Genomic DNA, 57,671 nt, shown 5'->3' with positions numbered 1-57,671 from the left:
CACGATGATGAAGCCCTTTTCGGCGCGCAGCACGTGCATGGTCTCGGTGCCGTAGGGGGTGATGCCGTACTCGGCGCCGGCCTCGGCCACCGCATCCCACACAGCCCGGCCGTACCAGGCGTCCACGTTGATTTCGAAGGCGAGTTCGCCGGAGAAGGAGATCCGGCAGATCCGCGCCGGAATGCCGTTGGCCAGCGTGACGTCGCGGAAGTCCATGAACGCGAAGGCCTCGTTGGAGACGTCCAGTTCCGGCGCCAGCTTCGCCACTACCGCCCGCGACTTCGGCCCGACAACGGCTACTGTGGCGAACTGCTCGGTGACCGACGTGCAGACCACGTCCAGTTCCGGCCACTCGGTCTGCAGCCATTCTTCGAACCAGTCCAGCACCTTTGCCGCACCGCCGGTGGTGGTGGTCAGCAGGAACCGGTCCTCGGCCAGGCGCATGACGGTGCCGTCGTCGAAGATCATTCCGTCCGGTGTGCACATCACGCCGTAGCGGCATTTGCCCACCTTCAGCTTGGTGTAGCCGTTGGTGTAGATCCGGTTCAGGAATTCGGCCGCGTCCTTGCCGCGGACCTCGATCTTGCCCAGGGTGGTGGCGTCCATGAAGCCCACCGAGGAGCGCACCGCGGCACACTCGCGCAGCACGGCGGTCTCCATGTCCTCGCCGGGCTTCGGGAAGAACCACGGACGCTTCCACTGGCCCACGTCCTCGAACTCCGCCCCGCTGGCCACATGCCACTCGTGCATCGGGGTCAGCCGCGCCGGATCGAAGAGTTCGCCGCGCTTGCGTCCGGCGAGCGCCGCGAAGGCGACCGGCGTGTAGGGCGCACGGTAGGTGGTGGTGCCGATCGAGCCGATGTCCCCGCTCTTGAGCGCATGCCCGATCACGCCGATCACGTTCACACCGGAGGTCTTGCCCTGTTCGTCGCCGGTGGAGATGGAGGTGTAGCGCTTGACGTGCTCCACGCTGCGCATGCCGGCTCCGGTGGCCCGCAGCACGTCGGCCACGGTCTGGTCCCGGTGCAGGTCCACGAAATGGCTGCGCCAGTCCGGCTCGCCACCGTCTTCGACTGCGGCCGGCACCAGCCACAGCTGGCGGAATTCGCCCGCTGCGGCCTTCCGGTCTTCCGCGGACAGAACGACGGCGGCGCCCGGCTCAGCGTGATCCGTCGCCTCGGCCTCGTGTGCCGGGAATCCGGCGGCCTGCGTTGCAGCACGGCCCGCGGCCGCACCTTCAAGCACGCAGTGCTCGGTGTCGAAGGTGCCGTTCAGCGCACCGGCCACTTGCTGGCCGGCCACCGGAGCCACCGGCACGAACGCGGCAAGATCCTCGTCCCAGCGGGACTTGCCCTGGCGCTGGCTGTGCAGGTGGATGGTGGGAGTCCAGCCGCCGGAGACAGCCAACAGATCGCACTCGATCCGACGGGTAGCGCCGGCGGGAGCACCGCCGTCGTCAAGGGCGCTTACCGTGACGGCGGAGATCCGGCCGCCGTCTCCGGCGCCCTCGGTGTCCACCACGGCGGAACCGGTGATCACCTCGACGCCGGACTCGCGGGCCGCCGTCGCCTTGGCGGACAGCTCGGCGCGGGCGTCCACCACGGCGGAGACGGCGAGGCCCGCGGCCTGCAGGTCCGCTACGGCGTCGTAGACACTGTCGTTGGTGGTGAAGAAGACCGCTGCGCGGCCCGGGGCCGCGGCGTAGCGGTTGACGTAGCTGCGCACCGCGCCGGCCAGCATGACGCCGGGCCGGTCGTTGTTGGCAAAGGTGACCGGCCGCTCCAGGGACCCCGGCGCGAGCACAATCTGCTGGGCCCTGATGTGCCAGAGCCGGCTGCGCGAAACACCTTCCGGAGCGTCACCCAGATGGTCGGTGCGGCGCTGGCTGGCCAGCAGGTAGTTGGAGTCGTAGCTGCCAAAGGCCACGGTGCGGCGCAGCAGTGTGCAGTCCTCGGCCGCGGCGAGCTCGGCCAGCACGTCCGCGGTCCACTCGGCTGCAGGCTTGCCCTCGATCAGCTGGCCGGGTGCGGACAGCAGCGAGCCGCCGAATTCGGTGTCCTGCTCGATCAGGATCACCCGGCCGCCGCCGCGGACGGCTTCCCGGCCGGCTGCCAGGCCGGCCGGGCCGGAGCCGACAATCACCACGTCGGCGTGGACGTATTTCTTGTCGTAGCGTGCGGTGTCGTCGCGCGGATCCAGCGTGCCCAGCCCGGACAGGTAGCGGGCCTGCAGCCCGTCACGCAGTTCCACGGTGGTGGCGGTCAGCATGGATTCGTCGACCGGGTTGGCCGGGCCGGAGGCGGACACGTGGATCAGCGCGTTGGCCTCTTCCACGCCGGCGCTCATGATGCCGCGCGGGCGGTCCAGGTACATGGAGTTCCCGCAGCGGATCACGCCGTTGGCCAGCAGCGCGCTGGCCACGGTGTCGCCGCGGTAGCCGGTGTAGGCGGTGCCGTCCACCGTGAAGCTCAGTTCGGCACTGCGGTCGACGCGGCCGCCATCGGCCAGGCGATGGGTCTGGGTGGTGCTCACTTCGCGGCTCCTTCCGGTGCGGTTGACGGTGTGGTTGCAGTTGCCGGGGTGGCACTGGCCTGGGCGGCGAGCGCGGCCAGGTCCGGCTGTGGTTCGCCGGCCTTGTAGACGGCCTTGATTTCGTAGCTGACGGTGTCGCGGACGGCGTTGAACCAGCGTCGGCAGCCGCCGGAGTGGGACCACCGCTCGGCGAAGAGGCCCTTGCGGTTCTCCCGGTAGAACAGGTACTGGGCCCATTCCCGGTCGCTCAGTGCGTGCGGGTCGGCGGGGTAGGCCACATGTGCCTGGCCGCCGTAATGGTATTCGGTTTCATCGCGTGGCCCGCAGTAGGGGCATTCGATCAGGATCATCGAGGAAGTCCTTCCTAGTGGGCCACGGCAGCGGCGCCGTGTTCGTCGATCAGGTGGCCGGTTTCGAAGCGCTCCAGCGCGAACGGTGCGTTCAGCGGATGCGCTTCTCCGGTGGCGATGGTGTGGGCGAAGGTGTAGCCGGCGCCCGGAGTGCCCTTGAAGCCGCCGGTGCCCCAGCCGCAGTTGACGAACATGCCGTCCACCGGCGTCGGGCCGATGATCGGCGAGGCGTCCAGAGTGGTGTCCACGATGCCGCCCCAGGTCCGCAGCAGGTGTGCGCGGGCAAAGATCGGGAAGAGTTCGACGGCGGCGGCCATCTGTTCCTCGATGACATGGAAAGCGCCGCGTTGGCCGTACCCGTTGTAGCTGTCGATGCCCGCGCCCATCACCAGTTCGCCCTTGTGCGCCTGCGAGACGTAGACGTGGACGTGGTTGGACATCACCACGGTGGGGTGGACCGGCTCGAACAGCTCGGACACCAGGGCCTGCAGCGGGTGCGACTGGATCGGCAGCCGGAAACCGGCCAGTTCCGCCAGCACCGAGCTGTGTCCGGCGGCTGCGAGCCCCACCTTGTCGGTGAGGATGCGGCCGCGCGTGGTTTCGACGCCGGTCACGCGGTCGCCGTCCTTGAGGAAGCCGGTGACCTCGCAGTTCTGGATGATGTCCACGCCCATCTCGTCGCACTTGCGGGCGAAGGCCCAGGCCACATGGTCGTGCTTGGCGATGCCGGCCCGCGGCTGGTAGGTGGCGCCCATGACCGGGTAGCGGATGTTATCGCCGATATTGACGATCGGGCAGACTTCCTTGACCTCTTCGGGGGTCAGCCATTCGGCGTCCACGCCGTTGAGCTTGTTGGCCTCCACCCGGCGGACGGACTCGCGGACGTCGCCCAGTGTGTGGGCCAGGTTGAGCACGCCGCGCTGGCTGAACAGGAAGTCGTATTCGAGTTCCTCCGGCAGCTGTTCCCACAGCTTCAGCGAGTGCTCGTAGATGGCCGCCGACTCATCCCACAAATAGTTGGAGCGGATGATCGTGGTGTTGCGGGCCATGTTGCCGCCGGCCAGCCAGCCGCGTTCCAGGATCGCAATGTTGGTCATGCCGTGGTTCTTGGCCAGGAAGTAGGCGGTGGCCAGTCCGTGGCCACCACCGCCAACGATGACGGCGTCGTAGGAGGATTTCGGCTCGGGATTCCGCCAGAGGAAATCCGGATGCTCGGGCAGCAGGTCGGCCATTATGCGGCTCCGTTCGGCTTGGCGTTCAGGTTGGGGTACAGCGGGAACTTCTCCGCCAGCACGGTGACCCGGCTGCGCAGTTCGGACAGCAGGTCGGCGGCGGGTTCGCGGGTCAGCGCGGCGGCGATGATGTCGGCCACCTCGGTGAATTCGGCGGTACCGAAGCCGCGGGTGGCCAGTGCCGGGGTGCCGATCCGCAGGCCCGACGAGACCATCGGCGGGCGCGGATCGAAGGGGACGGCGTTGCGGTTTACCGTGATGCCGATGGAGTGCAGCCGGTCCTCGGCCTGCTGGCCGTCCAGGTCGGAGTGGCGCAGGTCCACCAGGACCAGGTGCACGTCGGTGCCGCCGCTGACCAGGCTGATGCCGGCGGCTGCCACGTCGTCGGCCAGCAGGCGCTTGGCCAGCAGCTGCGAGCCTTCGAGCGTGCGGCGCTGCCGGTCGGCGAACTCATCGGAGGCTGCGAACTTGAAGGCCACGGCCTTGGCCGCCACGACGTGCTCCAGCGGGCCGCCCTGCTGGCCGGGGAACACCGCGGAGTTGATCTTCTTGGCCAGCTCCTGCTTGGAAAGGATGACTCCCCCGCGCGGGCCGCCCAGCGTTTTGTGGGTTGTGGTGGTGACGACGTCGGCATAGGGCACCGGGTTCGGGTGCAGTCCGGCGGCGACGAGTCCGGCGAAGTGCGCCATGTCCACCATCAGGTAGGCGCCGACCTTGTCCGCGATGCGGCGGAACTCGGCGAAATCCAGCTGCCGGGTGTAGGCGGACCAGCCGGCCACAATCAGCTTCGGCTCGTGCTCGACGGCGAGCCGCTCCACTTCCGCCATGTCGATCTGGTGGTCGCTCTCGGACACACCATAGGAAACCACGTTGTAGAGCTTGCCGGAGAAGTTGATCTTCATGCCGTGGGTCAGGTGGCCGCCGTGCGCCAGATCCAGGCCCAGGATGGTGTCGCCAGGCGTGAGCAGTGCGAACATCGCCGCCGCGTTGGCTTGCGCGCCGGAGTGCGGCTGGACGTTGGCGGCCTCTGCTCCGAAGAGTTCCTTGACCCGGTCGATTGCCAACTGCTCGATCACGTCCACGTGCTCGCAGCCGCCGTAGTAACGCCGGCCCGGATAGCCTTCGGCGTACTTGTTGGTCAGCACCGATCCTTGGGCTTCCATCACAGCCTGGGGCGCGAAGTTCTCCGACGCGATCATCTCCAGGGTGGACTGCTGCCGCTCCAGTTCGCGGTCAATGGCTGCGGCGACCTCGGGGTCGGCGGCTGCCAGAGTGGTGGAAAGGGTGTTCTCCATCCGATAACTCCTTTGAAGAAACTGCTCGATCACAACTAATGTGTGACTGATATATCAGAACTGATTGCAATAGTATGATGGGGATCACAACACGTCAAGACCTTCGTTGCAACAGTCAGATTTCCGCACCGGCTGCACCGTCAATGCCCACCGACCCAGCAAGGAGCACCATGAGCATCACCGCCGAAACCGACGCCGGCGCCGAGCCCCTGTCGCTGGCCGAACAGGCTTACCGGGCCCTGCGGGACAAGCTGATCATGCTGGACATCCGGCCCGGCGCCCCGATCAACGACGGCCAGTTGGCGGCCCAGCTGGGCTTCGGCCGCACTCCCGTGCGCGAAGCCCTGAAGAAGCTGGAGATCGACCACCTGGTCATCTCCTACCCGCGGCGCGGCACCTTCGCCACCATCGTGGACATCACCGAACTGGCCGCAGTGTCTGAGCTTCGGCGCGTGCTGGAACCGCTCGCCGCCCGCAAGGCTGCGGAAGCAGCCGGCGAAACCATGCGCGCAGAACTCTCGCAGCTGGCCCGGGATATCGAGAAGCTCGACGAGCACGGGCCGGAAAAGCATGACCTGATGCGCTACGACCTCAGCGTGCACCGGGCCATATACCGTGCCGCCGGCAACCCGCATCTGGAGGACACGCTAATCCGGCTGGACAATCTCGCCACCCGGATCTGGTGCCTGGTACTGGACAAGGTCCCCTCAGTCTCCGGACACATCAGCGAGCATGTGGAACTGCTGGATTCAATTGTCGACGGCGATGCCGACCGTGCCGCCGAACTCGCCCTTGAGCACATCGTCAGCTTTGAAAAGACCATCCGCGGCGTCCTGTAACCCCAGCCAGAGGGCATCCTTCCCACGAGCTTAAAGTCGCATTCCGACAGATTCGGTGAAATGTTGACTGGATCACATTGCTCGCATATCGTTCCCGAGAAACTTATATATCAGCTATAGCGGGGGCACCTTGACACAAACATCGCACACAACAGCACACTTGGATACCGTCGAAAAAACGAGCCCGCTCCGGGTTCTGACCTATGCCGGTGCAATTGTGGCTTTCCTTATCGGCTCCGGATTCGCAACCGGCCAGGAAATCCTGCAGTACTTTACGTCCTACGGCTACTGGGGGATTTTTGGCACCGGGATCTTGGTCCTTGTACTCATGACTTACGTTGCCGTTGAGTTCTTCTCTGTCGGCCAGGCGAAGAAGTTTGAGCGTCCGTCATTGATATTCCACTACTACTGCGGCAAGTACCTGGGAACGTTCTTTGACTTCTTCTCTGTCCTTTTCGTCTTCCTGAGCTTCACGGTAATGGTCTCCGGGGCGGGCGCAGTCTTCGAGGAGCATTACAAGCTTTCCAAATACATCGGAGGCATCGGACTGGCCGTCGCGGTGGGTATCAGCGTGTGGTTCGGCCTGAAGAGCTTGGTTGACGTCATCGGCAAGATCGGCCCTCTCATCGTTGTCATCGCGATTGCACTCGGCATCGTCGGGATCTTACAGAACCCGGGCGGGATCGCCGAAGGCAATGCGCTGCTGCCCGAACTGGATCTAACCCAGGCCTCGACAAACTGGTTCATGTCCGGCCTGTCCTACGTCGGCTTCTGCATGCTGTGGCTGGCGGCTTTCCTCACGGCGCTGGGCAAGACGGCGCGTAACCGCCGGGAAGCGGCCTCCGGCGGGCTGGTCGGGGCAGTTGCCTTCTCGGTGGCCTGCATCATCGTCGGGCTGGGCCTGCTCGCGAACATCACGCGCGTCGGCGGGACCGAGATTCCGATGCTCGTTCTGGCGAGCGACGTTGGCCCGCTGATAGCCTCCGGAATTTCCCTCATGATCCTCGCAGGCATCTACACGACGGCCGTCCCGTTGTTGTGGACAGTCTCATCGCGCTTCTTCGCCGACAAGACGCCCCGGTTCAAGTACCTCACCCTAGCTCTCGCCGCCATCGGGACCGTTATAGGCCTACTCCTCCCGTTCTCCCAGATGGTCAATATCGTGTATGTCATCAACGGCTATGTAGGCATCCTGCTGTTGGTCCTGATGCTGGTCAAGACGGGCACACGGCTGCTCCGACGCCAGCGGCTCTGACCAGAGCAGGAATCGCTGCAGTCAGAACCGGGGCCGGAGCAGCTCAAACAGGGTTGCCCGGCCCCGGCATGCAGGCCCCCGCTTCGAACCGCCCGCACGGTCTTGCAGCCCGCACGGTCCTCAGACGCTGACCCCTACCGGCGACGGGTTCTTGGCCAGGTGGACCGCCAAATAGAGTCCTGGCAATTTCGCGCTGCCCCGGGGGTCGCCGCCGATCAGCTCGAAGATCTTGCGCAGCCGCTTGTGCAGGGTTTGACGCTCGATGAAAAGGACCCGGGCGGCTACGGCAGAATTGCAGCCGCTGATCAGCCAGGCATCGAGGGTATCGAGCAGGCGTGTTCCCCGCCGATGCTCATAGTCCAGCAGTTCGCCCAGCAGTTCTTGGGTGATGCGTCCGATGACCGGCCCGGCAAGCTCACGGGCTGCCAGTCGGTCGAGCAGGAAATCCTCACAGTCGCGGATGTTGGATTCCAGATCGCCGGGAGCGCCGACCGCTTGAGTGAGCCGGGCTTCGACCAGTGACGAGTGGGCATCCAGCGGCGTCGCCACCGTTGGCCCCACGGCGCCCGCCACCGCTTGACCGCGGAGGTCGGCACGCAGCCCTTCCAGAAGTTCGCGCCGCTCTTGGCGCGTCCCGCTGATACTGAGCTGGACCATAGCCCACAGGCTTTCGCCGTCCAGATAGGTCAGGGCGTTGGGACACCGGGACCTGAGCGATTTTTCCGCTACTCCCCGCACACTGCTCAGGCCGATCCGGCGAAACCCCATGACGAAAACCGGCTGTTCCGTCGACACTCCCGCCGCCGTGCACAAGTCGTGGATCTGGGAGGCGCCCGCCCCGCTGACAACGGCCCGCATCAGGGCCATATGGGCAATCTGCTCCGCTGACGGACGGTGCTGCTGGGATACGGCCAGGGCCAGGATGCTGCCGATCCGCTCCCCCACCGTCTTCAGCAACTCCGGCGGGACGTCCAGCCGGCTTTGGAGCCGCAGCCGGGCAGAGACCAAACTGCCAACGAAAATATCGGATTCGACATTGACTGATGTGGCATCGGGAGGAAAGCCGCCCGCGAACTCCAGCACGCTTCCACTGGGATCCAGCAAGGCAGCCTCGATCCGCAGCGACTGCGAGACGATTTCGATGAGAGGGCGGAGTGCTGGACCGGACGACGCCAGGTGTTCCGCCAAGCGCTGTGAAATGGAATCCGCGGTCTGCAGGGCGGTGACGTGTTCGACTACAACCTTCCGGTTGACCTCTTCCGCGATCTCCACAAAGGGGACGACGCGCCGCAACTCGATCAGCGGCAGGCCAGCTTCCTCAGCGGCTTGGACGAGTTCGTCGGACAGGGCACGACCACCCGCAGTTTGAATCGCCAACGCGGTCACGTGCCGGGCCGCCAAGCTGCGGACGTACTCCTGTTGGGCGGCCGGCCTCAGGTTCAACAGGGCGTCTCCGCCGCTGAGCAGCAGCTCCTGACCCCGCAGAAGCGGTGCAATCTCGAGCACTTCACTCGAATGCACCCACCTCACCTTGCCGGCCCCGATCAGTTCCTTCCCGGCCCGCACCAAGGGATTGGCACGCTGCATCAGTTCGAGCTGCAGCACCTCCGACAACATGACGACCATGCAAAAACTCCATCATTTTGAACATTCGACCGACACCGCAGCGACAGAGTGTCACCCGCCTGGCGTACAAGTGGTTACATTCCGAATATACGCTGTGAGCTGGATCACCTCTACTCTGGATGCAGTCCTGCTCCGCCTCCCGTTCCCAAATCATTCAGGAGAACTGCTATGAGCCAGAGATCCGCTACAAAGTCCGAACAAAGTACACAACACGTAGAAGACATCCTGCAGCCGGTTCCTGAATCGGCCCGCACCACAAAGCTCTCCGGCCAGTTCTGGATCTGGGCCGGAGCCAACGTCGCCCCGATCAACTGGATCCTGGGCGCGCTGGGTATTCACCTCGGCCTTAGCCTCGCCGATACACTGACGGTCCTCATCGCCGGAAACGTCATCGGCATGCTCGGTTTCGGCTTCTTCGTCATCTTGGGCCAGCGCACCGGCGCTACCGGCATGCTCCTCGCCCGCGGAGCCTTCGGCCGCCGCGGCGCCTACTTGCCGGCCGCCATCCAAGCCGTGATCGCCATTGGCTGGTCTGCTGTCAACACCTGGGTGATCCTGGATCTCATCATGGCTCTGTTCGGGATGATCGGCTGGGTTGACCCCGCTCAGAGCAACCTGGGCTGGCGCATCGCCACAGCGGCGGTGATCATGGGTATCCAGGTCGCCATTTGCTACCGCGGCTACCGGGCCATCTCGCGCTTCGAGCGCATCACCATGCCGCCGACAGTGCTGGTGCTGATTGCCATGTCAGTCGTGGCCTGGACCCAGCTGGACATCGACTGGACCTACCAGGGCCCGGTGGGCGAAGTGCTCAGCGGAATGCCGCGCATCGCCGCCATGTCGTCCATCATGACCGCCATCGGCATCGGTTGGGGTATCGGCTGGTTCACCTACGCCCCCGATTACTCCCGCTTCGTCAGCAAGAAGATCCGCCCATCCAAGCTCTACATCGTCAGCGTCTTGGGCCAGTTCCTCCCGGTTGTCTGGCTCGGCGTCTTGGGTGCAAGCCTGGCAACGAAGAACGGCACCGCCGATCCCGGCCACCTCATCGTTGAAAGCTACGGAACCTTCGCGATCCCTGTCATTCTGCTGGTCATTCACGGCCCCATCGCCACGAACATCATCAACATGTACACCTTCAGTGTCGCCACCCAGGCATTGGACATCCAGGTCTCCCGCAAGAAGCTCTCCATCCTCGTGGGTTGCCTCGCCATGGCAGCGGTCATCGGATTCATGTTCGCGACCGACTTCGCCCACCTGCTGCACAACTGGATCATCGCGATTGCAGCCTGGGTCGCTACCTGGGGCGGCATCATGGCCGTGCACTACTTCGTTTTCGAACGCCACCACAAGAACTTCAGCTACCTGTTCCGCGGAGTCAAGGACACGCAGCTCAAGGCCTTCAACCCGTCTGCCTTCATCGCCTTCTTCGCCGGCATCTTCATGACCTGGATGTGCATGTACGGTTCCGTCCCCGTCCTGCAGGGTCCCCTCGCCAGGGCCGTCGGCGGCGTCGACTTCTCCTGGCTCGGCGGAACGGTGACGGCTGCCGGCGTCTACTTCATCCTCGGCTACCCCCGGTTCCGGTCACGCATCGCCGCCGGCATCCCACTGGGCCTCAAGGAAAGCAGTTCCGACGAGGAGTTCCTGAAGAACTACGGAAGCTGCGAAACGGCCTTGGTGGAGTCTGAAGAGTCTGTCCACACCGACACTCCTCCCGCTCCCGAGAACCGGACGGTTGCACCCACCCCTTAATCCCAGCCCGAATCACCGGGACTGTCCAAACCACTACGTCCCCCTGTAAGAACAGCACTAAAAGGAGATTCCATGACCATCGCCCCCAGCTCAGTGAACAGCGTTTCCGAACTCGAGCGCCTCAAGGTCCTGCACAACGGAGAAAAGCAGCAACTGACCTTCTCCGATGCGGAGTTCGAACGCCGCCTGACCGGGCTGCGTGCCATCATGGCCGCCAAGGACCTCGACGCAGTCATCCTGACCAGCTACCACGGCATCAAGTACTACTCGGATTTCCTGTACACCACGTTCGGCCGCAACTACGCCCTGGTGGTCACCGCCGACGACTCGGTCACCGTCACCGCGAACATCGACGCCGGCATGCCCTGGCGCACCAGCTACGGCGAGAACATCGTCTACACCGACTGGCGGCGCGACAACTTTTACTTCGGCCTGCAGGAAGCCCTGCGCCAGCGCGGCGTCAGCGCCCGCCGCCTCGGTGTCGAGGACGACGCACTGCCGCTGATGACCCGCCAGCGCATCCAGGCCGCATTCGAGGGCGCCGAACTGCTCGACGTCTCCCAGGACGCGATGCGCCAGCGGATGATCAAGTCGGCCGAGGAAATCGAGGTCATCAAGCACGGCGCCCGGATCGGCGACCTGGGCGGCGAAGCCATCAAGGCCGCCATCCGCGAAGGCATCACCGAGTACGAAGTGGCACTGATCGGCACCGAAGCCATGGTGCACGAGATCGCCCGCACCTTCCCGCACCGCGAAGTCCGCGACACCTGGGTCTGGTTCCAGTCCGGCATCAACACCGACGGCGCGCACAACTGGGCCACCACCCGCAAACTGCAGCGCGGAGACATCCTGTCCCTGAACTGCTTCCCGATGACCTCCGGCTACTACACCGCGCTGGAACGGACCCTGTTCCTGGGCGAGCCGGACGAGCGCTCCCTGGAACTGTGGAACGTCAACGTGGAGGTCCACCGCCGCGGCCTGGAACTGATCAAGCCCGGCGCCGTCTGCAAGGACATCGCCGCGGAACTGAACGAGATCTACATCGGCCACGGCCTGCTGCCCAACCGCACCTTCGGCTACGGCCACTCCTTCGGCGTCCTCTCGCACTACTACGGACGCGAAGCCGGCCTGGAACTGCGCGAGGACATCGAAACCGTCCTCGAACCGGGCATGGTCGTTTCGATGGAACCGATGATCACCGTCGCCGACGGCGAACCCGGTGCCGGCGGCTACCGCGAACACGACATCCTGGTGATCGGCGAAGACAGCGTCGAAAACATCACCAAGTTCGGCTTCGGCCCGGAAAACAACATCATCCAGGCCTGACCTGAACCCTGCTGGGGCGGGACCGTTCGGTCCCGCCCCAGCAGCACCATATCTACCGCACTAACAGGGCCCGCCGTCTGCGGCCGGGCCCACAACAACGATCTTGGAGACAGCATGCGCACCAGCGTGTACATGGAAGAACTGGACGCCTTTACCTACCGCGAACGCATCAGCGAGGATAACGCCCTGGTGCTGATCCCCGTTGGCTCCATCGAACAGCACGGCCCGCACATGCCGCTCAATGTCGATGTGCTCCTCTCCAAGGCGCTTGCCGGAGCCACGGCAACGGCCATCGACGCACTGGTGGCGGCACCAGTGGTCTACGGCTACAAGTCCCAGCAGCGTTCGGGCGGCGGCAACCACATCCCCGGCACCACCAGCCTGGACGCCTCCACCATGATTGCCATCGCCAAGACTCTGACGCTGGAATTCGCCCGGCACGGTGCCCGGAACATCGCCTTCGTCAACGGCCATTTCGAGAATTACCAGTTCCTGTACGAAGGAGTCGACCTGGCACTGCGCGAGCTGCAGCAAAGCGGCATCGACGACGCCAAAGTGGTCCTGCTCTCCTACTGGGACTTTGTTGACGACGCGACCATCGCCGAGTTGTACCCGAACGGCTTCACCGGCTGGGACCTTGAACACGGCGGCGTTCTGGAAACATCCCTGATGCTGCACCTTTATCCGGAGCGGGTCCGGATGGACAAGGTAGTCGATGCCCCGCCCGCCGTCCTGCCCAACTACGACGTCCTGCCGGTCAGGCCCGAACTGACCCCGGCCTCCGGCTGCCTCTCCTCCGCCGCCGAGGCCACGGCCGCGAAAGGCGTCATCCTGCTGGAACGCGCTTCCGCCGGCATGGCCGCCGCGCTCTCCCACGAGTTTCCCGTCACGGCGCCGCAGCCGGTCCGCCAGGACGCTGCCGAATCAGTCGGTGCGCTCTGAAACATGCTGGAACGACGCGGCGATTATGCCTTTGACTACCACCTCCACGGCGGCACGGCACCGGTGAAGATGCAGTGGCTGTTCCAGGAACAGTCCCGCCTGCCGGTGGCCGTGCAGACGTGGGAACTGCCGCCGGGCGGAACCGAGGGCATGCACTCCCATCCCCACAGCAGTCGCGCACTCGAGGAACTCTATGTGGTGATGGAGGGGAAAGCGCGGATGACGGTGGACGGCCAGGTCCATGATCTGGCCGCCGGGGACGCAGTGTTGGCGCCGGCGGGTTCGGAGCACGATCTGGCCAATACCGGCTCCGGCTCGCTGCGCGTGCTGGTCGTTTGGGGCGAGCCCGGCTCAGCCGACTACTCCGCCTTTGGTTCGCACCGGTCGGCTAAGGCTGCCCGGCTAGGCAACGCCACGAGCTAAGCGGCGCTCCGTCTCGTGCCACAAACCGTCGCCGCGCACGGAATTTGAGATTATGGTCCCATGGCTGATCCTGAAGAGCTCGACGACGAGGCATCCCCGGAAAACCTGAACCGGGGTGTGCAGTCCGTCGACCGCGCCATCACCGTGCTGGAAATCCTGGCCCGGCGCGGCGAATCCGGCGTCAGTGACATCGCCGAGGAAATGGGGGTGCACAAGTCCACCGCCTCACGGCTTCTGGCGTCGCTGGACCACCGGGGCATGGTCCAGCAGAACACCGAGCGCGGGAAATACCAGTTGGGGTTCGGCATATTGCGGCTGGCCAACTCCATCCCCGGCAACCTGAGCCTGGTCCGTGAGGCCCGCCCGGTCCTGGAGCACCTGGCTGAACAGTACAAAGAAACCGTGAACCTGGCGGTGCTGCGTTCCAACTATGCGGTCAACGTGGACCAGGCCCGCGGCACCTCCACGTTGGCGACGTACGACTGGATCGGCAGCCTGACACCTTTGCACGCCACCTCCAGCGGCAAGGTGCTGCTGGCCGGGCTCAGCTCGGAAGACCGTTTACAGATCGTGAAGCAGACGCGGTTGCCGGCACTGACGGCCAAGACAATCACTTCCAGGCAGAAGCTGGAAAAAGAGCTGCTGTCGGTAGCCTCCAACGGATACGCAGTTGTCACGGAAGAATTCGAGATCGGCCTCAATTCAATCGCCGTACCGGTGTGGGACCACTTGGGCGCCGTGATCGGATCCGTCAGCATTTCCGGTCCTGCGTTCCGGTTCAAACCCCAGGAGATGCCCGACCTGATCGAGGACGTCAAGCAGGCGGGACACAACATCAGCGCCAGAATGGGTTACTCCCGGGAGAGCTGAACCCGGCTTTCCACCCGCTGTGTTAATTGCCGACGACGTCGGCCCGCTGTCAACGAACCACGGCGGCGGGCTCGGCCAGACGGGCCGTGACCCACTCGTGGAACGCGCTGATGTGGTGTTCGCTGGGAACCAGCACACCGCCCTTGGCGTAAATCTTGGAACTCATCGCCGGCTGGCAGCGTTCGCAGGCGTCGAAGTCCTGCTGGTTGACCCGGTGGAACAGCTCCACTGACGCAGTCAGGTCCTTACCGGCCTCCACCACGCTGGGCATGTACAGCCAGTCGCATTCCACCACGGTCCGGTCGGCGGCCAGCGGGAACATCCGGTGGATGATCACATGATCGGGCACCAGGTTCACGAAGACGGTTGGCTTGATGGTGATGGCGTAGTAGCGCCGGTCTTGGTCCTCGCTGATGCCCGGAATGCGTTCAAGCCCTTCGGAGCCATCGATGGTAAAGCCCTGGATGTCCTCGCCGAACTCGGCGCCGTGGCCCACGAAGTACTGTGCTGCCAGCCCGTCCGCGAATTCGGGCAGGACCTCTGTCAGCTCCGGATGAATGGTGGCGCAGTGGTAGCACTCCATGAAGTTCTCAATAATGAGCTTCCAGTTGGCCTTCACGTCGTAGCTGATCCGCCGGCCCAGACTCAGGTTCGCGATGTCGTAGCCGGCGATCGCACCGGCGTCGCCCAACCGCTCTTCGATTGCCCCAACCACGTCCTCTTCGAAGGACGGCGGTTCATCCGCCAGGCACAGCCAGATGTAGCCCATGTACTCGCGGACCGGAACGTCCACCAGCCCATACTTCTGCCGGTCGACGTCCGGCATCTTGGTCAGGTTGGGCGCCGCGATCAGTTTGCCGTCGAAGTCGTACGTCCAGGCGTGGTACGGGCATTGGAACGAACGCCCTGCTTGCCCGGTCTCTTCCATGCACAGTTTGACACCCCGGTGCCGGCAGATGTTGTAGTAAGCGCGGACTGCTCCTTTGCGGTTGCGGGTTATAATGACCGATTCGCGTCCAACCTGCACGGTCCTATAGGCACCGGCTTTGTCCAGATCGGCCGAGCGGACCGCACAGAACCACATCTGTTCAAAAATGCGCTCCTGCTCGGCCAGGAAGACGTCGCCGTCAACATAGGTGTGGCCGGGCAAGGTGGCAATCAGGCTCTCCGAGACGACGATCTCAGCGGTCATGCGGTACTCCTTTGGACAGAACTCTCAGGGTTGGGTGGAGGGCGGTGCTGGTCAAGAGGCTGCGGCCAACGCGTCCGCCGGTGCGTCCGCGTACCGTTCAGCTTCCCGGTTGAGGAACTTGCGCCACTTGGTGAACTGGCGGACCTGGTTGACTCCCAGCACGGCAACCGCTTCCTCCCCCGCGTAGTAGACGGCCAGGAAGCTGTGGTCTTCGAGGCATCCGTGCTCAACCTGGACACGGTCATGCCCGTGCACGTGGCCGGCAAATTGGATCCGGGAGCCGTACTGGTCGGACCAGAAATACGGAGGGTGGACCGCCCGCGCCACTGTTCCGCCCTGCAGCAAGGCGGCAACAGCCAAGGCCGGCCGCTCCAGCGCGCCGGTCCAATGCTCGACCCGGTGGTGTGCCTGCAGCCGAGGGTTCCACCAAGCCGCACAGTCGCCGACGGCCACAATCGAGGGGATGTTGGTGCGGCCCGTTGCGTCGCAGAGCACGCCGTCGCCCAATTGGATGCCGGAACCGACCAGCCAGTCGGTGTTCGGCTGTCCGCCGACGCCCACCAGCACAATATCCGCGGGAAGCTCCCGGCCGTCGTCGAGCACCACATGGCTGACGCTGCCGCCATCCGTCCGGAATGACTGAATGGAGGTGCCGCAGAGCATGCGCACTCCCCCGGCGGCGTGCAGACCGGCCACGGCGGCACCCATTTCGGCGCCCAGCGCCCCGGAGAGCGGCGCCGCGGAACGCTCGATGACTGTGACATCGAGGCCCGCGGCACGGGCAGTGGAAGCGGTCTCGGCGCCAATGAAGCCGGCTCCGACCACCACCATTTTCCGGCCGGGCTGCAACTGCCCGCGCAACGCCCGGGCGTCGTCCAGTGTGCGGAGAGTGAACACATTGCTGCAGCCATCGACTTCGGGCAGTACCCGGGCGGAGGCGCCGGTGGCCAAAACCATGGCGTCCGCAGCGAGGCTCCGCCCGTCGCTGAGGGCTAGCGTCATCGACTCCGCGTCGAGACCCACGGCCTTGACGCCGAGGAGCCACTCCGCTGCCAGATCGTCCTCGGCCTGGGACAGCGCCAGATCCGCCTCGGAAATCCGGCCAGCCAGAAAATCCTTGGACAACGGCGGACGGTCATAGGGCGGATGGAGCTCGTCGCCCACGATGACCAGGCGGCCTGTAAATCCCTGCGCCCGCGCCGCGCGGGCAGCGGACAGACCGGACAGTGATGCCCCGATAACGACGAGGGTCTGCATAGAGAGGCCTTTCACAGCGGGTGGTCCCATCTAGAAGCGCTCTACGCAACAAGAAGCGCTATGTGAAACACAATGGAGATCGGAATCCCTGCTGTCAAGGGATTTCCACTTCCTCTTTTGCGCCCAGAAAAATACCGCCGAATCCTTGACAAGGGAACGTGACGAGGCACACTGTTGCCTATTGTGGACAACGTTGTTCATAACGGAACACACCGCTCTTCGCGGAAGTGAGAAAGAAGGCGCCTCATGCACGAAGCCTGCCCGTTAAGCCAGCTGGCACCCGGCGACGCCATCAGGCTGGACACGTCGCCTCCCATTGCGGTCTTCCACACCGAAGAAGGCGAACTCTTTGCCATTGACGACACCTGCACCCACCAGGACGCCTCGCTGGCCGACGGCTGGGTGGAGGGCTGCGAAGTCGAATGCCCGCTGCATGCGTCAAAGTTCAACCTGCGCACTGGCGGGGTGGATGCCCCGCCGGCCAAACTCCCGGTCCGGGTCCACGAAGTTGTTGTCCAGGACGGCACCATCATGGTCCGGGAATCGGATCAGGAACCGAACCTCCCGCCCGGTCTGAAGGTCGACGGGTACGCCTAGCAGCGCGTTCTTCGGGCAAAGGAACCCATTCGCCGCGGCCCGGACATTCCATCCGCTGCACCTTATCCAGTCCAGCACCTTGTCCCGCCCAGCTACTTGAAGGAGCATTGCCGCATGAGCACCACCCCTCGCGTCGTCATCATTGGAGCCGGGATCGTCGGCGCCAACCTGGCGGACGAACTTGCCGCCCGCGGCTGGACCAACGTCACCGTCCTGGAGCAGGGCCCGTTGCATCTGGCCGGCGGATCGAGTTCGCATGCCCCGGGGCTGGTGTTCCAAACAAACCCGTCCAAGACCATGACCGAATTCGCCACCTATACGGTGACCAAATTGCTGTCGCTGACGGCGGACGGGATCTCCTGCTTCAACCAAGTGGGCGGACTGGAGGTGGCGACCACGCCCGCCCGGTTCGAAGACCTCAAGCGCAGGGCCGGCTTCGCCGCGTCCTGGGGTGTGGACGCCCGGCTGATTGATCCGGATGAGTGCGAGAAACACCATCCGCTACTGCCGGCCGGCAACGTGCTCGGCGGCCTGCACATCCCCTCCGACGGCCTGGCGCTGGCCGCCCGTGCCGTCCGGCTACTGATCGCCCGCGCCTCCGCCGCAGGGATCGAGTTCCGCGGTTCCACCACCGTGACAGGCGTTGAGCACGACGGCGGACGGGTCACCGCCGTGGTGACCGGCAGCGGGAGGCTGCCGGCCGACGTCGTTGTTTGTTGTGCAGGATTTTGGGGGGCGAAGGTCGGCGCGATGGCCGGGATGACCGTGCCGCTGCTCCCGTTGGCGCATCAATACGTCAAGACTTCCGCCTTGCCGGTACTTGCCGGCCGGAACGAGCTGCCCAATGGCGCCCGGATGCCCATCCTGCGGCATCAGGACGCGGACCTCTACTTCCGCGAACACGGCGACCGGCTGGGGATCGGTTCCTATGCGCACCGCCCCATGCCGGTGGATCTGGAGGGGCTGCCCGCTGTCCCGTCAGCCGATATGTCCGAAGACCGGATGCCGTCGCGGCTGGACTTCACGCCGGAGGATTTCGATCCGTCCTGGCGGGAAAGCCAGCGGCTGCTGCCCGCGCTCCACGGGGCCAGCATCACCGACGGCTTCAATGGCATTTTTTCCTTCACCCCCGACGGCGGTCCACTAATCGGCGAGTCACCGGAAGTGGCGGGGTTTTATCTGGCGGAAGCCGTGTGGGTGACGCATTCCGCCGGCGTTGCGAAAGCGGTGGCGCAGCTGTTGGTGGACGGCAGGTCCCAGACGGATCTGCACGAGGGCGATGTGCGGCGGTTCGAAGACGTGCAACTGGCACCGGACTACATCAGCGAGACGTCGCAGCAGAACTTCGTGGAGATCTACGACGTGTTACACCCGCTGCAGCCGCGTGAATCGCCGCGGAACCTGCGCACCAGTCCGTTCTTCGGCCGACAGCAGGAACTCGGAGCGGTGTTCCTGGAGTCCGGCGGCTGGGAGCGCCCGCACTGGTACGAAGCCAACGCGCCCTTGCTGGCCGACCTGCCGCAGGACTGGCGGGAACCCGAGCGCGATGCCTGGGCGGGCCGCTACCACTCCCCCATAGCCGCGGTCGAAGCGTGGAAGACGCGCACCGCCGTCGCCATGTATGACATGACCCCGCTCAAGCGGGTAGAGGTCTCCGGACCGGGCGCCCTGCCGTTGCTGCAGCGGCTGAGCAGCGGGCAGTTGGACAAGCGGCCGGGCGCGGTGACGTACTGCCTGCTGCTGGATGCCGTCGGTGGCGTGCGGAGTGACATCACCGTGGCTCGGCTGGCGCCGGAGCGGTTCCAGGCCGGCATCAACAACAACGCCGATTACGAGTATCTGCGCGGCGAGGCGGATGCGCAGTCGGCGGCCGACCCGGCGCGATGGGCGCAGGTCAGGGACATCACGCCGGGAACGTGCTGCATTGGGCTGTGGGGGCCGCTGGCGCGCGAGGTCATGGCGAAGGTCAGCAGCGACGACTTCAGCAACGCGGCACTGAAATACTTCCGGACGGCGCAGGTGCGCATCGCGGGGTTGACGGTGACGGCCATGCGGCTTTCCTACGTGGGCGAACTGGGCTGGGAGCTGTACACCTCGTCGGACCAGGGCTTGAGGCTGTGGGACGCGCTCTTTGAGGCCGGGCAGGAGCACGGCCTCATCGCCGCCGGCCGGGCAGCCTTCAACAGCCTGCGGCTGGAAAAAGGCTACCGGCTCTGGGGCACCGATATGACCACCGAACATACCCCGGAGGAAGCCGGCATCGGGTTTGCGGTCAAGGCGGACAAGGGCGATTTTGTGGGCGCCGCCGCGCTGGCGGCTGCCGGCGCGCCGACCCGCCGGCTGCGCTGCCTGACGATCAACGACGGCCGGTCGGTGGTGATGGGCAAGGAACCGGTCTATCTGGACGGAGTCTTGTCCGGGTACGTCACCAGCGCCGCGTTCGGCTACACGGTGGGACGCCCGGTGGCCTATGCCTGGCTCCCGGCGGAGACGTCCGAAGGCGCCACGGTGGAGATCGAGTACTTCGGCCGCCGGGTCGCGGCCACGGTCACCGCCGAACCGCTGGTCGATCCCGGCATGGAGCGGTTGCGCGGCTGAACCGCCTGCTGCGCGGCTGACCCGCTTTGCTCAGGGCCGCAGCATGACCTTGATGGCGCGCCGTTCGTCCATGGCGCTGTAGGCTTTCGCGGCGTCTTCCAGCGGCATCACGGCGTCGAAGACCTTGCCGGGATTGATCCTGCCGGCCAGAACGTCGTCGAGCAGTTCGGGCAGGTACTCGCGGGTGGGAGCCGCGCCGCCGGCCACGGAGATGTTCTTCTGGAACAGGGTCCAGACGGGCAACTCGGCGCCGCCGACCGGCACGCCGACGAACCCGACGGCACCGCCTGGCCGGGTGCAGCGGAGCGCCTGGTCCATCGACTCAGCCGTGCCCACGCATTCGAGCACGGAATCGGCGAGGACACCGCCGAGCAGTTCCTTGACCTTGTCCGCTGCGGCCTTGCCGCGTTCTGCGACGATGTCGGTGGCGCCGAATTCCCGGGCCAGCGCCGCGCGGTCTTCGTGGCGCGACATGGCGATGATTCGCTCCGCGCCCAGCCGCTTGGCGGCCAGTACTCCGCAGAGCCCGACCGCGCCGTCGCCCACCACGACGACGGTGCGTCCCGGACCGGCTTTGGCTCCGAGGGCGGCGTGGTGGCCGGTGCCCATCACGTCGGAGAGCGTGAGCAGGCTTTTGGCAAGGGCTTCATCCGGCTGGCTTACGCCGGGAACGGCCACGAGCGTGCCGTCGGCGAGGGGTACCCGCACTATTTCGCTTTGGCCGCCGTCGACCGGCAGCCCGTGCTCGTCGCTGCCTCCCCAGCTGGCCCGGTGCTCGCACGACGTCTGCACGCCGTTACGGCAAGGCGGGCACTTGCCGCAACTGATTGCCCACGGCGCGATCACCAGGTCGCCGACGGACAAGGTCCTGACCTCGTCGCCCACCGCCTCCACGATGCCGACGAACTCATGGCCGATGGGATGCGGCTCCCCCGGCTCACGCGCGCCGCGGTACGGCCAGAGATCGGAGCCGCAGACGCAGGAAGCCGTCACTCGCACGATGGCGTCGGTTGGAGTGAGGATTTCCGGATCCGGGCGCTCCTCAACGCGGATGTCGCCCGGTCCGTGGATGATGGCAGCGCGCATGAGGCCTCCTGTGCAGTGGTGTTGTGTCCAGCGTAGACCGGTTTCGGCGCCGGCAAGAAACAGCGAAGCCCGCCACCATGCGCAGGTGGCGGGCTTCGCTGATAAAGGCGGTGCTTAGAGGTTCGAGGCCTCTTCGCGCTCGGGGTACACCTCGCGCAGCAGGTGCGCGGTCTCGGACGGGGTCTTGCCGACCTTGACGCCCGCGGCCTCGAGTGCTTCCTTCTTGGCCTGCGCGGTGCCGCTGGAGCCGGACACGATGGCGCCGGCGTGGCCCATGGTCTTGCCCTCCGGTGCGGTGAAGCCGGCCACGTAGCCCACAACGGGCTTGGTGACGTTGTTCTTGATGAACTCGGCGGCACGTTCCTCGGCGTCGCCGCCGATTTCGCCGATCATCACGATCGCCTTGGTCTCCGGATCGGCCTCGAACGCGGCCAGGGCGTCGATATGGGTGGTGCCGATGACCGGGTCGCCGCCGATGCCGATGGCGGTGGAGAAGCCAAGGTCGCGCAGCTCGTACATCATCTGGTAGGTCAGGGTGCCGGACTTGGACACCAGGCCCACGCCGCCCTTGCCGGTGATGTTCGCCGGGGTGATGCCCACCAGCGACTCACCCGGGGTGATGATGCCCGGGCAGTTCGGGCCGATGATGCGGGTGATCTGGTTGCCGTCGGCATCCTTCTTTGACTGTGCCAGGGCCCAGAACTCGGCGGAGTCCTGCACCGGCACGCCCTCGGTGATCACCACGACCAGGCCGATCTCGGACTCGATGGCCTCGACCACGGCGTCCTTGGTGAAAGCCGGCGGCACGAAGACGATGGAGACGTCGGCGCCGGTCTCGGCGATGGCTTCCTTGACCGTGCCGAACACCGGCAGGGTCTTCTCACCATGGGTGACGGTGGTGCCGGCCTTGCGGGCGTTCACGCCGCCCACAATGTTGGTGCCGGCGTGCAGCATGCGGGCGGTGTGCTTGGATCCTTCGCCGCCGGTGATGCCCTGGACGATGACCTTCGAGTCCTTGTTGATGAAGATAGACATATTCTTAGTTCCTCGGTCCTTAGGCGTTGGCCAGTTCGGCGGCCTTGTCGGCGCCCTGGTCCATGGTCAGGGCCAGGGTGACCAGCGGGTGGTTGGCGTTGAGCAGGATCTGCCGGCCTTCGTCGACGTTGTTGCCGTCGAGGCGGACGACCAGCGGCTTGGTGGCCTTCTCGCCCAGGATTTCCAGGGCCTTGACGATGCCGTTTGCCACGGCGTCGCAGGCGGTGATGCCGCCGAAGACGTTCACGAACACGCTCTTGACTTGGCTGTCGTTGAGGATGACGTCCAGGCCTGCGGCCATTACCTCGGCCGAGGCGCCGCCGCCGATGTCCAGGAAGTTGGCGGGCTTGACGTTGCCGTGGTTTTCGCCGGCGTAGGCGACCACGTCCAGGGTGGACATGACCAGGCCCGCGCCGTTGCCGATGATGCCAACCTGGCCGTCGAGCTTGACGTAGTTCAGGTCCAGCTCCTTGGCCTTGGCCTCGAGCGGGTCCGCTGCGTCCTTGTCCTCGAGTTCCTCGTGGCCGGGCTGGCGGAAGGCGGCGTTCTCGTCCAGCGAGACCTTGCCGTCCAGGGCGACGATGTCGCCGGCGCCGGTCTTCACCAGCGGGTTGACCTCAACCAGGGTGGTGTCTTCCTTCTTGAACACGTCCCAGAGCTTGATGATGACCTCGGCGACCTTCGGGCGCAGTTCCTCGGCGAAGCCGGCTGCAGCGACGATCTCGTCGGCCTTCGCCTGGTCGATGCCGACGGCCGGGTCAACGGCAATCTTGGCCAGCGCGTCGGGCCGCTCGACGGCCAGCTGCTCGATCTCCATGCCGCCTTCCACCGAGCACATGGCCAGGTAGTTGCGGTTGGCCCGGTCCAGCAGCACGGAGAAGTAGTACTCCTCGGCGATGTCGGCGCCCTGGGCGATCATGACCTTGTTGACGGTGTGGCCCTTGATGTCCATACCGAGAATGTTGGAGGCGTGTTCGAATGCCTCGTCGGGGGTCTTGGCGACCTTGACGCCGCCGGCCTTGCCGCGGCCTCCGACCTTCACCTGAGCCTTGACGACAACTACGCCGCCAATTTTCTCAGCAGCTGCCTTGGCTTCTTCTGGGGTGTACGCAACGATTCCAGCCAGCACGGGTACTCCGTGTGCCTCGAAGAGATCGCGCGCCTGGTATTCAAACAGGTCCACGGGTTGTGTCCTTCTACGTCGAAGTCGTTTCTGACTCGGAGCGGCATCCACGATTGCCGTGACGGTGACCACGGACGGTGGACGGATGCCTGCAATGCTCCATGGGGAACTCTAGTCCCTTTGGCATCGGGCGCCGGTCCCAGAGTACCGCTTTAGTGGCCAAGGGCACACTTCTACAACTTGTAGAGCGGTCGCAGCTTGAGGTAACGGCGCCGGGCGGCTAGGGCTTGCCGCCGGCTTCCGCCGGATCGGCGACGGCGGCGGCCTCGGCTTGCGCGGTGCCGCCACCCTGCGCGGCGGCGGCCGACGGGGCGCTGCCCTTGATCACGGTCTGGTTCAGCAGTGGGATCCGCAGCCCCTCCTGGGCCAGCGCACCCTTCAGGCGGGCCCGCATTTCGCGCGCCACTCCCCACTGCTCCAACGGCTTGGTGCGGATCGCCAGCCGGATCACCACGGATTCGCCGGTCAGCGCCTCCACGCCCCAGACCTCCGGGTCGTCCAGAATCAGCCGGCGGTAGTCCTCGTCGTCGCGCAGCCGCATGGCCGTCTTGAGGATCAGTTCGGAGACCTTTTCCACATCGGAGTCGTAAGGCACCGGAATGTCGAGCACCGCACGCGCCCAGCCCTGGGAGGAGTTGCCGACGCGGAGGATTTCACCGTTGCGGACGTGCCACAGCGTGCCGTCCACTGCGCGCACCTGGGTGACCCGGAGACCGACCGACTCCACGGTGCCGGATGCCTCGCCCAAATCGACGACGTCGCCGATGCCGTACTGGTCTTCGGCCACCATGAACAGGCCGGACAGGTAGTCCTTGACCAGTGTCTGGGCACCGAAGCCAATTGCCACACCGGCGATACCGGCGCTGGCCAGCACCGGGCCGAGGTTGAATTCCAATTCCGTGAGCACCATCAGAATGGTGAGGGTGGCCAGCACGATGGTGGTGATCGACCGCAGCACTGATCCGATTGTCTTCGAACGCTGGGCTCGTCGAACCGCGGCGATCGGCGAATCCTGAATCAGCCAGTTGCGCGGGTCTTTGGTGTTCTTGCGCACCGCGGCAGGGTCGAATTTGTCCAGCTTGGCGGTCTCGCCGTCGGCGATCTTTCCGGTGACCCGTTTGATCACCATCCGCAGCACCATGTTCAGCAGGAATCCACCCAGCAGGATCAGCGAAACGCGCAGCGGGGTGTCGAGCCAAAACTCGGGGGTTGCCAGCCGTTCCAGGGTCCTAATGTCCACGCCATCCATGGATAAGAACGGTAAGCGCCGGGTCGGGCGGCTGCCAAATGGAGCAGGTGAAACGTGGCCAATCTCCCAGCGGGTGGCTTTGGCTAAACAATCTTGGTCAGTGGCGCGTAGCGCAGCAACAGCCGCTTCTCGCCCGCGTCGAACTTCACCTTGGCCACCGTCTTGTCACCGGCTCCTTCAAGCCCCAGCACCGTGCCGTTGCCGAAGCTGGTGTGGTTGACCTTGTCCCCGATGGACAGCGCAATGACTTCCTTCTGCGGCTGCACGCGGCCGGCCCGGGTCTTGGCGCTGGTGATCGACGGCGCCGATCCGCGCAGGTTGCTGATGTCCTGATTGCTGGCTGTGCCGGCACCCCAGTGGGAGCCTCCGTAGCGGCTGGACCCGAAGCTGCCCGCCGAGGCAAACATCGGCCGGGTTGAACCTTCGCGTTTCCACTCGATCAGTTCGGCCGGGACCTCTTCGATGAACTGGCTGGCCGGATTGAACTGGCTCTGTCCCCACATGCTGCGGGACTCGGAGCGGGTCAGGTACAACCGTTTGCGGGCCCGGGTCAGGCCTACGTATGCCAGCCGGCGCTCTTCTGCCAGCTCCGTCGGGTCGGACATTGAGCGCTGGTGCGGGAAGACCCCGTGTTCCATGCCGGTGAGGAAAACCACCGGGAATTCCAGCCCCTTGGCGGTGTGCAGCGTCATCAGCGTGACCACGCCCTGGTCCTGAGCCAGTTGGGCTGCTTCGGCGTCCGGGGCGTCCGGGATCTGGTCGGCATCGGCCACCAGCGCCACCTGCTCCAGAAATTCGGACAGCGACCCGTCAGGGTTGTCCCGCTCGTATTCCCGGACGACTGCCACCAGTTCCGCGAGGTTCTCCACCCGGGACTCGTCCTGCGGGTCAGAGCTTTGGCGCAACATGGCCAGATAGCCGGTCTGCTCCAGCACGGCTTCCAGCGCTGCGGCGGCGCCCGAACCGGCGGCAACCTCGGCCAAATCGTCGATGAGCTTCACGAAGCCGGCCACCGCGTTCACCGAGCGGGTGGCCATGCCGGGCGCTTCCTCGGCCCGGCGCAGTGCCGCCATGAACGAGACCCGGTCACGCTCCGCCAACGCGGCCACCGCGTACTCCGCCCGGTCACCGATCCCCCGCTTGGGTTCGTTGAGGATCCGGCGCAAGTTCACGACGTCGTCCGGGTTCACCAGCACCCTCAGGTACGCCAGCGCGTCCTTGATTTCCTTGCGCTCGTAGAAACGGGTGCCGCCGACCACCTTGTAGGGCAGCCCCACGCGGACCAGCAGGTCCTCAATGGAGCGGGACTGGGCGTTGGTCCGGTAGAACACCGCGATGTCTCCGGGCCGTACCCCTTCAGAGTCCTGCAGCCGGTCGATCTCATCGGTGATGAACCGGGCCTCGTCGTGCTCGTTCTCGCCGACGTAGCCGATGATCTTTTCGCCGTCGCCCTCGGCGGTCCACAGCCGCTTGGCGGGTCGGTTCGGGTTCCGCGAGATGACCGAGTTGGCTGCGCTCAGGATGGTCTGCGTGGACCTGTAGTTCTGCTCCAGCAGGATGGTGCGCGCGTTGGCGTAATCCTTTTCGAAGTCGACAATGTTTCGCACGTCCGCACCGCGGAAGGCATAAATCGACTGGTCCGAGTCGCCGACCACGGTCAGTTCGCCGGCCGGAAGCGCCCCATCCTCGGACTCGCGGGTCAGCTCGCGTACCAGACGGTACTGGGCATGGTTGGTGTCCTGATACTCATCCACCAGCACATGGCGGAAGCGGCGCCGGTACGAGTCGGCGATCGCCGGGAAGGCCTGGAAGATGAAGACCACCTGGGCGATCAGGTCGTCGAAATCCATGGCGTTGGCCTGGCGCATCCGCTGCGTGTACCCGGTGTAGACGGAGGCGACCGCCTGCTCGAACGGATCCGAGTAATTGGCGCTGGAGGCGAAGGACTCGTCGTCGATCAGTTCGTTCTTCAGCGCCGAGATTTTGTGCTGAATGGACTTGGGCGGGAACCGTTTCGGGTCCAGATCCAGCCCCTTGGCCACCTGGCTGACCATCCGCAGGGTGTCGGCCGAATCGTAGATGGAGAAATTCGAGTTCAGCCCCACGTGCTTGGCTTCGCGGCGCAGGATCTTCACGCACGAGGAGTGGAACGTGGAGATCCACATTCGCTTGGCCGGGTCCCCGACCAGCGACTCAATCCGCTCGCGCATCTCCGCGGCGGCTTTGTTGGTGAACGTGATGGCCAGAATTTCGCCCGGGCGCGCCCGTCGGGTCGCCAGCAGATAGGCAATGCGGTGGCTGAGCACACGGGTCTTGCCGGAACCGGCACCGGCGACGATCAACAGCGGGGAGCCGGCATGCTTGACGGCCTCTTCCTGCTGCGGATTCAGCCCGGAGAGCAGCTCTTCTGCGCCGGGCAGATGCGGGGCGGGCGGAGAGGCAATATGCGGGTCGAAAGCCGGGTCGGTGAGGAAATCCATGGTCCCTTAAGTCTATTAGCCGCCACCGACACTCGGGGACGGCCGCCAGGTCTAGCGTCAGCAGGCGGCGGATCGCTGCAACGGCATAATGGAAGCATGTCCAAAACCCCAGCTCAGCGCGCGAAGAAACACGGTGCCGCGGCAGCCCCGGCCACGGGCAGCGGCGCAGCAAAGCCTGCCGTCCCGGGCAGCACCCGGTCTCCGCAGCGCGCGGCTGGCAACGCCAACCTGATCGTCATCGCCGGTGCAGTAGCTTCCGCGTTCCTGTTCGGCTACTCATTCCTGCTGGTGATGCCGCAGTTCGCCCAGCTGACCGGCGGACTCGGCCTGCCGGACACCCTCATCGGCGGGTACTCCACCGAATACGCGCAGCAGCTCCGGACTGCGTTTGGCGCAGACGGTGCCGGACAGTACAACTACTGGCACAAGACCGCTGACACCATCTTCCCGCTGCTGTTCGGCTTCACCTGGCTGATCCTGCTAGGCCAGCAAATCCGTCGCGGGCTCTGGCGCTGGCTGGCCTGGGCCGTCGTCGTGCTTTATGTGGTGGCCGATCTCGGCGAAAACGTTGCCGTCGATGCCATGCTGGCGACGGACCCGGTGGGCGACGCCTCGCTGGCGAGCTTCCTCACGGTGGCCAAGTCCATCCTGTTCGGGCTGAGCCTGGTCGTCGCCGCAGTAGCGGTCTTCACCCGCAAGCCGAAACCGGCCGAAGGGCCCGGTCCGGCCGAAGGCTGAGCCGGCGCGGGTCCGGGCCAAGCGTGAGACTCAGGCTTTCGCCACTCCGACCGCCATCCGGCCGCCGCACCGGCCTGGAACGCCACTTAAGCTAAGCTTTTGGCGTTGCCCCCGTAGCTCAGGGGATAGAGCACCGCTCTCCTAAAGCGGGTGTCGGCAGTTCGAATCTGCCCGGGGGCACGAGTCAAACACTTAGTCAGACGGCAGTTCTCAAGCTAACGACGTTTCCGGAGTCCGGCTTAGTCCGCACCGTCAGCCAGGGTGCCGGGCGGCGGGCGTCCCTTGCATGGTGTCAGGCACTTCCCTTGCATGTTGCTATGGCAGATCCGCCGCTGCTGGAGTTCTCGCTAATAAGGATGTCATCGACGTAGATCCTGCATCGGACGCCACCGAAGCCGTCTTTGTTTTGGGCCGCGATGTATAGGGAGTCTCCGGAAAAGGCCTTTCGCGTCAAGCCTTCAAGGCCTGTGCGCTTGTTCCGAAGGGGCAGAGATACGGATTGCTGAGACGTTCCTGTTGGCATTTCCACCGTGATGTCCGCCGACCTCGGCATGCCACTGGCTCCTGTGGCCTCGACTTCATATCGGACGGTGTGTTTGAGCGAGTAGTCCGCTGTCGATGCCCCGGTGGAATTGGAAGAATCACCCCGGCTCAATTGCCAGCCATACAAGATAACGACAGTCATAATTACTGCCAGGACCAGTTTCAGTACGACCCGGTTCTTTTTCTTGGATTTGGTTCCCATTCCTATGCCCCCAACAAAGAACCTTCGACCATTGTGCGAAACTTCTCCTCGCCATCTAAGCATGCTTGAAGGACAAAACCGGGGGTCTTTCGTCGTCTAGATACGCAATAAGGGGGTAGACGTTTCACCGTTCGGCTGGCAACGTAGTTAGCGGTGGTCGCGAGCGTATCGCCCGGCAGCATCCCCAACTGCCGAGTTCGACCACGATGTGATAGGTCGGCGGCTCAGCAGTCCCCCCATGGCTGAGCCGCCGACCCCAATTTCACCTTGAGCCCTATTCCCCAATAGACCCCCAGGACCTGCGCGGCACCGGGCCCAGTCAGAAGACTTACGACGAAGACGGCGCGACACGCCAGCGCGCCGAGGCTCGTTTGGAATTGTCAGAGCCTATATGTAAGACTGCTTATCATCCTGTTGCCGATCGGTGCGAGCGGCGATGAACAACAGGGTTTCAGGGTGGCCACCACATTTTCCCCCATCTGTGGTGGCCACCTTTCCTCGTTGCAGCGTAGGAATCTGTCAGCGGGGCTCTGTGGGCAGGTTATCCAGCCATTCGCCCAGGTCTTCGTGGCGGATTACGCCTTTACTGCTTGCGTAGCGGGCGAGCAGGTTGCCGTCTGCTACTTGCTGCTTCAGGGTGCGGATGATTGCAGCCAATCACAGCAGGCCTACCGGAGCCCGGAAACACGCGGAAGTCAGCGTTACGCCGCAATCTGTTAAACGGGAGCAGGCCCCCGCCTGTGCATCCCCCCACGGAGGCACAGACGGTGGCCGGCTGTAGTGCATTCCACCGAAGTCGGCAGGAGTCCCCTGTCAGCATGGGACCGCTGGTTCCGTATCTTCCCGTTCGCCGGAGCCAGCGGCATCTTCCTGCCATCTTTTGGCTGGCGACCGCGCCGTTCCCCTGAAGCACCTAAGCCGCTCCGGGACCGTTCATTTCCCAGAGTGTGAGTACTCCAGGCACTGCCGCCACTCCTTATCTAAATCGATTGGATTTAATAATGCAAGTTCTGTGGCACGGCAGCCCCCATAGTGGAGGAACATGACGAAAACACAGCAGTGCAGCGGAACGTGATATTGCCTTAAGGTTCAACTGCCCAGCAGCAGCCCGCTGGCCTTCGGAGACAACGCGTCATCCAAAACCAGGCAGGCACCACCAATAGCGCCCACTTCGAATCCCAATGTGGAGGAGACCACCTCGACCCCGTGGATGGCCCGGGAGACAAAGCGGGTGTTGATTTCCTGGTGCAGGATCGGCAGCACCAGGTCCTCCAGACCAATCCACAGCGGGCCACCTAAGATCACCCGGTCCACGTCGAGGATGTTCACCAGTTGCGCCACGGTGCCGCCGACCAACCGGGCCGCCCGGCTAATGATGGCGGCGGCGGCCGGATCGCCCTCCACGGCCATCCGGCACAGCGTAATGATGCTTTCGGTGGCCTGGTGCCGATCGCCCAGTTCGGCGTCGGGCGGAAACACACCGGATTCCACGGCCTGCTGGAACAACGTGCCGAAATTTAACGCCATGCCCACGCAATTGCGTTTCCCGCACTCGCACAGCGGCACCTCCGCATCCACCGGGAAGTGGCCGATCTCGCCGATGTTGCCAGAGGCGCCGCGCAGCACCGCGCCGTCGAGCACCACACCGGCACCCAGGCCCGTGCCCAGATATACGAACACAAAGTTCTCGGGTTCCAGCCGTCCGCTGGCCCACAGCTCCGCTACCGCCGCCGCAGTCGTGTCCTTGTCCATCAGCACCGGCAGCCCGGTCAGGCGGCTCAGTGGTTCTCGCAGCGGCACCGAGGTCCATTCGCGCATCATCGGCGGGTCCACCACCGCGCCTTCGGCGGTATCGATCGGTCCCGGCGCAGCCAGCCCGATGCCGAGGAGCCGGTGCCGCTCGATGCCGGAGCCGTCGATCAGCTCTTCGACCGCGGCGGCCATGGCCGCAGTCATGCCATCGGGCTGGCCGGCACCAGGATTATCGTGCCGGGCCCGAGCCACCACCTCGCCGTCGAGATTAAGCACGACCAGGGTCATGACCACCGGGTCAAGGTGGATCCCGATAGCCAACCGGCTGGAAACTTCCAGTTGCAGCACCGTGCGCGGTTTGCCCGGACCGCTGACCGTCTTGCGGTCTTCCCGCACCAGGCCTTCGTCCACCAACCGGCGCACGACATTGGAGATCGTCTGCGGGGACAGTCCGGTGCGCTCCACCAGCTCCACCCTGGCGATGCCTTCGTGGGCGCGACGGATGGCGTCCAGGATCACAGCCTGGTTGTAGCCGCCCAAGCGACCCAGGTTGGTTCCTCGCTGCATTGCACCGCTTTCCGCTCATCTGTCGCCGGGGACCCCACAGCAACTCTAGTCACTGACCGCCCGGAGCACACTCTAGGCGCGGCGGGCCTATCGGCGCGGCGGGTCGCCTGAACGCGGCGCGGCAGGCTTGCCGGGGCACCGGGTCTGCCTGCGCGGATTGCTTCAACCCGCTGGGATCAGTTGGACACCGCGGCGTCGCTGAGGAACTGTGTCTGGTAAAGCTCCGCGTAGCGGCCTTCCAGCGCCAGCAGCTGGGCGTGCGTGCCCTGCTCCACGATCCGGCCGCCCTCCACCACCAGGATGCGGTCGGCCGAGCGCACGGTGGAGAGCCGGTGCGCAATAACGACGGCGGTGCGCCCCTCGAGTGCCTCGGTGAGCGCCGCCTGCACAGCGGCTTCGTTGGTCGAGTCCAGTGCAGCCGTTGCCTCATCCAGGATGACCACCCGGGGATGGCCCAGCAGCAGCCGCGCAATGGTCATCCGCTGGCGTTCACCGCCGGAAAGCCGGTAGCCGCGCTCCCCCACCATGGTGTCCAAGCCGTCCGGCAGCGTCCGGATCAGGTCTTCCAGCCGGGCACGGCGCAGCACATCCCAAATCTCGGCATCGGTGGCCTCCGGCCGGGCCAGCAGCAGGTTGGAGCGGATGGTTTCGTGGAACAGGTGCCCGTCCTGGGTCACCATTCCGATGGTTCCGCGCAGTGCCTCGAAGGACAGATCCCGGACATCGACGCCGGAGAGCTCAACGGAACCGGAGTCCACGTCGTACAGCCGCGCCAACAGTTGGGCCATGGTCGACTTTCCGGCGCCCGAGGACCCCACCAGCGCCAGCGTCTGGCCGGGTTCCACCCGGAAGCTGATGCCGTGCAGCACCTCCTCGCCGCCGCGGGCGTCCAGAGTCGCCACCTCTTCCAAGGAGGCCAGCGAAACCTTCTCCGCGGACGGGTAAGCGAACCGCACGTCCTTGAACTCAACGGAGACGGGACCCGGCGGGACGGAACCGGCGTAGGCCTTTTCAGTGATCAGGGGCTTCAGATCCAGGACTTCGAAGACGCGCTCAAAACTGACCAGCGCACTGGAAATCTCCACCCGGGCGTTCGCCAAAGCCGTCAGCGGCGCATACAGGCGGGTGAGCAGCAGGGCCAGCGTCACCACGTCGCCCGGATCCAACTGGCCGATGATCGCGTAGAAACCGCCCAGCCCGTAGACCAGGGCCAGTGCCAGCGCGGACACCAAGGTCAGCGCGGTGACGAATACCCACTGCATGACCGCGGTCTTGATGCCGATGTCGCGCACGCGCTGGGCCCGCAGCTTGAACTCGCGGGATTCGTCAGCGGGGCGGCCGAACAGTTTGACCAGCGTGGCACCGGGCGCGGAGAACCGCTCCGTCATCTGCGTGCTCATGGCGGAGTTGTGGTTCGCGGTCTCGCGCCGCAGGTCCGCCAGCCGGCTGCCCATCCGGCGGGCCGGCAGCAGGAACACCGGCAGCATCAACAGCGCCAGCAAGGTGACCTGCCAGGAGGTGTTTAGCATGACGATCAGCGTCAGGACCAGCGCCACGAAGTTGCTGACCACTCCGGAGAGCGTGCCGGCGAAGGCGCGCTGCGCACCGATCACGTCGTTGTTCAGCCGACTGACTAGCGCCCCGGTGCGGGTACGCATGAAGAAGGCGATCGGCATTTTTTGCACGTGGTCGAACACGGCGGTGCGCAGATCCAGGATGATGTCCTCGCCCAGACCAGAGGAGATCCACCGGGTCACCATGCTGAGTCCGGCGTCGGCAATGGCCACCAAAGCGATCACCACGGCCAGCCAGAGCACCAGCTCGACGTCGCTCTTGGCAACAATAGCGTCCACGACCCGGCCGGCCAGGACCGGGGTGGCAACAGCCAGCGCGGCAGTCACGACCGAGAGCAGCACAAAGATCGTGATCTTGCCCTTGTACGGCGCGGCGAATGCAAAGGTGCGGCGTACGGTCTCGCGGGAGAAAGACTTTTGGTCCTTCGAGTGCGAAAGCCGGTAGAGCGAACTCCAGGCTGCACCTTCCATGGACATGATGGCTCCTTACGGCTGATGGTCCTACTGCAACCCTAGAACCATCCGGAGCCTCGTGCTGTTCCCACCGGTGGTGCCACGGCCAGAATCTGTCCTCGGAGCGGGGTTGGACGCGCGGGATCCGTCCGTGTTCCGCGGGCCCTGCTACAAATCACCGCTGGCCCAGCTCAGGGTTTGGCACCCAGATGACCTGTTATAACCCGGGATTTCGACGGCAAGGGGTAACTTCGCTGTGAGATCAGGGGCAGCAACCCACGAGTTGGACGCGAACCCCTGACTTGGACGCGTCGCGCTGGTGGCTGCGCCACCCGGGCCGGGCACCAACAGCCCGGCCCGTCGCGGCCGGGCCCCCGGCGCAGCGTCAGCTGAGCTGCTTCTCCTCGTGCGGGATGAAGCGAACCGTCATCGCCTTGAAGCCTGGGGTGTTGGACTCGCGGGCCACCAGGTCGCGGTGCACCAGCGCGTTGGCCTCCGGGAAGTAGGCAGCGGCACAGCCGCGCGCCGTCGGGTAGGCCACCAGCCGGAACTCATCCGCACGCCGCTCGGTTCCCTTGAACGTGCTAATCACGTCCACCAGATCGCGGTCGGCGAAGCCCAGTTCAGCCAAGTCGTCCGGATGCACCATCACCACCCGCCGCCCGTTGGAGATGCCCCGGTAGCGGTCGTCCAGTCCGTAGAACGTGGTGTTGTACTGGTCGTGGCTACGCAGGGTCTGCAGGATCAGGTGGCCTTCGGGCGCTTCCAGGTACTCCAGCGGGCTGACCGTGAACCGGCCCTTGCCGATGTCCGTGGCGAAGGACCGGGTGTCGCGCGGCGGATTCGGCAGCACAAAGCCGCTCTTGTTCCGGATCCGGGTGTTGAAGTCCTCGAAGCCGGGCAGCACGCGGGAAATGTGGTCGCGGATCACATCGTAGTCCTCGGCCATCGCCCGCCAGTCCACCGGGTGGTCGTCGCCGAAGGTGGCCTGGGCCATCCGGGCGATAATCACCGGCTCGGCCAGCAGGTGCTCGCTGACCGGCTCCAGCCGGCCCTGGGTGGAGCGGATGACGGACATGGAGTCTTCCACCGAGAGGAACTGCGCGCCCTTGGGGTGCTTGTCATCCCGGTCGGTGCGGCCCAACGTGGGCAGGATCAACGAGGTCTTGCCGTGCACCACGTGGGACCGGTTGGGCTTGGTGGACACATGCACGGTCAGGCCGGCTTTCTTCATCCCGGCTTCCAGCGCCTCGGTCTCCGAGTTCGCCAGCGCGAAGTTGCCGCCCATCGACACGAAGACGTCCACCTTGCCCTCGGCAAAAGCGTCGATCGCCTCGGTGGAATCAACGCCGTGCTCGCGGGGAGACGTGATGCCGAATTCCTTGTCCAGCGCCGCCAGCAGCCATTCCTTCGGCTTTTCCCAGATGCCCATGGTGCGGTCGCCTTGGACGTTGGAGTGGCCGCGGACCGGGCAGGCGCCGGCGCCGGGCTTGCCGAAGTTGCCCTGCAGCAGCAGCAGGTTCACGATTTCGCGCAGGGTATCCACCGAATGCGGCTGCTGGGTCAACCCCAGCGCCCAGCAGATGATGGTGGCCTTGGACTTGGCCAGCAGCCCGGCTACCTTCGCGATGTCCAGCCGGGAGAGCCCGGTGGCCTTCTCGGTCTCGGCCCAGTCAATGTGGCGGCGGGCCGCGGCGTAGTCCTCGAACCCGTCGGTGTTCGCCTCGATGAAGGCCTTGTCCACCACGGTGCCAGGAGCCCGGTCTTCCTCTTCCAACAGCAGGTGTCCCAGTGCCTGGAACAGGGCCAGGTCCCCGCCCACCTTGATCTGCAGGAACTCGTCGGCCAGTTCGGTGCCGCCGCGCAGCAGCCCATCCACCGACTGCGGGTCCTTGAACGCCATCAGCCCGGTTTCCGGCAGCGGGTTGACGGCCACGATGGTGCCGCCGTTGTCCTTGCACTCCTTCAGCGCGGACAGCATGCGCGGGTGGTTCGTGCCCGGGTTCTGGCCCACCACGAAGATCAGTTCGGAGTGGTGGATGTCCTCCAGCGACACGGTGCCCTTGCCGATGCCGATGGTGGGATTCAAGGCGCTGCCGGAGGACTCGTGGCACATGTTGGAGCAGTCCGGCAGGTTGTTGGTACCCAGCGAACGCGCGAACAGCTGGTACATGAACGCGGTTTCGTTCGCGGTGCGCCCCGAGGTGTAGAAGACGCAGCGGTCCGGCGTCGTCGCTCGGATGCGCTCCCCGATCAGGCTGAACGCGTCCGACCAGGAGATCGGCGAATAATGCGTCTCGCCCTCGCGAATGATGACCGGCTCGGTGATCCGGCCCTGCTGGCCCAGCCAGTATTCGGTCTTGGTGGCCAGCTCTTCAATGGAATGCCGCGCCCAGAACTCCGGCGTCACGGTGCGTTTGGTGTTCTCCTCGGCCACGGCCTTGGCGCCGTTTTCGCAGAACTCGGCCGGTTTGCGCGGTCCGGTGATGGATTCCGGCCAGGCACAGCCCGGGCAGTCGAAGCCGCCGCGCTGGTTGATCCGCAGCAGCGAGCGTGCGGTGCGCGCGACGCCGGCTTGCTCGATGCCGCGCTCCAGCGCAATCTTTACGGCCGGAATACCGGCGGCAGCCTTCTTCGGTTCCTTGACCTTCAGGGTGCTTTCATCAATGTCATTCACAGGTGCCGGGCGAGTCATGCCCCTAATGTATCCCGGCTCACAAGGATTTCTCGACAGCCGCAGCCGGTCTCACACCAAATGGCCGACGGCGGCGCCAATCCGTGCCGGGTGCGCGTACACATTGACGCTGCGGCCGCGGCTGAATCCTGCCAGCGTCAGGCCAACTTTTTCCGCCAGTTCGACGGCGAGCGACGACGGCGCGCTGACAGCCGACAGGACGGGAATTCCCGCCAGGTAGGCCTTTTGGACCAATTCGAAAGAGGCCCGCCCGGAGACCTGCAGGACCGTGTTCCGCAGCGGAAGCCTGCCCTCGCGCAGGGCCCAGCCCACCACCTTGTCCACCGCGTTGTGGCGTCCCACGTCTTCGCGCAGGCAGAGCAGTTCGCCGTCGAAGCTGTACAGGCCGGCGGCATGGACGCCGCCGGTCCGCTCGAAGACCTGCTGCTGCTCACGCAGCCGGTCCGGCAGTTGCAGCAGGAGGTCCAGCGCCACTGTACCGCCGCCGTCGGCGCCATCGGTGCCGGGGGCGGCACCGCCGTCGTTATCAGGCAGCGCGAAGCGGGACCGCTTGGTGACCGCATCAATTGACGCGGTGCCGCAGATGCCGCAAGCGCTGCTGGTGACCACTTGCCGGTCCAGCCGCGGATCCGGCAGGGCCACGCCGGGCGCCAGCTGCGCCTCCACCACGTTGAAGGTCTGCCGGCCGTCCTCGTCCTCGCCGGCACAGAAGCGCAGGGAGAGCAGCTGGTCGGGCGACCAGACGATGCCCTCGGAGACCAGGAAGCCGGCCACCAGGTCGAAGTCGTCGCCCGGCGTGCGCATGGTGATCGAGAACGCGCGCCCGGCCAACCGGATTTCCAGCGGCTCTTCCACCGCCAGCACGTCCTCGCGGCGGCGCGGCGGCGCGTCAAGACTGAGTTTGAGCACCTTGCGGCGCTGCGTCAAGCGGCCCATGTACTTCTCCTCTACTGGCTGCTACAAGCGTAGTCCACGAGGCTACGGACCGGGCCCGCGACGGCGGATCACCAGGGCAGGTCAAGGGCCGGCAACTGCTGGCCGGGGTCGGCGCCGGCGGCCGGCACCACCATGACGCCGTCGGCGGCTGCCAGTCCACGCATCATGGCCGAACCTATATGGTCGGCGGGGACTGCACCGCCGTCGGGAGCGGTTCCGTAGGGCACCAGCCGGTCCTGGTCGTGCAGCGGAGGCAGGGTTGTTCCGGCGCGCACGGTGCGCAGCGGCGCCGGCCGGCGGCCGGTCATCCCCGCCAGCAGCGGGTCCGCCAGGGTCAGCAGCGCCATCATGGCCGCCAGTGGGTTCCCGGGCAGGCCGACCAGCGGGCGCCCGTCCGGCAGCCGGGCCAGCAGCGCCGGGTGCCCCGGGCGCATCCGAATGGAGGGGACCAGGATCGTGGCGCCGGCTGCGTCCAGCACCCGGCGCAAATGGTCGGCGGCGGATGTTCCGGTCCCGCCGGTGGTGACCACCACGTCGCCGCCACAGCCCGCGATGGCCTCCGCGGTGGCATCGAAGTCGTCGGGCAGCCGCCGGCTGCCGGCGACCTGGCCGCCGAGCCGCGCAATGATGGCCGGCAGGGTGGGGCCGAACGTATCGCGCACCCGGCCCGGCACGGGGATCCCGGAGGTGACCACTTCGTCCCCGGTGAGCAGCAGCTCGACCTGCGGCACCGCGGCAACCGGAAGCGCATCGTGGCCGCAGACCGCGGCGACGGCCAGATGCGCGGGGGTCAGCACGGTACCGGCGGCCACCACGACGGCTCCCGCTGCGGTCTCTTCACCAGCCGGACGGATGTGGCGCCCGGCGGCGAATTCCCGCTCGGCGGTCCCCGGGCACAGCTCCAGCTCCTGCTCGGCCGCCGTTCCGCATTCGCTGCGCAGCACGCTGTCCGTGCCGTCTGGAATCAGGCCTCCGGTGACCACCGGCGTGGCCTGCCCCGGTCGCAGCGGAGTGCCGGCCGGCACCAGTTGCCACGGCCCGGGGCCGGCAATGGCCCAGCCGTCCATGGCGGACGAGGCGTAGTGCGGGACCGGCAGCAGCGCCGTCAGGTCGGCGGCCAGTGTGCGGCCGGCGCATGCTGCCAGCTCCACGTCGGAGGCCGGCCGGCGCGCTGCAGCCTGGCCGGCCGCGTACGCGGCGGCCCGGGCATCTTCCCAGCGCAGGCCGGAGCCGCTCACTCCTGCACTGCGCCGTGGCGGCGCGCAACTGCGTCGGCCACGCGCGAGGCCGCGCGGATGGCCACCTCCGGTGTGGCCTGTCCGGTGGCGGCCGCGAAGCCGGCGGCGTAGCCCACCACGAAGGTGGTCAGCGGCGCAGCGGGACGGACCACGCTGTGGGCGGCCACTCCTGCCAGCCCCAGCACGGCGTCGATATCCACCGGCATGTCCTCGAGTTCCAGCGCCTGGAGCAGTTCGCTGACATACGGGGAGAGCTGTTCGGCCGCTCCGGACACAATGGCCTCCGATCCGCCCGGTGCGCGGGCTAGGACAACGTTTGTTTCAGGCTACGGTGCGGGCCGGGCAATGCCAAAGCGGCCCGCGTCCTGCCAGGTGTCCACGTCGGAGGTGTGCCTCGCGGCCCGCTCCAACGGGAGCTCGACCGCCTGCAGCTTGTCCAGCAGCCTTCGCACCGGTTGGCCTTCCAGCCCGGCCGCTCCCCCGGCCTTTTGCACCGCTGCCACCAAGGCTGCACTGTCCGCACAGCAAGCCAACTGCTGCCGTTTGCCGTCGGTGTCCACCGGGATCCAGAGCTTCGCCTGCGGCGCGCGGGCGGCACCGCCCAGCAGCAGTTCCGGCAGCCCGGCCAGCCACGGCATATCGCAGGCAAAGAGCAGGGTGAACGGCGCCCGGCCCGGGACGCCGTCGTCGTCCGGTGCCACAGCCGGTGCGCCGTCGTCGTCGTCCGGCGCAGGAGCCGGTGCGCCGCCGTCGTCGCCCGGTGCAGGAGCCGGTGAACGGCCATCTGTCTCGGCCGCCAGAGCCTGCACCCCGGCCGCGATGCCCGCTGCCGGACCGGAGAACGGCGGGTCCTCCCGGGTCAGCAGAAGCCGGGGCGGTCCGGAAGCCACCGACCGGCGGAAAGCGTCCACTTCCTCCAGCAGGTCCTCCGGGCCCACGACGGCGATCCGCCGGGCGCCGTGGACAGCCTCCAGCGTGCGGCGCAACAGCGTGGACCCGTCCAGTTGCAGCAGGGCCTTGGGGCTTCCGCCCAGCCGCGAGGATCGGCCGCCAGCCAGCACGACGGCGTCGAATTCGGGAGCAGTCACGCGGCGGTATGCCTGTCGAGGAACTGGCTCCAGGCGGGGGCCGGCCGGTCCAGATCGCGGATCCGCCAGCGCGCACCGCTAGGCGGGCGGGGCGTGAACCGCAGGCTCCAGCCCATCTGGGCCAGTGTGCGGTCGCCCTTGGCGTTATTGCAGCGCAGGCAGCAGGCCACTAGATTCTCCCAACTGTCCGCACCTCCGCGCGAGCGCGGCCTCACATGGTCCACCGTGGTGGCCGTCTTGCCGCAGTAGGCGCACAGGTGGTTGTCCCGGCGCAGCACTCCGCGGCGGGTCACGGCGGTGTCCTGATTGTACGGAATCTTAATGTACCGGTTAAGCAGGATCACCGAAGGGCGGCCCAGAATGTCGTTCGGCCCGACGACGGGATCACCGTCTTCCGCGATCACGCTGGCCTTGCCGGTGAGCACAAGCAGCAGCGCCCGGCGGAAGGTGACGACCGCCAGCGGTTCGTATCCAGCATTCAGAACGAGTGTGCGCATGCACATTCCTCTAGGTGTGGCCAACCCGACCGGTGCTTCAGCTCCGGTCGGGGACTGGATTTTCTGCACTAACAGTCAAAGAGTATGACGGTCGATACGTTCTGCGCTAACTTTTTTCGCTGTTGGTGGGCAGTTTCGACCGGAGCAGCCAGATGTTCGCCGGCTGTTCTCCGGTCCTCGGCGGATCAGGCGGGCGGCCGCCGTTAGGCCAAAAACGGCACCGGCCCCGGTCCACGCTGGGCATGTACCGGGGCCGGTGGACGGTCTAGCAGACCGGAAAAGACCGAAGCCTAGTTGACGCGGATGGCGACGTAGCCGGATCCCACATCGGCGCTGGCCAACGCGGTGGTGTAACCGGTCCAGCCGCCGTGGACGGCCTGGCCGTTGCCCACGTAGATGGCGATGTGCGCAACCCCGGCGCCGCCGTCGGAGTAGTAGAGCAGGTCGCCCGGCTGCGGGGTGGAAACCTGCGTGCCGTAGCTGAGGAACTGCGCCGGGGCGAGGTCGCCCACCGACTTACCGGCGGCGCGGAGGGCCTTCTCCACCATGGCGGTGCAGTCCTGCGAAATACCGATCTGGCCGTAAGCGGAGGAGACCAGGGTGGAAGCCACGCCACTGGCGGAGGCGGTGGCGGGTGCGGGTGCGGCGGCCTTGGCAGCTGCGGGCTTGGCGGCTGCGGGCTGCGCTGCGGCCGCCGGGGCGGCTTCCTGGACCGCAGTCTGTGCTGCGTCTGCCGCTTGCTCGACAACCGGCTCCACTTCCTGGGCCACGGCTTCGACCACTGGCTCCGGCTTAGGGGCCGGAGTCGACGTGATGTCGGGGCGCGAGAAGGTCAGTTCGACAGCACTGGAAGCCTGGACCGTGTCCACCTGCACGCGGCTGGGAACGGACACGGTGGACGCAGTGCGTTCGATGGTGGCTGACTGCGCGGGGATGCCGGCGGTCAGGGCCAATCCGGAGGCGGCAGCAATAACGGCTGCGGAGCGCCCCATGGATCCGGCATTGGATGAGACGGCTTTGGAAATCGTCTCCAGCGGGTTAGTGCGGACGGAAACGGCGCGGTGGCGCCCGGTGACGGTGTTATTGAACACGTTAAAGGCCTCTCCCAATGCCTGCGAGGTGAGCTGTCGGATTCGGATGGGAGTGCACCCGGCCGTAGTCCTCCCCGGCAAAAGCCTGAGAGCCCTACGACTTAACCCCAAGGGTTCCTGTACGGAACCCGAATTTGGTTCCCCCGCCTCTGCCCGCGAAGTTTTTGCGAACGAACCCTGGATGGTGGCAGAGCTCGGCAATCCACCCAGAGGTACCAGCCGCTGGCAGCTGGAACGAGTAACAGCGTATACGATGCAGCGAGCATTGTCACGTTCTGATCACGGAACGGTGATCTTTAGGTTACGGAGGTTGCCCCATACGCACCGAAAAGGGGATTCAGGCGCCCGTCGCACCGCCGCAAGCGGGGTTTAAGGACCGACGGCGCGCCCCGAAAGGCACGCCGCGATACACCCCCTAGAGAGGGCCTCAGGAAGGCCCTTAGCCCGCCGGGCGGATGAACACCGGTCCGGAGCCGATGTAGGCGCTGCCCAGCACGGTGCTGTAACCGGCCCAGCCGCCGTGGACGGCCTGGCCGTTGCCAACGTAGATGGCCACGTGGGCCACGCCGGCGCCGCCGTTGGCGTAGTAGATGATGTCGCCCGGCTGCGGGGTGGAGACCTGCGTGCCGTAGGCGAAGAACTGTGCCGGGGCGAGGTCGCCGACCGAGAAGCCGGCCGCGCGCAGCGCGTTCTCAACCAGTGCGGTGCAGTCCTGACCCACACCGATCTGGCCGTACGCGGCAGCGACGATGGCGCCGGCCACGCCGCTGGCGGCAGCTTCGCCGCTCTTTTTGCTGGACTTGCCCTTGTTCGATGCGGCATCGTCGCCGGTCGTCGGGTTGATCTCGTTCGAGACGGGCTGGACCACGGTCTGCGGTGCCGGGGTGGACGTAATCCGAGCACGTTCGAAGGTCAGTTTCACAGCCGGCGAAGCCTGCACGGCTTCCACCTGGATGCGGGCCGGGGCGTCGACGCTGCGGTCGGCGCTGACGGCCTGAGCCGGAATGGCACCGGTTAGAACGATGCCGGTAGCAGCGGCGATAACGGCACCTTGGCGTCCAACAGTTCCGGCGTTTGCGGAAACAGCCTTGGAAATCGTCTCAAGCGGGCTGGTGCGGACAGGGGTCGCACGGTGGCGGCCCGCAGTAATGCTCTTGGACACGGTTGTACCTCTCCCAAATGCCTGCGAGGTGAGCTGTCGGGTTCGGATGGGAGTTCATCCGGCCGGTCGGCTTCCGGGCTGGTGGCCCGGGCCTGATCGGCTTTACCCCAAGGACGTCCTGCGACGTCCGGGAAGTGGTTCCCCCGCCTCTGCCATGCGATTCGGTGCGAACGAACTTCGGGCGACGGCAGAGTTCGGCATTCCGCCCGAAGGTGCCTGGCAGTTGCTGCCAGGCACAGGTGAAACCTTATAACAGTTTGGCGACTGAGTCACATTCCGGTTACGGCGTGTCAATCAGAGCCAGCCGGTGGGGTCCACCAGCTTGCCGTTGACCATGACTTCGAAATGCAGATGGCAGCCGGTTGAGGCTCCAGTGGTGCCGCTTTCGCCCAGAACCTCGCCCCGCGCCACGGTGGCGCCCACCGTCGTGTCGATGGTGCTCAGGTGGTTGTATGTGGTCTCCAGGCCATTGCCGTGGTCCACCACAATCCGGTTTCCGCCACCGCCGACCTGGAACCCGGCTTCGACGACTGTGCCGCCGGCCGCGGAGTGTACCGGCGTACCGCAGGGTGCCCCGTAGTCCTGGCCGGTGTGCAATTCTCCGGCGTAACCGGTGATGGGGCTGACCCGGTAGCCGAACGGCGAGGTCTTGATCAGCTCGTCCATCGGCTGCGAAAGGGACCCTTCGCTGCCGATCGGCTTAGCCTTCCCGCCGGAGGCGACCATGACCTGCTTCAGCTTGGTGTCCGGGTCGAACTTACTGGTCAGCGCGGCCCGTTCAAAGGTCAGGCGTGCTTCGGTAGCCGCTGAGATGCTGCTGGTTGCCAGTGCTTCCTGCGGGGCGTCGGCTGTGGCGCCGGCCGTCGTCGGAAGCATCACGGTCAGCGCCATGCCGGAGGCGGCAGCGACAATCGCGGTTTTATGGCCAACGTCGCGTGCGGCGACTGCTACCGGCGACGGTGCCGGCTGCGCACGCCGCCGTCCGGCTGTCGCTGCGCGAGGGCGTGGGTGCTCGACCGGGGCGGTTAAACGGCGCCGTCCCGAGGCTTTGTGTCCTGCCAAAATCTATACCTCTCCCAAAGCGCCTGCGAAGTTAGCTGTCGGATTCGAGTCAAGAGAAAACTCGGCCGCATCGCGCAGAGCTTTAGTGGAACGATTCACTGTGGCTTTGCCCGCTGCGGCTTCACCCCAAGGCAGCGTACAAACTGCCGCTTGGTGGGTCCTCCGCCCCTGTCTCACGGATCCACTCCCCCGCCGACAGGGCTCGGCTTGCGGAGGGTGGGGGACCGATAGCTCGGCGCCCGGATTAACTATACGGAAAGTCAGTGAAAGTGATAAATCCGTTATCCAAGCCGCGTAATTCCGCGGCGCAACGATTCATTCCATCGAGACAAAGATGTGGGCCGCGACCTCCGGAGGCAATTCCAGAGCCCCCTCGATGCCCGGCACGCGCACGGAAATGTACTCCCCGGCGGTCTCCAGTTGCAGTGTCGCGCCGGGCTTCAGTCCGCCCTCTTCCAGCTGGACCAGCAGTTCCGGCTCCACCTGGATCGGTTCGGCCAGCCTGATGATGCTGACCTGCTTGTCGGGCGTGTACGTGCCCATCGCCTGGGCCAGGTTGAGCAAGCCGTAGGATTCCTCCACGGGCTGGCCGCCGAGCGCTTCCAACCCCGGGATCGGGTTGCCGTAGGGGGAAACCGTCGGCTTGCCCAGCAGTTCGTAAAGCCGCTGCTCCACCCGTTCGCTCATCACGTGTTCCCAGCGGCAGGCCTCGTCATGGACGTAGGCCCAGTCCAGGCCGATGACATCGGAGAGCAACCGCTCGGCCAGCCGGTGCTTGCGCATAACCTCGGTTGCTTTGCGCCGGCCCAGTTCGGTCAGTTCCAAATGCCTGTCACCGGTGACGACTACCAGTCCGTCCCGCTCCATCCGGCCGATTGTCTGGGAGACGGTGGGGCCGGAATGGCGCAGCCGCTCGGCAATCCGGGCGCGCAGCGCGACAATGTTCTCTTCTTCGAGCTCGAGGATGGTGCGCAGGTACATCTCGGTGGTGTCGATGAGATCGGTCAATTGGTTCTTGCTCCTCGGCGCGCGGTGAAAAGGCTGCTCCAGCAGCAGGCATGAGGGTGGGGCCCTTCTCCAGCCTAGCTTGTTTTCCCTACACGACCGGCAGTTTCGCCGCTGGTAGACGCGCCGCGGCGCCACGCAACATTCCCGGTTCCGACTAACAGCGCCCGCTGGCGTTGGGGCAGAATGATACGGGCGTTCAACGGTGAACTGCCATCGAGATCACTGCCACCACGCCAGGAAAGGTATTCATGAGCGATACCCAGTCCATCAGCATTCCCGCCGACCTCCTCCCGAAGGACGGGCGTTTTGGCGCCGGTCCGTCCAAGGTCCGTCCGGAACAGGTCGACGCGCTGGTCGCCGCGGGTCGCAACCTGCTGGGAACGTCGCACCGCCAGGCTCCAGTGAAGAACCTGGTCGGCAGCGTCCGCGAGGGACTGCGGGAGTTCTTCAAGGCTCCGGCCGGCTACGAGATCATCTTGGGCGTCGGCGGCTCCACCGCCTTCTGGGATGTCGCCTCGTTCGGACTGGTCGAGCAGAAGGCCCAGCACCTATCCTTCGGCGAGTTCAGCTCCAAGTTTGCTGCCGCCACCAACAAGGCCCCGTTCCTGGCCGAATCCAGCATCATCACCGCAGAGCCCGGTTCCCGGCCGGAGCCGCGGGCAGAGGCCGGCGTGGACGTGTATGCCTGGGCGCAGAATGAAACCTCCACCGGTGTCGCGGCTCCGGTGCAGCGTGTGGAAGGTGCCGACGACGGCGCCCTGGTCCTCATCGACGCGACCTCGGCTGCCGGCGGGCTGGCCGTGGACGTCAGCCAGAGCGATGTCTACTACTTCGCCCCGCAGAAGAACTTCGCGTCCGACGGCGGCTTGTGGCTGGGCGTCTTCTCCCCCGCCGCGCTGGAACGCGCGGCGAAAATCGGTGCCTCCGGCCGCTGGATTCCGGACTTCCTCAACCTGGAAACCGCGATCGATAATTCGTTGAAGAACCAGACCTACAACACGCCCGCGCTGGCCACCCTGGTGACGCTCGATGCGCAGATCCAGTGGCTGAACGGCAACGGCGGCCTGGAGTTCGCCTCCGGCCGCACCGCTGATTCGGCCGGGCGGGTGTACCAGTGGGCCGAGGCCTCCGAGCTGGCGACGCCGTATGTGGCCAACCCGGAACACCGCTCGAACGTCATCGCGACCGTCGACTTCGATGACTCGGTTGATGCCGCTGTCGTGGCCAAGGTGCTGCGCGCCAACGGCGTGGTGGATGTGGAGCCGTACCGCAAGCTCGGCCGCAACCAGTTGCGCATCGCCACCTTCGTGGCAGTCGAGCCGGAAGACGTCAGCGCCCTGCTGGCCTGCATCGACTACGTAGTGGACCGCCTGCAGGGCTAAGCCCCGCACCGTCATCGCTCAGGTCCGGCTTCCCGATCACGGGGAGCCGGACCTTTATGCTGACAGTCCCCCGTGTCCCGCCGCCTAGACGGACCGGTCCGGCACGCCAAAGGTGATGCTCAGCTTCCGCTTGGCCGAGCGGTCGAAGCGCAGCCGCATGTGATGCGCGCGCCAGGCCCACAGAATTCCGACGGCGGCGGCGGCCACCCCGGACATCGCCGCCACCCCCAGCCCCCAGCGCGGGCCAAAACTATTGGAGACCAAGCCGACCAGAGGAGCACCGATCGGGGTTCCGCCCATCAGGATGGCCATATATAAGGACATGACGCGTCCGCGCATCATCGGATCGGTGGTGGTCTGCACATACGCATTGGCGCTGGTCATGATGGTGATGGCCGACGCCCCGACCGGCACCAGCGCCAGTCCGAAAAGCCAGGCCGTCGGAGCCAGGCCCGCCGCCGTGCAGGCAACGCCGAAGGCCACCGACGCGCCGAAGATATAGCGCAGCCGTGGTCTCTCCCGCCGCGCGCTGAGCAGCGAACCGGTTACCGAACCAGCCGCCATCACCGAGGAGAGCACGCCGAAGTCACCGGCATGGCCGCCGAATTCGGTGCGAGCCATGGACGCCACGAACACGGAGAAATTCAGGCCGAAGGTGCCGATGATGAAGATGGCGGCCAGCACTACCACCAGGTCCGGCCGGTCCTTGACATAACGGAAACCTTCGCGGATCTGGCCGCGGCCCTTGGCCACCTTCTGCCGCGGGTGGAGTTCCTGGCGGCGGATGGCCAACAACGCCACGATCATCGCTCCGAAGGTGGCGGCGTTGATGAGGAACACCGGGCCCGGGCCGATGGCCACGGTCAGCACGCCGGCAATGGCCGGACCGATCATCCTGGCCAGGTTGAACGACGTGCTGTTCAGCGCCACCGCGTTCGGCAAGTAGTCGTCGCGGACCACGTCCGAGACGAATGTCTGCCGCGCCGGCGCATCCACCGCCGTCACCATGCCCAGTGCCAGGGCGAAGGCATACACGTGCCACAGTTGTGCCACGTCGGCGATCACCATCAGGCCCAGTGCAAGGCCCAGCACGGCCATGGAAATCTGTGTGGCCATCAGCAGCTTTTGCCGGTCGAACCGGTCCGCGACGAGCCCGGCCCACGGGGCCATCACCAGCTGCGGCCCCATCTGCAGCGCCATCACAATGCCCATCGCGGCGGCGTCCTGTTGGGTCAGGATGTCGTAAACCAGCCAGTCCTGCGCCGTTCGCTGCATCCACGTGCCGACATTGGAGATCAGCGCGCCGATGAACCAGATCCGGTAGTTGAACAGCCGCAAGGAACGAAACATGCTTTACCGCCCCTTCCGGCTGCAGAACCTGCCTCGTCGATTGGCCACATCAGGAGGTGGCTTCGGTGAATTCCTCGGTCGTGTCGTTCTCGGCTGCCTCTGTCAGATTCTCGTCAGCGGCAGCATCAGCTGCCTCTTCCTCACCGGTGGTTGCAGGGGCTTCTTCCGCCGCTACGTCATCGCCCGCGGTTGCCGGAGCTTCCGCTGCCTCGTCTTCGCCCGCGGTTGCCGGAGTTCCCTCCGCCGCATCCGTCGCGGGAGCTGTCTCGGCGCCGTCCTGCGCCGCGGCCGCCTCGGCTGCCTCGGCTTCGGCCGCAGCCGCCACTTCTTCAGGCCGCACCCGGTCTGCCCACGGCACCCACTCCGGAGCCAGCAGCGATCTCTCGGACGGGAGCAGGCCTACTTCGCAGACCGTTGCTTCCTTGCCGCGCGGGACACGGGCCAACGTGGCATACCACTGCCAGCCGACGTAGCCTGCCAAGTGTGCCTCGAACCGGTGGGTGACCAGACGGTCCCCGTCGGCATAGCTGCCCACGTGCGCACCGATTTGTTCGGACGGGGCGATCTCCATCACGCCCTCCCGGGCACGGTCCACCGCGGCGGCCAGGACCAGGTCCAGTTTGGCGGTGCGACGCGCAGGACGACGCCGGGGCGCAGCCTCGGTCTCGGACCCGCCGGCGATGGGCTGCTCCACTGGCGCGGTTTCAGCGCTGGAGCCGTTCAGGTTTTCAGTCATCAAGTCCGCTTACGCGTCCAGATCGTCGGCCACTCGGCGGAGCACCGCAGCAACCTTGGACGCGTGGGAGCGTTCCGGGTAGCGGCCCTTGCGCAGCCCATTGGAGATGCCGTCCAACAGCTTGATCAGGTCCTCGGTGATGACGGCCATGTCCTCGGCCGGCTTACGCGTTGCGCGCACCACCGAGGGAGCGGCGTCGAGGATGCGGGCGGACAGCGCGGACGGGCCACGGCGGCCGTCGGCGATGCCGTACTCCATCCGGGTGCCCGCCTTCACGTCCTTGACACCGGCCGGCAGCGCAGATGCATGCAGGAACACTTCCTGGCCGTCTTCGCTGGCCAGGAACCCGAAGCCTTTTTCCGTGTCGAACCACTTGACTTTGCCGATGGGCACTTTGCTTACCTCGTTCTGCTTAAATGTTGCGACGGTACCGCCCGCTGCTGCGTTCTTACCATGTGCCCCGCCAGCAGTACACCGGCCGCAGCTGCGGCCGGTGCGTGGCGGGGAAAGTCTGTCTCTAGATTAGCTTGTTCCGCCGACCGCGGAGGCCGGTCCGCAGCCGTTTTCGCTTCCGGCGTGCGGGTGGGATTGGGCCCCGGCACGGCCGGGAGTTAATCTGGTGCCATGTCCGGAACCGTCCCCGCCCAGAATGCGCCGCGCCCCGCCGAGTCGGGTGCGCTGCACCGTCTGCTGGTCTTCGCCGCCGTCGTCCTGCTCTTGGCAGGGCTGGGCAGCCTGGGCGTCATTCTGGCCGGTGCCATGACCGGAACTCCGGTGTGGACCGGTTTCATGGGCCTGGCCTGGTTCTGCTTTCCTCTCGCTTTCGTACTGATGGTGCTGCTGATGGCGGGCAGCATCCGGCGCCGCCGCAGCAGCTAGCGGCACCGCCGGTGAAGGCGGCCCTGCCCCGGGCCACCGGCCGCAGTGGTGCGGGTAACGTTAATCCGGTGTCCTCCATCCGCGCCTTGGCCGGCCAGTTGGCCGCCCGCAGCGACGCCGAGCTGCGCCAGCTGTTCAGTGCCCGGCCGGACCTCTGCCTGCCGCCCGTACCGGACTTTTCCGCGCTGGCCGCCCGGGCCTGCACCCGGATCAGCCTGCAGCGGGTGCTGGAGAACCTCTCCCGGCCCGAGCTGGAGGTGCTTGAAGCCGTGGTGCTCAGCACCGATGTCGATGCCGGCCGCACTGCCGACGCCCGCTCCCTGCAGCCCCTGCTGGTGCCGCAGGCAGGCACGGCCGTCCAACCGGACCTGAACTCTTACCTGACCCGCCTGCAGGAACTTGCCCTGCTGGTGCGCGCGGAGCCTTCATCGGACAACAGTGCTTTCCCAGCTGACGACGGCGGGGACCTCACGCCGCCCCCGGCCTACCTTCCGGTGGCCAGTCTGGCCGAAGCGCTCGGACCGTATCCGGCCGGCCTGGGCCGCCGCTACGCCGCCTTGGCCGCCGCCAGTTCGGTCGCGGCAGACCATCTGGTCCGCACCGTGCGGCTGCTGCGCGAGGCCGGCTACGAGCTGCCGGCCGACGCCGACGAGCCAGACGGGGACGAACGCGCCGACCCGGCGGCAGCCCCTGCCGCCCGCGCGGCCGCCGCCCTGGACCGCTGGCTGGCCGACCCGCAAACCTGGCCGGCGCTGATCGCGCAGGCACCGGAGCATACCGGCGAGCTGCTCGGAAAGTTCCGCCGTTCCCCACTGGGCGCGCTGCCGCACCCGCTGGCCGGCACCGGCCCCACCGAGGCAACCTCGCCGATCGACTGGCTGGCGGCGCACGGGCTGCTGGTTCCCCTTGACGCATCACACGTGGAACTCCCCTGGCCGGCCGGCCTGGCGGTACGCGGCGGTGCGGTGGCCGATCCGTGGCATACCCTGCCACCGGCGACAACTGGCCGGCAGGTCCGGAATTCCTTGCGCGACAATGCCGCCTTCTCCGCCGCCGCCGAGACGCTGCGGCTGGTGGCCGAGCTGTTGGACCAGGTCCGCCGCGGCCCTGTTGCTACGCTGCGCGCGGGCGGTGTAGGCGTCCGCGAAGTCCGCCGGCTGGCGGACTCTTTGCGAATCGAACCGGAGGAGACCAGCTGGCTGTTGGAGCTCGCTGCCGCTGCCGGACTGCTCATCCTGGACGTGGACACCTCCCGCTGGGTGGTCCACGCGGACGCCATGTTCGGGACCCTGGCGCGGCAGGACCAGTGGCTGCTGCTCGTGTCGGCCTGGCTGCAGCTGGACCGCGCACCATCGCTGGTGGGCGGCAGGACGCCGTCGGACACCGCCATTAATGCGCTGGCCGCGGAAGCGTCCCGCCCGGATGCGCCGGCGGTCCGCCGCCGCGTGCTGGAGGCGCTGGAAGAGCTGTGCACGCCCGCGGCCTCCGCCGACCGCCCCGAGGGGCCGGAAGCCCGCCCGGACGACGCGCCAGACGCCGCTGCATCCGGCAGCACCCCGGCGCCCTCGCCGGAAGCGGTCACCGGCTACTTGGTGTGGCGCCGGCCTCGCCAGCGGCGGCGGTTTGAGCGGCTGGTGCCGGGCATCCTGACCGAGGCGGCCCGGCTGGGGTTGGTGGGGTCCGGCGCGCTGACCGGATTGGGACGTGCGCTGGCGCAGGACAGGCTCGCAGAGGCGGCTGAACTGTTGGCCGATCAACTGCCGGACCCGCTGGTCGAATTCGTGCTGCAGGCGGACCTGACGGCGGTGGCACCCGGCTATTTGGCGCCGGACATCGCCGCCGAGCTGTCCCTGCTGTCCACCGCCGAGGGCCAAGGCCCGGCCACCATCTACCGGTTCTCCGCGGACAGCATCCGGCACGCGCTGGACGCCGGGCGCGATGCGGCCGGCATCCTCGGCTTCCTGACCCGCCACTCGGCCACCGGTGTGCCGCAGCCGCTGAAGTACCTGGTCGAGGACACTGCGTCCCGGCATGGTGCGCTGCGGTTCGGCGCGGCGGCCAGCTTCCTGCGCAGCGACGACGAGGACGCGCTGACGGACCTGCTCACCGACCCACGCACCGCGGGCCTGGGCCTGCGCCGGCTGGCCCCCACGGTGGCCGTCTCGCGGACCGCCGCCCGAGACCTGCTCGCCTCGCTGCGCCAGTTCGGCTATGCGCCGGCGCCGGAAACCGACGACGGCGTGGCGCTGGGCGGCGCGGCGGTCACCGGCGGCGTACCCGGCGGGGCACGCGGCAGCGGCGGTTTCGCTGCGGACGGCACCCCGGCGGAGGGTGCCGCGACGGCGCAAGCCGGCCGCGCGCCGTCGTCGTTCCCGGTGAAAACCAATCCCTGGGACCTCACCCCCGATGCAACCGACGCCCAACTGGCGGCCCTGCGGAGCACCGGGATCCCGGCCAAGCCGGCCGCCGAGGCGGGGCCGGTGCTGGCCCTGGAAACGCTGCGGACCGCCATCCGGTTGAAGCAGCGGGTGCGGATCGGGATTGTGGATCCGGACGGCAACCACCGGCGGCAGGTCATGCTGCCGCTGTCCGTCAGCGGCGGACGGCTTCGCGTGTTCGATCCCGACCGCGACAGCGAGCGCACCGTCTCCATCCACCGGGTGATGGACATTGAACTAGTGGAGGGCAATTGAACTAGTGGAGGGCAGCTGAATGGCCGACGGACCGTTGATCGTCCAGAGCGACAAAACCATCTTGCTGGAAGTCGACCATGAGCAGGCGAACGAGGCCAGGCATGCCATCGCCGCGTTCGCGGAGCTGGAGCGGGCACCGGAGCACATGCATTCCTACCGGATCACTCCGCTGGGACTGTGGAACGCGCGCGCCGCCGGACTGGATGCCGAACAGGTGCTGGACACGCTGCTGAACTACTCGCGCTTTCCGGTGCCGCACGCCCTGTTGGTGGACATCGAGGAAACCATGTCCCGGTACGGGCGGCTGCGGCTGGAGAAGGACCCGCAGCACGGCTTGGTACTGCGCACCACCGACTACCCGGTACTCGAAGAAGTCATGCACGCCAAGAAGATCCAGCCGCTGCTGGGTCCGCGGATCGATGCCGAGACCACGGTGGTACATTCCTCGCAGCGCGGTCAGCTCAAGCAACTGCTGCTCAAGCTCGGCTGGCCCGCGGAAGACCTGGCCGGCTACGTCGACGGCACGCCGCATCCCATCGCGCTGGCCGAATCCGCCGCGCCGGGCGGCTGGCAGCTGCGGCCGTACCAGCGGCTGGCCGTGGAGAACTTCTGGGCCGGCGGTTCCGGCGTCGTGGTCCTGCCCTGCGGGGCCGGCAAAACGCTGGTGGGCGCGGCCGCAATGGCCACCAGTTCCACCACCACGTTGATCCTGGTGACCAACACCGTCGCCGCACGCCAGTGGAAGGACGAGCTGGTCCGGCGGACCACGCTGACCGCCGAGGACGTGGGTGAATATTCCGGCTCGGTCAAGGAGGTCCGGCCGGTCACCATCGCCACCTACCAGGTGCTGACCATGCGCCGCGGCGGACTGTACCCGCACCTTGAGCTGCTGGACGCCAACGACTGGGGCCTGATCATCTACGACGAGGTGCATTTGCTGCCGGCCCCGATGTTCCGGATGACGGCCGACCTGCAGGCCCGGCGGCGGCTGGGACTGACCGCCACCTTGGTGCGCGAGGACGGCCGCGAAGGCGAAGTATTCTCGCTGATCGGGCCCAAGCGCTACGACGCCCCGTGGAAGGACATCGAGGCGCAGGGCTACATCGCGCCGGCCGACTGCGTGGAAGTCCGGGTGGACCTGCCGCGGGACGAGCGGGTGGCCTACGCCATGGCCGACGACGGCGACAAGTACCGGCTGTGCGCGACGTCCCCGACCAAGACGCCGGTGGTCGATGCCCTGGTGAAGGCGCACGAGGGCGAACAGCTGCTGGTGATCGGCCAGTACATTGACCAGTTGGACGAGATCGCCGAGCACCTGGACGCGCCGGTGATCAAGGGCAGTACCTCGGTCAAGGAACGGCAGCGGCTGTTTGACGCGTTCCGCCGCGGCGAGCTGCAGACCCTGGTGGTCTCCAAGGTGGCCAACTTCTCCATCGACTTGCCCGAAGCCACCGTGGCGATCCAGGTGTCCGGGTCGTTCGGGTCCCGGCAGGAGGAAGCCCAGCGCCTGGGCCGGCTGCTGCGCCCCAAGGCGGACGGACGGTCGGCGCGGTTCTACACGGTGGTCGCGCGGGACACCCTGGACCAGGACTTCGCCGCCAAGCGGCAGCGTTTCCTAGCCGAGCAGGGCTACGCCTACACCATCAAGGACGCCAAGGACGTGCTGCAGGGCTAACCCCGTCCGCCACACCGCAGGCTCGGCGAGCGCCGGAGTCCGGCAGTGCCTGCGGGCGTCCGTGGAGCTGTCCAGCCTCCGGGGCCGACCTTGGCTCGGGTACAGCGCAGGTCCTCATAGCCTGCAGCGTCCATTCAGCAAACTCCCAGAAACCGGGAGCACACTGGGAACGTGAAGAAGCCTGAGCCCGAAGCCAAACTGCTGGTCGTCGACGACGAGCCGAACATCCGCGAACTGCTGTCGACGTCGCTGCGGTTCGCCGGGTTTGAGGTAGTGGCTGCCGCCAACGGCCGCGAGGCCTTGGACGCGGCTGAAGAACATCTGCCGGATCTGGCCGTGCTGGATGTCATGCTTCCGGACATGGACGGCTTCACCGTGACCCGCAAACTCCGTGCCTCGGGCCGCCATTTTCCAGTGGTCTTCCTGACTGCCCGGGACGAGACCGAAGACAAGGTCACCGGCCTGACCGTGGGCGGCGACGACTACGTGACCAAGCCTTTTAGCCTGGACGAAGTGGTGGCCCGCATCCGGGCCGTGCTCCGCCGCACGCGACCGCTGCTGGAAGACGACGCGGTCATCCACGTGGACGACCTGGAGCTCGACGACGACGCACATGAAGTCCGCCGCGCCGGCGAGGTCATCGACCTCTCCCCCACCGAGTTCAAGCTGCTGCGCTACCTGATGCTGAACCCCAACCGAGTGCTGTCCAAGGCACAGATCCTGGACCATGTCTGGGAGTACGACTTCAACGGCGACGCCTCGATTGTTGAGTCCTACATCTCCTACCTGCGGCGGAAAATCGACACGAATCCGGACACGCCGCCGCTGATCCAGACCAAGCGCGGCGTGGGCTACTTGCTGCGTACGGCCGACCGCCGCTGATCGATGGTGGAGCGCTGGAGGTCGGCGTCCCTGCGGTCGCAACTGGTCCTGATCATGGGCGTGCTCATGATCGGCACCCTGACGCTGATTTCGGTGCTGACCCTGACCCTGCTGCATGACTCGCTGGTGAAGCAACTCGATGCTGACTTGCTCAAGAACCGCCAAGCCCTCTCCTCCTTCCTGGTCCGCCAAGCGACCAACCCCACCCAAAACCCCTATCCGTCGGAGCGGTACTACGGCGCATTGCTGTCGCAAATCGGCCAGATCAGCATCGACACGAACCCGCCCGGCGACCGTCCGAATCTGCCGCCGCTGACGCCGGACGACGCGGCCGAACTCGAAGGCCACGGTTTCTATGTGCCGGGGACCAAGCGGGACAGCGACGGCTGGCGCGTGTCCGTGTGGCCACTGCAAAACGGCGCCGGCTCGGTCGTGGTAGCGGTGAGCTATAAGGAGGTGAACGAGACCTTCAACGAGGTTTCGGTGAGCACTCTTCTGATCGGTGTCGCGTCCACGGTTGCGGCCATCGGTGTCGCCTGGCTGGCGGTGACCCGGTCCTTCCAGCCCTTGAGCCGGGTGGACAAAACAGCCGCTGCCATTGCCGCCGGCGACCTTTCGCGGCGCGTCGAGGTAGTCAACCCCGCCTCCGAGGTCGGCCGGCTCGCCAGTTCGTTGAATGCCATGCTCGCCCACATCGAATCAGCCTTCGCTTCCCGCACCGCCTCCGAACAGCGGATGCGCCGTTTCATTCAGGACGCCTCGCACGAGCTTCGCACTCCGCTGGTCACCATTCGCGGCTTTTCGGAGCTGTACCGGCACGGGGGGCTGCAGTCGCCGGAAGACGTCGGCGCTGCCATGGGCCGTATCGAAAGCGAAGCCAAGCGGATGGGCCAGTTGGTGGATGACCTGCTGACGCTGGCCCGGGTAGACGAACAGCGCCCCCTTGAAGCCAAGCCGCTGGACCTTCTGATGCTCGGTAACGACGCCGCCTTGGACGCGCGGGCCAGCGCACCCGACCGGGAGATCACTGTTGTGGGGCTCGACGGCGGTGCGCCCCGTCCGGCGCCGATCCTTGGCGACGAAGCCCGGCTGCGCCAGGTGGTGGCCAATCTGGTTACCAACGCCCTGCGGTACACGCCCGAAGGCTCGCCGCTGGAGATTGCCGTCGGCGTTCAACCGGTCGTCGACGACCGGTTGGATTCCGTCCTCGAGATCCGTGACCACGGTCCCGGAATCCCCGAAGACGAGGCTTCGCGGGTGTTCGAACGCTTCTACCGGGCAGACACCTCCCGCTATCGCGAAACCGGCGGGACGGGATTGGGCCTGGCTATTGTTGCCGCCCTGGTGGCACAGCACGACGGCACGGTCCGGCTGACACAGACACCAGGCGGTGGCGCCACCATGTCCATCAGGATCCCTTACCAGCCGCTGGCGGCCGAGGACGAGCCGTTCGACCTCAGCTAATCCACAACGCTGCTCGCATGTCTGGGTTATCCACAACTGGCGACTGGAGCCTCGCGGCAGCTTCTGCCGCTGCCTAGCTTGAACGGTGTCGGATAGGTACACCACCAGCGGAGGACATCATGGCCGTATTCCAGGTAGACAGCGAGGCCCTCGCGGCCAAGAGCATGGCGGTGCAGGGCACCATCGGACGGCTGCAGGCGGAGGTGAACACCATGCAGTCCGGACTGCGCGAACTGGAGTCGCTTTGGACCGGTGCTGCTGCCGCGAACTTCCAACAGCTCGTGACCGACTGGCGGGCCACCCAACTGAGGGTGGAGGAATCCTTGGCCAGCATTAACGCGGCGTTGTCCCACGCCTCGCAGCAGTACCTGCAGGCGGAAGAAGCCAACGCCCGGATGTTCCTGGCCTGAGCACTGTCTGGCCAGGTGCGGGCGCGGCCGCTCAGCCCTGTTCGGGCGTGCCCTGGTGGAAGCGCAGGCGCCACTGCTGGCCGTCGCGCAGCCAGAGCGAACTGCGCAGGGCGGACCCCTCGCGGCGGAAACTGCGGTAGGTCAGCAGGATGCTGTCCTCGCTCAGCCGTTCGACGGCGAAGACCTCCAGCGAGGCATCCAGCTCGGGGCTTTCCTGCAGTTCGCTGATCATCGCGTCCCGCGTCCACATCCGGCCGGACTCGCCGATCTCGGCGAAGTCCGGGTGCAGCAGCACCGCCAGCCGGCCGAAGTCTGCGCGGACCGCGGGGCTGAGAAGCTGCTGCTCCAGCCGGACCACCAGCTCTTCCGGCGAGCCCTCAACAGCTTCGTCGCCGGCGAAGTCCTCCAGTTCGGAGAACAGATCCGGTTCGGGCGTCATGGCCACCGCCGGCTGCGCCCCGTTCTGAACAGTGAGGGGTGCCTCTGCCCGGCTGGCCGCCGGGGTAGTTCCGGCCCGCGCTGCGCCGGCCGACCCAGCTCCCAAAACCGCGCTGCCGGAGGTGCCCGGTCCGCCCGGGAACCCCGGCCCCGCGGGTGCGCCGGTTCCGTTCTGGAAGGCGACGGCCACCGCGCGGGCCCGTTCGTCGGCGGCCTCGTTCAGCGGGTGCCCGGCGTGGCCCTTGACCCACTCGAACTCGTAGCTGCGTCCCTTGATCACGGCGTCGATGTCCTTGAGCAAGTCGACATTCAGCACCGGCTTCCCGTCGGCCTTCTTCCAGCCGCGCCGTTTCCACCCCGGCATCCACTTGGTCACGCAGTTGATCACGTACTGGCTGTCGCACAGCACGCGCAGGTGCTCCTGGGGCACGTGCGCGGTGGCGCGGAACAGATCCAGCACAGCCATCAGTTCGCCCTGGTTGTTGGTCCCGTGCGGCCAGCCGCCGGCAGCCCACGCTGAGTCGTCGATGTACCAAGCCCAGCCGGCCGGTCCGGGGTTGCCAAGTGCGGAGCCGTCGGCGGCAGCAGTGATAGTCATGATTTCCATCTTTTCAGATCCGGCCGACATTCCTGGCCCTAGGCTGGGCAGGTGGCAATACTTATCGACCCTCCGCTCTGGCCCGCCCACGGCACGCACTTCTCCCACTTGGTCTCTGACAGCTCGCTGGCCGAGCTGCACCGCTTCGCCGCGGCCGCCGGTATCCGCGAGCGTGCCTTCGACCGGGACCACTACGACGTGCCGGCCAGCCGCTACCGTGAGCTGGTCACGCTGGGAGCGGTCGAGGTCAGTGCCGGCGAGCTGACCCGCCGGCTGCAGGCGAGCGGACTGCGGGTCCCGGCCCGGCAGCGCCCGGAAAGACTGCGCCGCGTGCTGCTGCGGCGGTGGAACGCGTTGCTGCCCGGAGAGGATGCTTTGGGCCGCGAGCTGCTGGAGCGATGGTCGGAGCCGCACCGCCACTACCACGGCACCGGCCACCTGCTGGCAGTTCTGGAAGCGCTGGGCCAGCTCGCGCCGGTTGGGTCCGGGCTCCGGCCGCGCGCGGTCTGGCTGGCGGCCTGGTTCCACGACGCGGTCTACAACGGCCGGGCCGGGCAGGATGAACAGGAGTCCGCAGACCTGGCCGCCGCCAGCCTCCCGGCTGCCGGCATCGGCCCTGACGAGACGGCCGAAGTGGTCCGACTGGTGCTGCTCACGGCGGGACACTCCCCCGGCCCGCAGGACGAATCCGGGGCGCTGTTGTGCGACGCCGATCTGGCCGTCCTCGGCGGAACGCCGGCGGAGTACCGCAGCTATGTCCGGAACGTCCGCCAAGACTATGCCCACGTGGCCGACGCCGACTTCGCCGCCGGACGCACCGCCGTCGTGCGCGGGCTGCTGGAACTGGACCCGCTGTACCGGACACCGGCAGCGCGGGAGAAATGGCTGGAAAATGCCAAACGGAACCTCTCCGCGGAGCTGGACGCCTGGCTGCTGCACGGCCCGGAATGGCTGCGCACCAGCGCGGATTAAAGCCGCAAGGCGCGGCCCCCGTGTGGGGAACCGCGCCTCGCGTAAACCGTGGCCCGCTGACACAGGCCGAGGTAGGTACAGGGAAGCTTAGAAGCCGCCCATGCCGCCCATCTCGTCGCCACCCGGCATGGCCGGAGCGGCCTTCTCGGGCTTGTCCGCGACAACGGCTTCGGTGGTCAGGAACAGACCGGCGATGGAGGCCGCGTTCTGCAGGGCAGAGCGGGTGACCTTGACCGGGTCGTTCACGCCGGCAGCCAGCAGGTCTTCGTACACGCCGGTGGCAGCGTTCAGACCGTGGCCGTCGGGCAGGCCGCGGACCTTGTCGGCCACAACGCCTGGCTCCATGCCGGCGTTGAGGGCGATCTGCTTCAGCGGAGCGTCGATGGCAACCTTGACGATGTTGGCGCCGGTTGCTTCGTCGCCTTCGAGGGTCAGGTTGGCGAACGCCTTGGCGCCGGCCTGGA

48 protein-coding genes, 1 tRNA gene and 3 riboswitches (2 of these 52 only partly in view) are annotated in these 57,671 nt (G+C 66.4%); of the genes, 19 read left to right on the top strand and 30 right to left on the bottom strand.

All coding sequences use genetic code 11. The annotated features are described in order from the left end of the window. The 4 genes in view from AC5RWX_RS10100 to glyA are tightly spaced (at most 14 nt apart) and all read right to left on the bottom strand, a layout consistent with a single transcriptional unit that may run on beyond the window. A protein-coding gene (locus AC5RWX_RS10100; protein WP_494097352.1) for a sarcosine oxidase subunit alpha family protein crosses the window boundary here: on the bottom strand, positions 1-2,532 show its 5' portion. It extends 420 nt beyond the left edge of the window; the window shows 2,532 of its 2,952 coding nt (coding positions 1-2,532); the start codon lies at positions 2,530-2,532; the stop codon falls past the left edge of the window. Next, entirely contained in the window at positions 2,529-2,882 is a 354-nt protein-coding gene (locus tag AC5RWX_RS10095; protein ID WP_493941789.1) for a sarcosine oxidase subunit delta, read from the bottom strand. The genes AC5RWX_RS10100 and AC5RWX_RS10095 overlap by 4 nt, the downstream gene beginning before the upstream one ends. Before the next feature lie 14 nt (positions 2,883-2,896). Then, positions 2,897-4,114, bottom strand: coding sequence for a sarcosine oxidase subunit beta family protein (locus AC5RWX_RS10090; protein WP_493941790.1), 1,218 nt, complete (start codon positions 4,112-4,114; stop codon positions 2,897-2,899). Further along, complete coding sequence (gene glyA, locus AC5RWX_RS10085; RefSeq protein ID WP_494097351.1) at positions 4,114-5,409, bottom strand: serine hydroxymethyltransferase; 1,296 nt, start codon at positions 5,407-5,409, stop codon at positions 4,114-4,116. The genes AC5RWX_RS10090 and glyA overlap by 1 nt, the downstream gene beginning before the upstream one ends. A gap of 170 nt (positions 5,410-5,579) precedes the next feature. Between glyA and AC5RWX_RS10080 the strand changes: the two genes are divergently transcribed. Further along, the gene (locus AC5RWX_RS10080; RefSeq protein WP_493941792.1) at positions 5,580-6,248 is read left to right on the top strand and encodes a GntR family transcriptional regulator; all 669 of its coding nucleotides are present in this window, start codon (positions 5,580-5,582) and stop codon (positions 6,246-6,248) included. A 160-nt stretch (positions 6,249-6,408) separates the two neighbouring features. Beyond that, positions 6,409-7,503, top strand: a complete 1,095-nt coding sequence (locus tag AC5RWX_RS10075; RefSeq protein WP_494097350.1) for a YkvI family membrane protein — start codon at positions 6,409-6,411, stop codon at positions 7,501-7,503. Positions 7,504-7,623: 120 nt separating this feature from the next. Here AC5RWX_RS10075 and AC5RWX_RS10070 read toward each other — a convergent pair whose 3' ends face one another. Continuing rightward, positions 7,624-9,129, bottom strand: coding sequence for a PucR family transcriptional regulator (locus tag AC5RWX_RS10070; protein ID WP_493944851.1), 1,506 nt, complete (start codon positions 9,127-9,129; stop codon positions 7,624-7,626). Between the two features lie 168 nt (positions 9,130-9,297). Between AC5RWX_RS10070 and AC5RWX_RS10065 the strand changes: the two genes are divergently transcribed. The 5 genes from AC5RWX_RS10065 (at position 9,298) to AC5RWX_RS10045 (ending at position 14,445) form a co-directional block, all read left to right on the top strand. Beyond that, on the top strand, positions 9,298-10,884 hold the full coding sequence (locus AC5RWX_RS10065; protein ID WP_494097349.1) for a purine-cytosine permease family protein: 1,587 nt from the start codon (positions 9,298-9,300) through the stop codon (positions 10,882-10,884). A gap of 72 nt (positions 10,885-10,956) precedes the next feature. After that, positions 10,957-12,210 (top strand): M24 family metallopeptidase, encoded by a 1,254-nt coding sequence (locus AC5RWX_RS10060; protein WP_493943158.1) that lies wholly within the window; start codon positions 10,957-10,959, stop codon positions 12,208-12,210. Positions 12,211-12,324: 114 nt separating this feature from the next. Then, positions 12,325-13,152, top strand: coding sequence for a creatininase (locus AC5RWX_RS10055; protein ID WP_493944853.1), 828 nt, complete (start codon positions 12,325-12,327; stop codon positions 13,150-13,152). A gap of 3 nt (positions 13,153-13,155) precedes the next feature. Then, complete coding sequence (locus AC5RWX_RS10050) at positions 13,156-13,575, top strand: cupin domain-containing protein (RefSeq protein ID WP_493942016.1); 420 nt, start codon at positions 13,156-13,158, stop codon at positions 13,573-13,575. Between the two features lie 60 nt (positions 13,576-13,635). After that, complete coding sequence (locus tag AC5RWX_RS10045; protein ID WP_493942017.1) at positions 13,636-14,445, top strand: IclR family transcriptional regulator; 810 nt, start codon at positions 13,636-13,638, stop codon at positions 14,443-14,445. Between the two features lie 49 nt (positions 14,446-14,494). Here the strand turns inward: AC5RWX_RS10045 and AC5RWX_RS10040 are convergent, their stop codons facing one another. Together AC5RWX_RS10040 and AC5RWX_RS10035 are read right to left on the bottom strand one after the other, a co-directional pair. Beyond that, a complete protein-coding gene (locus AC5RWX_RS10040; protein ID WP_494097348.1) occupies positions 14,495-15,637 on the bottom strand; it encodes an aromatic ring-hydroxylating oxygenase subunit alpha in 1,143 nt (380 codons plus the stop codon). 51 nt (positions 15,638-15,688) lie between these two features. Then, positions 15,689-16,894 carry an NAD(P)/FAD-dependent oxidoreductase gene (locus tag AC5RWX_RS10035; protein WP_493942019.1) on the bottom strand — a complete coding sequence of 402 codons (1,206 nt, stop codon included), beginning with the start codon at positions 16,892-16,894 and terminating at the stop codon, positions 15,689-15,691. A gap of 246 nt (positions 16,895-17,140) precedes the next feature. Between AC5RWX_RS10035 and AC5RWX_RS10030 the strand changes: the two genes are divergently transcribed. Together AC5RWX_RS10030 and AC5RWX_RS10025 are read left to right on the top strand one after the other, a co-directional pair. Further along, positions 17,141-17,491: a bifunctional 3-phenylpropionate/cinnamic acid dioxygenase ferredoxin subunit gene (locus tag AC5RWX_RS10030; protein ID WP_493944859.1), complete on the top strand. Its 351-nt coding sequence runs from the start codon at positions 17,141-17,143 to the stop codon at positions 17,489-17,491. A gap of 114 nt (positions 17,492-17,605) precedes the next feature. Next, positions 17,606-20,089: a GcvT family protein gene (locus tag AC5RWX_RS10025; RefSeq protein WP_494097347.1), complete on the top strand. Its 2,484-nt coding sequence runs from the start codon at positions 17,606-17,608 to the stop codon at positions 20,087-20,089. 30 nt (positions 20,090-20,119) lie between these two features. On the opposite strand, the gene AC5RWX_RS10020 is transcribed toward AC5RWX_RS10025, so the two are convergent. From AC5RWX_RS10020 to pcrA, 5 genes are all read right to left on the bottom strand, one after another. Beyond that, a complete protein-coding gene (locus tag AC5RWX_RS10020) occupies positions 20,120-21,175 on the bottom strand; it encodes a zinc-dependent alcohol dehydrogenase family protein (protein ID WP_494097346.1) in 1,056 nt (351 codons plus the stop codon). Positions 21,176-21,289: 114 nt separating this feature from the next. Next, a complete protein-coding gene (sucD, locus tag AC5RWX_RS10015; protein WP_493944862.1) occupies positions 21,290-22,210 on the bottom strand; it encodes a succinate--CoA ligase subunit alpha in 921 nt (306 codons plus the stop codon). Positions 22,211-22,229: 19 nt separating this feature from the next. Continuing rightward, positions 22,230-23,393, bottom strand: coding sequence for an ADP-forming succinate--CoA ligase subunit beta (sucC, locus tag AC5RWX_RS10010; protein WP_493940474.1), 1,164 nt, complete (start codon positions 23,391-23,393; stop codon positions 22,230-22,232). A gap of 220 nt (positions 23,394-23,613) precedes the next feature. Continuing rightward, the gene (locus tag AC5RWX_RS10005) at positions 23,614-24,642 is read right to left on the bottom strand and encodes a mechanosensitive ion channel family protein (protein WP_493944863.1); all 1,029 of its coding nucleotides are present in this window, start codon (positions 24,640-24,642) and stop codon (positions 23,614-23,616) included. 83 nt (positions 24,643-24,725) lie between these two features. Beyond that, positions 24,726-27,122 carry a DNA helicase PcrA gene (pcrA, locus tag AC5RWX_RS10000; protein ID WP_493940472.1) on the bottom strand — a complete coding sequence of 799 codons (2,397 nt, stop codon included), beginning with the start codon at positions 27,120-27,122 and terminating at the stop codon, positions 24,726-24,728. 96 nt (positions 27,123-27,218) lie between these two features. Between pcrA and AC5RWX_RS09995 the strand changes: the two genes are divergently transcribed. Together AC5RWX_RS09995 and AC5RWX_RS09990 are read left to right on the top strand one after the other, a co-directional pair. Beyond that, positions 27,219-27,860, top strand: coding sequence for a hypothetical protein (locus tag AC5RWX_RS09995; protein ID WP_494097345.1), 642 nt, complete (start codon positions 27,219-27,221; stop codon positions 27,858-27,860). A 107-nt stretch (positions 27,861-27,967) separates the two neighbouring features. Continuing rightward, positions 27,968-28,040 (top strand) — tRNA-Arg (locus tag AC5RWX_RS09990). A 1,084-nt stretch (positions 28,041-29,124) separates the two neighbouring features. Here AC5RWX_RS09990 and AC5RWX_RS09985 read toward each other — a convergent pair. From AC5RWX_RS09985 to AC5RWX_RS09925, 13 genes are all read right to left on the bottom strand, one after another. Then, on the bottom strand, positions 29,125-29,262 hold the full coding sequence (locus AC5RWX_RS09985) for a hypothetical protein (protein ID WP_494097344.1): 138 nt from the start codon (positions 29,260-29,262) through the stop codon (positions 29,125-29,127). Between the two features lie 432 nt (positions 29,263-29,694). Beyond that, complete coding sequence (locus AC5RWX_RS09980) at positions 29,695-30,924, bottom strand: ROK family transcriptional regulator (RefSeq protein WP_493940468.1); 1,230 nt, start codon at positions 30,922-30,924, stop codon at positions 29,695-29,697. Between the two features lie 176 nt (positions 30,925-31,100). After that, positions 31,101-32,975, bottom strand: a complete 1,875-nt coding sequence (locus AC5RWX_RS09975) for an ABC transporter ATP-binding protein (protein WP_494097343.1) — start codon at positions 32,973-32,975, stop codon at positions 31,101-31,103. Positions 32,976-33,336: 361 nt separating this feature from the next. Next, complete coding sequence (locus AC5RWX_RS09970) at positions 33,337-35,646, bottom strand: FdhF/YdeP family oxidoreductase (protein WP_493940466.1); 2,310 nt, start codon at positions 35,644-35,646, stop codon at positions 33,337-33,339. 51 nt (positions 35,647-35,697) lie between these two features. Further along, complete coding sequence (gene fdhD, locus AC5RWX_RS09965; RefSeq protein WP_493940465.1) at positions 35,698-36,582, bottom strand: formate dehydrogenase accessory sulfurtransferase FdhD; 885 nt, start codon at positions 36,580-36,582, stop codon at positions 35,698-35,700. Positions 36,583-36,650: 68 nt separating this feature from the next. Continuing rightward, complete coding sequence (locus AC5RWX_RS09960) at positions 36,651-37,820, bottom strand: molybdopterin molybdotransferase MoeA (protein WP_493940464.1); 1,170 nt, start codon at positions 37,818-37,820, stop codon at positions 36,651-36,653. Beyond that, positions 37,817-38,095: a DUF6457 domain-containing protein gene (locus AC5RWX_RS09955; protein WP_493940463.1), complete on the bottom strand. Its 279-nt coding sequence runs from the start codon at positions 38,093-38,095 to the stop codon at positions 37,817-37,819. Before AC5RWX_RS09955 ends, AC5RWX_RS09960 begins: the two co-directional genes overlap by 4 nt. Before the next feature lie 51 nt (positions 38,096-38,146). After that, positions 38,147-38,908, bottom strand: coding sequence for a molybdenum cofactor guanylyltransferase (gene mobA, locus AC5RWX_RS09950; protein ID WP_494097342.1), 762 nt, complete (start codon positions 38,906-38,908; stop codon positions 38,147-38,149). Then, complete coding sequence (locus tag AC5RWX_RS09945) at positions 38,905-39,405, bottom strand: HNH endonuclease (RefSeq protein ID WP_493940461.1); 501 nt, start codon at positions 39,403-39,405, stop codon at positions 38,905-38,907. Before AC5RWX_RS09945 ends, mobA begins: the two co-directional genes overlap by 4 nt. A gap of 290 nt (positions 39,406-39,695) precedes the next feature. Continuing rightward, positions 39,696-40,496 (bottom strand): C40 family peptidase, encoded by an 801-nt coding sequence (locus AC5RWX_RS09940; protein WP_494097341.1) that lies wholly within the window; start codon positions 40,494-40,496, stop codon positions 39,696-39,698. Between the two features lie 4 nt (positions 40,497-40,500). Next, a riboswitch (cyclic di-AMP (ydaO/yuaA leader) is annotated at positions 40,501-40,675 on the bottom strand. A gap of 260 nt (positions 40,676-40,935) precedes the next feature. Continuing rightward, a complete protein-coding gene (locus AC5RWX_RS09935) occupies positions 40,936-41,658 on the bottom strand; it encodes an NlpC/P60 family protein (RefSeq protein WP_494097340.1) in 723 nt (240 codons plus the stop codon). Between the two features lie 3 nt (positions 41,659-41,661). Then, positions 41,662-41,835: riboswitch (cyclic di-AMP (ydaO/yuaA leader) on the bottom strand. Between the two features lie 117 nt (positions 41,836-41,952). Beyond that, complete coding sequence (locus AC5RWX_RS09930; protein ID WP_494097339.1) at positions 41,953-42,720, bottom strand: M23 family metallopeptidase; 768 nt, start codon at positions 42,718-42,720, stop codon at positions 41,953-41,955. A 4-nt stretch (positions 42,721-42,724) separates the two neighbouring features. After that, positions 42,725-42,938, bottom strand: a riboswitch (cyclic di-AMP (ydaO/yuaA leader). 97 nt (positions 42,939-43,035) lie between these two features. Beyond that, on the bottom strand, positions 43,036-43,728 hold the full coding sequence (locus AC5RWX_RS09925) for an iron-dependent transcriptional repressor DtxR (RefSeq protein WP_493940457.1): 693 nt from the start codon (positions 43,726-43,728) through the stop codon (positions 43,036-43,038). Positions 43,729-43,976: 248 nt separating this feature from the next. Here AC5RWX_RS09925 and serC point away from each other — a divergent pair, with 248 nt between their 5' ends. Continuing rightward, the gene (serC, locus tag AC5RWX_RS09920; protein WP_494097338.1) at positions 43,977-45,110 is read left to right on the top strand and encodes a phosphoserine transaminase; all 1,134 of its coding nucleotides are present in this window, start codon (positions 43,977-43,979) and stop codon (positions 45,108-45,110) included. 84 nt (positions 45,111-45,194) lie between these two features. On the opposite strand, the gene AC5RWX_RS09915 is transcribed toward serC, so the two are convergent. From AC5RWX_RS09915 to AC5RWX_RS09905, 3 genes are read right to left on the bottom strand one after another with little or no spacing between them, the layout of a single operon-like run. Next, the gene (locus AC5RWX_RS09915) at positions 45,195-46,460 is read right to left on the bottom strand and encodes an MFS transporter (RefSeq protein WP_494097337.1); all 1,266 of its coding nucleotides are present in this window, start codon (positions 46,458-46,460) and stop codon (positions 45,195-45,197) included. A gap of 49 nt (positions 46,461-46,509) precedes the next feature. Beyond that, complete coding sequence (locus tag AC5RWX_RS09910) at positions 46,510-47,196, bottom strand: DUF3027 domain-containing protein (RefSeq protein WP_494097336.1); 687 nt, start codon at positions 47,194-47,196, stop codon at positions 46,510-46,512. Between the two features lie 9 nt (positions 47,197-47,205). Next, complete coding sequence (locus AC5RWX_RS09905; protein WP_136786865.1) at positions 47,206-47,589, bottom strand: cold-shock protein; 384 nt, start codon at positions 47,587-47,589, stop codon at positions 47,206-47,208. Between the two features lie 231 nt (positions 47,590-47,820). Between AC5RWX_RS09905 and AC5RWX_RS09900 the strand changes: the two genes are divergently transcribed. The 6 genes from AC5RWX_RS09900 (at position 47,821) to AC5RWX_RS09875 (ending at position 55,199) form a co-directional block, all read left to right on the top strand. After that, positions 47,821-48,075 carry a hypothetical protein gene (locus AC5RWX_RS09900; RefSeq protein ID WP_493940453.1) on the top strand — a complete coding sequence of 85 codons (255 nt, stop codon included), beginning with the start codon at positions 47,821-47,823 and terminating at the stop codon, positions 48,073-48,075. A 68-nt stretch (positions 48,076-48,143) separates the two neighbouring features. Then, on the top strand, positions 48,144-50,768 hold the full coding sequence (locus tag AC5RWX_RS09895) for a helicase-associated domain-containing protein (RefSeq protein ID WP_494097335.1): 2,625 nt from the start codon (positions 48,144-48,146) through the stop codon (positions 50,766-50,768). Between the two features lie 19 nt (positions 50,769-50,787). Further along, positions 50,788-52,443 (top strand): DNA repair helicase XPB, encoded by a 1,656-nt coding sequence (locus AC5RWX_RS09890; protein ID WP_493956964.1) that lies wholly within the window; start codon positions 50,788-50,790, stop codon positions 52,441-52,443. Between the two features lie 171 nt (positions 52,444-52,614). Then, positions 52,615-53,325, top strand: coding sequence for a response regulator transcription factor (locus AC5RWX_RS09885; RefSeq protein WP_493940450.1), 711 nt, complete (start codon positions 52,615-52,617; stop codon positions 53,323-53,325). A gap of 54 nt (positions 53,326-53,379) precedes the next feature. Next, entirely contained in the window at positions 53,380-54,789 is a 1,410-nt protein-coding gene (locus AC5RWX_RS09880) for a sensor histidine kinase (protein ID WP_494097334.1), read from the top strand. Positions 54,790-54,908: 119 nt separating this feature from the next. After that, complete coding sequence (locus AC5RWX_RS09875) at positions 54,909-55,199, top strand: WXG100 family type VII secretion target (protein WP_493940448.1); 291 nt, start codon at positions 54,909-54,911, stop codon at positions 55,197-55,199. 31 nt (positions 55,200-55,230) lie between these two features. Here the strand turns inward: AC5RWX_RS09875 and AC5RWX_RS09870 are convergent, their stop codons facing one another. After that, positions 55,231-56,235 (bottom strand): RNase H family protein, encoded by a 1,005-nt coding sequence (locus AC5RWX_RS09870; protein WP_494097333.1) that lies wholly within the window; start codon positions 56,233-56,235, stop codon positions 55,231-55,233. A 51-nt stretch (positions 56,236-56,286) separates the two neighbouring features. Between AC5RWX_RS09870 and AC5RWX_RS09865 the strand changes: the two genes are divergently transcribed. Beyond that, a complete protein-coding gene (locus AC5RWX_RS09865) occupies positions 56,287-57,207 on the top strand; it encodes a DUF4031 domain-containing protein (protein WP_494097332.1) in 921 nt (306 codons plus the stop codon). Positions 57,208-57,294: 87 nt separating this feature from the next. On the opposite strand, the gene groL is transcribed toward AC5RWX_RS09865, so the two are convergent. Continuing rightward, positions 57,295-57,671, bottom strand: the end of a protein-coding gene (gene groL / locus AC5RWX_RS09860) for a chaperonin GroEL (RefSeq protein ID WP_493940445.1). 1,252 nt of this gene lie beyond the right edge of the window; only the last 377 of its 1,629 coding nucleotides appear in the window; its start codon lies off the right edge, out of view; the stop codon is at positions 57,295-57,297.

Source organism: Arthrobacter sp. SPT-J7 (genome assembly GCF_059089965.1).
Note: the sequence above shows the minus strand (reverse complement) of the source record. Positions and strands in the feature narration are given on the sequence as shown.

What these genes read in the sequence shown, in the direction of transcription:
- AC5RWX_RS09995 (WP_494097345.1), top strand. Translation starts at nt 27,219, where the DNA reads ATGTCCAAAACCCCAGCTCAGCGCGCGAAGAAACACGGTGCCGCGGCA.
- AC5RWX_RS09880 (WP_494097334.1), top strand. Translation starts at nt 53,380, where the DNA reads ATGGGCGTGCTCATGATCGGCACCCTGACGCTGATTTCGGTGCTGACC.
- AC5RWX_RS09915 (WP_494097337.1), bottom strand. Translation starts at nt 46,460, where the DNA reads ATGTTTCGTTCCTTGCGGCTGTTCAACTACCGGATCTGGTTCATCGGC.
- AC5RWX_RS10025 (WP_494097347.1), top strand. Translation starts at nt 17,606, where the DNA reads ATGAGCACCACCCCTCGCGTCGTCATCATTGGAGCCGGGATCGTCGGC.
- AC5RWX_RS10020 (WP_494097346.1), bottom strand. Translation starts at nt 21,175, where the DNA reads ATGCGCGCTGCCATCATCCACGGACCGGGCGACATCCGCGTTGAGGAG.
- AC5RWX_RS09910 (WP_494097336.1), bottom strand. Translation starts at nt 47,196, where the DNA reads ATGACTGAAAACCTGAACGGCTCCAGCGCTGAAACCGCGCCAGTGGAG.
- AC5RWX_RS09980 (WP_493940468.1), bottom strand. Translation starts at nt 30,924, where the DNA reads ATGCAGCGAGGAACCAACCTGGGTCGCTTGGGCGGCTACAACCAGGCT.
- AC5RWX_RS10060 (WP_493943158.1), top strand. Translation starts at nt 10,957, where the DNA reads ATGACCATCGCCCCCAGCTCAGTGAACAGCGTTTCCGAACTCGAGCGC.
- AC5RWX_RS10045 (WP_493942017.1), top strand. Translation starts at nt 13,636, where the DNA reads ATGGCTGATCCTGAAGAGCTCGACGACGAGGCATCCCCGGAAAACCTG.
- sucD (WP_493944862.1), bottom strand. Translation starts at nt 22,210, where the DNA reads ATGTCTATCTTCATCAACAAGGACTCGAAGGTCATCGTCCAGGGCATC.
- glyA (WP_494097351.1), bottom strand. Translation starts at nt 5,409, where the DNA reads ATGGAGAACACCCTTTCCACCACTCTGGCAGCCGCCGACCCCGAGGTC.
- serC (WP_494097338.1), top strand. Translation starts at nt 43,977, where the DNA reads ATGAGCGATACCCAGTCCATCAGCATTCCCGCCGACCTCCTCCCGAAG.
- AC5RWX_RS09890 (WP_493956964.1), top strand. Translation starts at nt 50,788, where the DNA reads ATGGCCGACGGACCGTTGATCGTCCAGAGCGACAAAACCATCTTGCTG.
- AC5RWX_RS10030 (WP_493944859.1), top strand. Translation starts at nt 17,141, where the DNA reads ATGCACGAAGCCTGCCCGTTAAGCCAGCTGGCACCCGGCGACGCCATC.
- AC5RWX_RS10050 (WP_493942016.1), top strand. Translation starts at nt 13,156, where the DNA reads ATGCTGGAACGACGCGGCGATTATGCCTTTGACTACCACCTCCACGGC.
- AC5RWX_RS09900 (WP_493940453.1), top strand. Translation starts at nt 47,821, where the DNA reads ATGTCCGGAACCGTCCCCGCCCAGAATGCGCCGCGCCCCGCCGAGTCG.
- AC5RWX_RS10005 (WP_493944863.1), bottom strand. Translation starts at nt 24,642, where the DNA reads ATGGATGGCGTGGACATTAGGACCCTGGAACGGCTGGCAACCCCCGAG.
- AC5RWX_RS10065 (WP_494097349.1), top strand. Translation starts at nt 9,298, where the DNA reads ATGAGCCAGAGATCCGCTACAAAGTCCGAACAAAGTACACAACACGTA.
- AC5RWX_RS10080 (WP_493941792.1), top strand. Translation starts at nt 5,580, where the DNA reads ATGAGCATCACCGCCGAAACCGACGCCGGCGCCGAGCCCCTGTCGCTG.
- AC5RWX_RS10035 (WP_493942019.1), bottom strand. Translation starts at nt 16,894, where the DNA reads ATGCAGACCCTCGTCGTTATCGGGGCATCACTGTCCGGTCTGTCCGCT.
- fdhD (WP_493940465.1), bottom strand. Translation starts at nt 36,582, where the DNA reads ATGGGCCGCTTGACGCAGCGCCGCAAGGTGCTCAAACTCAGTCTTGAC.
- AC5RWX_RS09975 (WP_494097343.1), bottom strand. Translation starts at nt 32,975, where the DNA reads ATGTCCATGGAAGGTGCAGCCTGGAGTTCGCTCTACCGGCTTTCGCAC.
- AC5RWX_RS09945 (WP_493940461.1), bottom strand. Translation starts at nt 39,405, where the DNA reads ATGCGCACACTCGTTCTGAATGCTGGATACGAACCGCTGGCGGTCGTC.
- AC5RWX_RS10090 (WP_493941790.1), bottom strand. Translation starts at nt 4,114, where the DNA reads ATGGCCGACCTGCTGCCCGAGCATCCGGATTTCCTCTGGCGGAATCCC.
- AC5RWX_RS10055 (WP_493944853.1), top strand. Translation starts at nt 12,325, where the DNA reads ATGCGCACCAGCGTGTACATGGAAGAACTGGACGCCTTTACCTACCGC.
- AC5RWX_RS09970 (WP_493940466.1), bottom strand. Translation starts at nt 35,646, where the DNA reads ATGACTCGCCCGGCACCTGTGAATGACATTGATGAAAGCACCCTGAAG.
- AC5RWX_RS10070 (WP_493944851.1), bottom strand. Translation starts at nt 9,129, where the DNA reads ATGGTCGTCATGTTGTCGGAGGTGCTGCAGCTCGAACTGATGCAGCGT.
- AC5RWX_RS09870 (WP_494097333.1), bottom strand. Translation starts at nt 56,235, where the DNA reads ATGACTATCACTGCTGCCGCCGACGGCTCCGCACTTGGCAACCCCGGA.
- AC5RWX_RS10095 (WP_493941789.1), bottom strand. Translation starts at nt 2,882, where the DNA reads ATGATCCTGATCGAATGCCCCTACTGCGGGCCACGCGATGAAACCGAA.
- AC5RWX_RS09875 (WP_493940448.1), top strand. Translation starts at nt 54,909, where the DNA reads ATGGCCGTATTCCAGGTAGACAGCGAGGCCCTCGCGGCCAAGAGCATG.
- pcrA (WP_493940472.1), bottom strand. Translation starts at nt 27,122, where the DNA reads ATGGATTTCCTCACCGACCCGGCTTTCGACCCGCATATTGCCTCTCCG.
- AC5RWX_RS10040 (WP_494097348.1), bottom strand. Translation starts at nt 15,637, where the DNA reads ATGACCGCTGAGATCGTCGTCTCGGAGAGCCTGATTGCCACCTTGCCC.